The organism is Pseudoalteromonas sp. NCIMB 1079 (assembly GCF_040567695.1).
Taxonomy (GTDB): domain Bacteria; phylum Pseudomonadota; class Gammaproteobacteria; order Enterobacterales; family Alteromonadaceae; genus Pseudoalteromonas; species Pseudoalteromonas distincta.
This window is the reverse complement of sequence record NZ_JBEWZA010000001.1, coordinates 807,402-865,072: the sequence shown is the minus strand read 5'-3', so window position 1 is coordinate 865,072 and position 57,671 is coordinate 807,402. Positions and strand designations below refer to the sequence as shown.

General features: G+C 39.4%; 53 protein-coding genes (2 of these 53 cut by a window edge). 16 read left to right on the top strand and 37 right to left on the bottom strand.

The window, feature by feature from the left end; translation table 11 throughout:
* The 11 genes from ABX891_RS04015 to ABX891_RS03965 all read right to left on the bottom strand — a co-directional run.
* Positions 1-1,944: the 5' portion of an efflux RND transporter permease subunit gene (locus tag ABX891_RS04015; protein WP_004589255.1), read on the bottom strand. The gene continues 1,221 nt to the left of window position 1, outside the view; 1,944 of the gene's 3,165 nt are visible here — the first part of the coding sequence; it begins with the start codon at positions 1,942-1,944; its stop codon lies off the left edge, out of view.
* 14 nt (positions 1,945-1,958) lie between these two features.
* Positions 1,959-3,701, bottom strand: coding sequence for an efflux RND transporter periplasmic adaptor subunit (locus ABX891_RS04010; RefSeq protein WP_004589254.1), 1,743 nt, complete (start codon positions 3,699-3,701; stop codon positions 1,959-1,961).
* Positions 3,701-5,128: a TolC family protein gene (locus ABX891_RS04005; RefSeq protein ID WP_004589253.1), complete on the bottom strand. Its 1,428-nt coding sequence runs from the start codon at positions 5,126-5,128 to the stop codon at positions 3,701-3,703. The genes ABX891_RS04010 and ABX891_RS04005 overlap by 1 nt, the downstream gene beginning before the upstream one ends.
* Positions 5,128-5,625, bottom strand: a complete 498-nt coding sequence (locus ABX891_RS04000) for a DUF411 domain-containing protein (protein ID WP_004589252.1) — start codon at positions 5,623-5,625, stop codon at positions 5,128-5,130. Before ABX891_RS04000 ends, ABX891_RS04005 begins: the two co-directional genes overlap by 1 nt.
* A 107-nt stretch (positions 5,626-5,732) precedes the next feature.
* A complete protein-coding gene (locus ABX891_RS03995) occupies positions 5,733-6,092 on the bottom strand; it encodes a hypothetical protein (protein ID WP_004589251.1) in 360 nt (119 codons plus the stop codon).
* A 157-nt stretch (positions 6,093-6,249) separates the two neighbouring features.
* Complete coding sequence (locus ABX891_RS03990) at positions 6,250-6,597, bottom strand: hypothetical protein (RefSeq protein WP_262976103.1); 348 nt, start codon at positions 6,595-6,597, stop codon at positions 6,250-6,252.
* A gap of 12 nt (positions 6,598-6,609) precedes the next feature.
* Positions 6,610-6,927: a hypothetical protein gene (locus tag ABX891_RS03985; protein WP_008109627.1), complete on the bottom strand. Its 318-nt coding sequence runs from the start codon at positions 6,925-6,927 to the stop codon at positions 6,610-6,612.
* Positions 6,924-7,961, bottom strand: a complete 1,038-nt coding sequence (locus tag ABX891_RS03980; protein WP_013465892.1) for a hypothetical protein — start codon at positions 7,959-7,961, stop codon at positions 6,924-6,926. Before ABX891_RS03980 ends, ABX891_RS03985 begins: the two co-directional genes overlap by 4 nt.
* A 208-nt stretch (positions 7,962-8,169) precedes the next feature.
* Positions 8,170-8,532 (bottom strand): hypothetical protein, encoded by a 363-nt coding sequence (locus ABX891_RS03975; RefSeq protein WP_024595179.1) that lies wholly within the window; start codon positions 8,530-8,532, stop codon positions 8,170-8,172.
* A gap of 192 nt (positions 8,533-8,724) precedes the next feature.
* On the bottom strand, positions 8,725-10,107 hold the full coding sequence (locus ABX891_RS03970) for a PhoH family protein (protein ID WP_008464132.1): 1,383 nt from the start codon (positions 10,105-10,107) through the stop codon (positions 8,725-8,727).
* Positions 10,104-11,471, bottom strand: a complete 1,368-nt coding sequence (locus ABX891_RS03965; RefSeq protein WP_354628959.1) for a PhoH family protein — start codon at positions 11,469-11,471, stop codon at positions 10,104-10,106. Before ABX891_RS03965 ends, ABX891_RS03970 begins: the two co-directional genes overlap by 4 nt.
* Positions 11,472-11,776: 305 nt before the next feature.
* On the opposite strand from ABX891_RS03965, the gene rapA reads away from it, so the two are divergent.
* Both rapA and ABX891_RS03955 read left to right on the top strand, forming a co-directional pair.
* Positions 11,777-14,671, top strand: coding sequence for an RNA polymerase-associated protein RapA (gene rapA / locus ABX891_RS03960; protein WP_354628958.1), 2,895 nt, complete (start codon positions 11,777-11,779; stop codon positions 14,669-14,671).
* A gap of 318 nt (positions 14,672-14,989) precedes the next feature.
* A complete protein-coding gene (locus ABX891_RS03955) occupies positions 14,990-15,763 on the top strand; it encodes a YggN family protein (protein ID WP_024595182.1) in 774 nt (257 codons plus the stop codon).
* Positions 15,764-15,873: 110 nt separating this feature from the next.
* Here the strand turns inward: ABX891_RS03955 and ABX891_RS03950 are convergent, their stop codons facing one another.
* On the bottom strand, positions 15,874-18,303 hold the full coding sequence (locus ABX891_RS03950; RefSeq protein ID WP_354628957.1) for a zinc-dependent metalloprotease: 2,430 nt from the start codon (positions 18,301-18,303) through the stop codon (positions 15,874-15,876).
* 154 nt (positions 18,304-18,457) lie between these two features.
* Between ABX891_RS03950 and ABX891_RS03945 the strand changes: the two genes are divergently transcribed.
* On the top strand, positions 18,458-19,426 hold the full coding sequence (locus ABX891_RS03945) for a class 1 fructose-bisphosphatase (protein ID WP_154903726.1): 969 nt from the start codon (positions 18,458-18,460) through the stop codon (positions 19,424-19,426).
* A gap of 355 nt (positions 19,427-19,781) precedes the next feature.
* On the opposite strand, the gene ABX891_RS03940 is transcribed toward ABX891_RS03945, so the two are convergent.
* Complete coding sequence (locus ABX891_RS03940; RefSeq protein ID WP_004335492.1) at positions 19,782-20,108, bottom strand: hypothetical protein; 327 nt, start codon at positions 20,106-20,108, stop codon at positions 19,782-19,784.
* Between the two features lie 43 nt (positions 20,109-20,151).
* On the opposite strand from ABX891_RS03940, the gene ABX891_RS03935 reads away from it, so the two are divergent.
* Entirely contained in the window at positions 20,152-20,511 is a 360-nt protein-coding gene (locus tag ABX891_RS03935; protein WP_024605083.1) for a DUF5522 domain-containing protein, read from the top strand.
* Positions 20,512-20,780: 269 nt separating this feature from the next.
* Here the strand turns inward: ABX891_RS03935 and ABX891_RS03930 are convergent, their stop codons facing one another.
* From ABX891_RS03930 to ABX891_RS03900, 7 genes are all read right to left on the bottom strand, one after another.
* Positions 20,781-21,647 carry a sulfurtransferase gene (locus tag ABX891_RS03930; RefSeq protein ID WP_024605084.1) on the bottom strand — a complete coding sequence of 289 codons (867 nt, stop codon included), beginning with the start codon at positions 21,645-21,647 and terminating at the stop codon, positions 20,781-20,783.
* Complete coding sequence (locus ABX891_RS03925; protein ID WP_240915897.1) at positions 21,647-22,741, bottom strand: capsular polysaccharide export protein, LipB/KpsS family; 1,095 nt, start codon at positions 22,739-22,741, stop codon at positions 21,647-21,649. The genes ABX891_RS03930 and ABX891_RS03925 overlap by 1 nt, the downstream gene beginning before the upstream one ends.
* A 177-nt stretch (positions 22,742-22,918) precedes the next feature.
* Complete coding sequence (locus ABX891_RS03920; protein ID WP_024605085.1) at positions 22,919-23,338, bottom strand: group I truncated hemoglobin; 420 nt, start codon at positions 23,336-23,338, stop codon at positions 22,919-22,921.
* Positions 23,338-24,171, bottom strand: a complete 834-nt coding sequence (locus ABX891_RS03915) for a DUF3034 family protein (protein ID WP_024605086.1) — start codon at positions 24,169-24,171, stop codon at positions 23,338-23,340. Before ABX891_RS03915 ends, ABX891_RS03920 begins: the two co-directional genes overlap by 1 nt.
* Positions 24,158-26,473, bottom strand: a complete 2,316-nt coding sequence (locus ABX891_RS03910) for a bifunctional diguanylate cyclase/phosphodiesterase (protein WP_354628956.1) — start codon at positions 26,471-26,473, stop codon at positions 24,158-24,160. The genes ABX891_RS03915 and ABX891_RS03910 overlap by 14 nt, the downstream gene beginning before the upstream one ends.
* Entirely contained in the window at positions 26,466-27,128 is a 663-nt protein-coding gene (locus ABX891_RS03905; protein WP_076925058.1) for a methylamine utilization protein, read from the bottom strand. Before ABX891_RS03905 ends, ABX891_RS03910 begins: the two co-directional genes overlap by 8 nt.
* A gap of 122 nt (positions 27,129-27,250) precedes the next feature.
* Positions 27,251-28,354, bottom strand: coding sequence for a phosphoribosylaminoimidazolesuccinocarboxamide synthase (locus tag ABX891_RS03900; protein ID WP_290192233.1), 1,104 nt, complete (start codon positions 28,352-28,354; stop codon positions 27,251-27,253).
* A 178-nt stretch (positions 28,355-28,532) separates the two neighbouring features.
* Between ABX891_RS03900 and ABX891_RS03895 the strand changes: the two genes are divergently transcribed.
* The 4 genes from ABX891_RS03895 to ABX891_RS03880 are packed head-to-tail and all read left to right on the top strand — an operon-like array spanning position 28,533 to position 32,080.
* The gene (locus tag ABX891_RS03895; protein ID WP_354628955.1) at positions 28,533-29,603 is read left to right on the top strand and encodes a CDP-glycerol glycerophosphotransferase family protein; all 1,071 of its coding nucleotides are present in this window, start codon (positions 28,533-28,535) and stop codon (positions 29,601-29,603) included.
* A gap of 7 nt (positions 29,604-29,610) precedes the next feature.
* Positions 29,611-30,309, top strand: coding sequence for an ABC transporter ATP-binding protein (locus tag ABX891_RS03890; protein WP_354628954.1), 699 nt, complete (start codon positions 29,611-29,613; stop codon positions 30,307-30,309).
* Positions 30,306-31,565: an ABC transporter permease gene (locus tag ABX891_RS03885; RefSeq protein ID WP_354628953.1), complete on the top strand. Its 1,260-nt coding sequence runs from the start codon at positions 30,306-30,308 to the stop codon at positions 31,563-31,565. The genes ABX891_RS03890 and ABX891_RS03885 overlap by 4 nt, the downstream gene beginning before the upstream one ends.
* Before the next feature lie 14 nt (positions 31,566-31,579).
* Complete coding sequence (locus tag ABX891_RS03880; RefSeq protein WP_004335523.1) at positions 31,580-32,080, top strand: DUF3299 domain-containing protein; 501 nt, start codon at positions 31,580-31,582, stop codon at positions 32,078-32,080.
* 69 nt (positions 32,081-32,149) lie between these two features.
* Here ABX891_RS03880 and mutM read toward each other — a convergent pair whose 3' ends face one another.
* Both mutM and ABX891_RS03870 read right to left on the bottom strand, forming a co-directional pair.
* Positions 32,150-32,959, bottom strand: a complete 810-nt coding sequence (gene mutM, locus ABX891_RS03875) for a bifunctional DNA-formamidopyrimidine glycosylase/DNA-(apurinic or apyrimidinic site) lyase (protein WP_004335526.1) — start codon at positions 32,957-32,959, stop codon at positions 32,150-32,152.
* Positions 32,959-33,474 (bottom strand): hypothetical protein, encoded by a 516-nt coding sequence (locus ABX891_RS03870; RefSeq protein ID WP_354628952.1) that lies wholly within the window; start codon positions 33,472-33,474, stop codon positions 32,959-32,961. The genes mutM and ABX891_RS03870 overlap by 1 nt, the downstream gene beginning before the upstream one ends.
* A 118-nt stretch (positions 33,475-33,592) precedes the next feature.
* Between ABX891_RS03870 and ABX891_RS03865 the strand changes: the two genes are divergently transcribed.
* Positions 33,593-34,519 (top strand): manganese-dependent inorganic pyrophosphatase, encoded by a 927-nt coding sequence (locus ABX891_RS03865; protein ID WP_354628951.1) that lies wholly within the window; start codon positions 33,593-33,595, stop codon positions 34,517-34,519.
* 200 nt (positions 34,520-34,719) lie between these two features.
* On the opposite strand, the gene rpmG is transcribed toward ABX891_RS03865, so the two are convergent.
* The 3 genes from rpmG to radC all read right to left on the bottom strand — a co-directional run bounded on the left by rpmG (position 34,720) and on the right by radC (position 36,072).
* Positions 34,720-34,875, bottom strand: a complete 156-nt coding sequence (gene rpmG / locus ABX891_RS03860; RefSeq protein WP_004335545.1) for a 50S ribosomal protein L33 — start codon at positions 34,873-34,875, stop codon at positions 34,720-34,722.
* 11 nt (positions 34,876-34,886) lie between these two features.
* Positions 34,887-35,123 (bottom strand): 50S ribosomal protein L28, encoded by a 237-nt coding sequence (rpmB, locus tag ABX891_RS03855; RefSeq protein WP_004335549.1) that lies wholly within the window; start codon positions 35,121-35,123, stop codon positions 34,887-34,889.
* A 274-nt stretch (positions 35,124-35,397) separates the two neighbouring features.
* Positions 35,398-36,072, bottom strand: coding sequence for a RadC family protein (radC, locus tag ABX891_RS03850; protein ID WP_007581936.1), 675 nt, complete (start codon positions 36,070-36,072; stop codon positions 35,398-35,400).
* Positions 36,073-36,216: 144 nt separating this feature from the next.
* Here radC and coaBC point away from each other — a divergent pair, with 144 nt between their 5' ends.
* The 4 genes from coaBC (at position 36,217) to ABX891_RS03830 (ending at position 42,352) form a co-directional block, all read left to right on the top strand.
* Positions 36,217-37,410: a bifunctional phosphopantothenoylcysteine decarboxylase/phosphopantothenate--cysteine ligase CoaBC gene (coaBC, locus tag ABX891_RS03845; protein ID WP_354628950.1), complete on the top strand. Its 1,194-nt coding sequence runs from the start codon at positions 36,217-36,219 to the stop codon at positions 37,408-37,410.
* Between the two features lie 111 nt (positions 37,411-37,521).
* Positions 37,522-38,109 (top strand): nucleoid occlusion factor SlmA, encoded by a 588-nt coding sequence (gene slmA / locus ABX891_RS03840; RefSeq protein WP_004335558.1) that lies wholly within the window; start codon positions 37,522-37,524, stop codon positions 38,107-38,109.
* A gap of 140 nt (positions 38,110-38,249) precedes the next feature.
* Entirely contained in the window at positions 38,250-40,997 is a 2,748-nt protein-coding gene (locus tag ABX891_RS03835) for a S9 family peptidase (RefSeq protein ID WP_354628949.1), read from the top strand.
* A gap of 251 nt (positions 40,998-41,248) precedes the next feature.
* Entirely contained in the window at positions 41,249-42,352 is a 1,104-nt protein-coding gene (locus ABX891_RS03830; RefSeq protein ID WP_354628948.1) for a GGDEF domain-containing protein, read from the top strand.
* A 2-nt stretch (positions 42,353-42,354) separates the two neighbouring features.
* On the opposite strand, the gene ABX891_RS03825 is transcribed toward ABX891_RS03830, so the two are convergent.
* A complete protein-coding gene (locus tag ABX891_RS03825; RefSeq protein WP_354628947.1) occupies positions 42,355-43,539 on the bottom strand; it encodes a BaiN/RdsA family NAD(P)/FAD-dependent oxidoreductase in 1,185 nt (394 codons plus the stop codon).
* A 328-nt stretch (positions 43,540-43,867) separates the two neighbouring features.
* Here ABX891_RS03825 and ABX891_RS03820 point away from each other — a divergent pair, with 328 nt between their 5' ends.
* A complete protein-coding gene (locus ABX891_RS03820) occupies positions 43,868-45,994 on the top strand; it encodes a S8 family peptidase (protein ID WP_354628946.1) in 2,127 nt (708 codons plus the stop codon).
* Positions 45,995-46,098: 104 nt separating this feature from the next.
* On the opposite strand, the gene ABX891_RS03815 is transcribed toward ABX891_RS03820, so the two are convergent.
* From ABX891_RS03815 to rplU, 7 genes are all read right to left on the bottom strand, one after another.
* Positions 46,099-46,572 carry a peroxiredoxin gene (locus tag ABX891_RS03815; protein WP_024594812.1) on the bottom strand — a complete coding sequence of 158 codons (474 nt, stop codon included), beginning with the start codon at positions 46,570-46,572 and terminating at the stop codon, positions 46,099-46,101.
* 130 nt (positions 46,573-46,702) lie between these two features.
* Positions 46,703-47,587, bottom strand: a complete 885-nt coding sequence (gene galU / locus ABX891_RS03810; RefSeq protein ID WP_354628945.1) for a UTP--glucose-1-phosphate uridylyltransferase GalU — start codon at positions 47,585-47,587, stop codon at positions 46,703-46,705.
* 447 nt (positions 47,588-48,034) lie between these two features.
* Positions 48,035-48,412: a DUF3718 domain-containing protein gene (locus tag ABX891_RS03805; RefSeq protein ID WP_024594810.1), complete on the bottom strand. Its 378-nt coding sequence runs from the start codon at positions 48,410-48,412 to the stop codon at positions 48,035-48,037.
* Positions 48,413-48,490: 78 nt separating this feature from the next.
* Entirely contained in the window at positions 48,491-48,982 is a 492-nt protein-coding gene (folA, locus tag ABX891_RS03800; RefSeq protein ID WP_138489689.1) for a type 3 dihydrofolate reductase, read from the bottom strand.
* Between the two features lie 73 nt (positions 48,983-49,055).
* On the bottom strand, positions 49,056-50,213 hold the full coding sequence (cgtA, locus tag ABX891_RS03795; RefSeq protein WP_002957746.1) for an Obg family GTPase CgtA: 1,158 nt from the start codon (positions 50,211-50,213) through the stop codon (positions 49,056-49,058).
* A 138-nt stretch (positions 50,214-50,351) separates the two neighbouring features.
* Positions 50,352-50,609 (bottom strand): 50S ribosomal protein L27, encoded by a 258-nt coding sequence (rpmA, locus tag ABX891_RS03790; RefSeq protein ID WP_002957747.1) that lies wholly within the window; start codon positions 50,607-50,609, stop codon positions 50,352-50,354.
* Between the two features lie 16 nt (positions 50,610-50,625).
* Positions 50,626-50,937: a 50S ribosomal protein L21 gene (gene rplU / locus ABX891_RS03785; RefSeq protein WP_002957748.1), complete on the bottom strand. Its 312-nt coding sequence runs from the start codon at positions 50,935-50,937 to the stop codon at positions 50,626-50,628.
* 422 nt (positions 50,938-51,359) lie between these two features.
* On the opposite strand from rplU, the gene ispB reads away from it, so the two are divergent.
* The gene (gene ispB / locus ABX891_RS03780) at positions 51,360-52,331 is read left to right on the top strand and encodes an octaprenyl diphosphate synthase (RefSeq protein WP_024596483.1); all 972 of its coding nucleotides are present in this window, start codon (positions 51,360-51,362) and stop codon (positions 52,329-52,331) included.
* Positions 52,332-52,416: 85 nt separating this feature from the next.
* On the opposite strand, the gene mdh is transcribed toward ispB, so the two are convergent.
* Positions 52,417-53,349: a malate dehydrogenase gene (gene mdh, locus ABX891_RS03775; RefSeq protein WP_354628944.1), complete on the bottom strand. Its 933-nt coding sequence runs from the start codon at positions 53,347-53,349 to the stop codon at positions 52,417-52,419.
* 225 nt (positions 53,350-53,574) lie between these two features.
* Between mdh and argR the strand changes: the two genes are divergently transcribed.
* Entirely contained in the window at positions 53,575-54,042 is a 468-nt protein-coding gene (argR, locus tag ABX891_RS03770) for a transcriptional regulator ArgR (protein WP_002957753.1), read from the top strand.
* Positions 54,043-54,049: 7 nt separating this feature from the next.
* Here the strand turns inward: argR and ABX891_RS03765 are convergent, their stop codons facing one another.
* The 3 genes in view from ABX891_RS03765 to ABX891_RS03755 are tightly spaced (at most 48 nt apart) and all read right to left on the bottom strand, a layout consistent with a single transcriptional unit that may run on beyond the window.
* Positions 54,050-54,949, bottom strand: coding sequence for a Dyp-type peroxidase (locus ABX891_RS03765; protein ID WP_354628943.1), 900 nt, complete (start codon positions 54,947-54,949; stop codon positions 54,050-54,052).
* Positions 54,950-54,997: 48 nt separating this feature from the next.
* Positions 54,998-56,047: an ABC transporter ATP-binding protein gene (locus ABX891_RS03760; RefSeq protein ID WP_354628942.1), complete on the bottom strand. Its 1,050-nt coding sequence runs from the start codon at positions 56,045-56,047 to the stop codon at positions 54,998-55,000.
* A protein-coding gene (locus ABX891_RS03755) for an ABC transporter permease (protein ID WP_354628941.1) crosses the window boundary here: on the bottom strand, positions 56,048-57,671 show its 3' portion. It continues 8 nt past the right edge of the window; only the last 1,624 of its 1,632 coding nucleotides appear in the window; its start codon lies off the right edge, out of view; it ends in the stop codon at positions 56,048-56,050.

Here is a 57,671-nt window from a genome sequence, read left to right as displayed (position 1 = left end):
AAACTTAACCAATTTATCAAACTCAGCTTTTAACGATTCAGTAGTCACACCCTCTCGCCACTGCTCTCGTGGCTTCAATTGAATAAAGGTTTCAATCATGGTTAAAGGTGCAGGATCGGTTGCAGTTTCAGCTCTTCCTACTTTACCAAATACAGTTTCAACTTCTGGCACAGTGCGAATAAGCTTGTCTGTTTGCTGCAATAACTCCCTTGCTTTACCAATTGAAATACCGGGATAGGTAGTAGGCATATACATGAGATCGCCTTCATCCAATGGCGGAATGAATTCACTACCAATTTTATCGACAGGCCAAAAGCCAACGATAGTCACTAATATTGCTGCTACTATTGTCGATTTTGGAAACTTCATGACTTGCTTTAAAACAGGCATGTAGATAGCAATCAATAATCGGTTTAACGGGTTTTTCTTTTCAGAAACAACTTTGCCTCGAATAAAGTAGCCCATCAAAACAGGCACCAATGTGATCGCCAAACCTGCTGATGCCGCCATTGCATAGGTTTTTGTATAGGCGAGCGGAGAGAACATTCTTCCTTCTTGCGCTTCCAAGATAAATACAGGTAAGAATGAGACTGTAATGATCAGTAAGCTAAAAAATAGTGCAGGGCCTACTTCACTCGCAGCCTTAGCAACAATTTGCCAGCGATTTTCATCTGTTAGTGGTGTTTTCTCCATATGCTTGTGCATATTTTCAATCATCACTATTGCACCATCAGTCATCGCACCAATCGCAATAGCGATACCGCCTAAAGACATAATGTTGGCATTGATGCCTTGCATATACATGATAATGAACGACACCAAGATACCTAATGGCAGAGTAACAACTGCCACAATAGATGAGCGAAGATGAAATAGGAAAGCCACACAGACAATAGCAACGACTGCAAGCTCCTCTAGCAACTTGCTCCAAAGATTATCAACAGCACGATCTATTAACTTCGATCTGTCATAAACAGGGACAATCTCCACCCCCTCTGGTAGAGAAGATTTAAGCGATTCAAGTTTTTCTTTTACCCCGTTTATGGTTTGTTGAGCGTTTTCACCAAAGCGCATAACGACAACACCACCAACAACTTCGCCTTCACCATTAAGCTCTGCGATACCACGGCGCATTTGAGGCCCTAAATTAACGGTAGCAACATCACCAATACGCAATGGCGTGCCTTGTTCGTTAATACCAAGTGGGATTTTCTCTATATCACTAACTGATTGAATATACCCCGTTGCGGTAACCATATATTCAGCTTCAGCCATTTCCACAACGGATGCGCCAGTTTCTTTGTTCCCTTTTTGTAAGGCTATTTGTATTAAACTTAGAGGAATATCGTAAGCTCTCAATTTATCAGGATCTACTTGCACTTGATACTGCTTAACCATACCACCAACGGCGGCAACTTCGGACACGCCCGGAACAGTTTGTAGTTCATACTTTAAGAACCAGTCTTGAATGCTTCTTAATTGGCTTAGATCATGGTTTCCAGACTTATCTGTTAAAGCGTAAATGTATACCCAACCCACACCTGTTGCATCAGGTCCTAATTGAGGTTTTGCCGAATCAGGCAGGCTTGATGCTACTTGGCTTAAGTATTCAAGTACTCTGCTTCTAGCCCAATACAAATCAGTATCGTCATCAAAAATAATGTAGACGTAGGAATCACCAAAAAATGAGTAACCACGAACAGTTTGCGCCCCCGGCACTGATAACATCGCTGTAGTAAGAGGAAATGTCACTTGATCCTGCACTACTTGTGGTGCCTGTCCCGGATAGCTCGTCTTAATTATCACCTGCACATCAGAAAGATCGGGGAGTGCATCTACTGGTGTTTTTTGTAATGAATACAAACCACCAAACGCGATAATTAAGGTAATCAACAAAACAAAGAAACGATTGCCGATAGACCATCTAATAATTGATTCAATCATTATTTTTCTCCCACTTAATGATTAGAATGATCAACAGCAGCTTTATTTTCCTTGCCGTGTTGTTCATCTGATTCAAGAGAAATGTCAGTGATAACTAAGTCATCTCTAACCTCAAAAGTGAAAGTGACATTATCACCGACATTGAAATCAACCATTTCTATATTGTCCGCGACGATAAAATCCATCGTCGCAGCAGGTCTATCCCATTTCTCTATTGGGCCTCTGCTAATATTTAGAATCCGTGTATCAATATCAATCGCATTAATCAAACCAGATACTGTTGCTGATGATACTTCAGGCTCACTCATGATATGAATTCCAGTAATTTCATATCCACCGTCTTCGGTTTTGCTCACTTCAAAGTGCAAAGATTGACCTGACTTTAATGAGTCAATATCGACTTTTTCAGCCACAGTAAAATCCATAACCATTTCAGGCCAATCCCAAGCTTCAGCAGGGCCATGTGAAATATTAACCATGCGGTGCCCTGCCATAACACTATTAACATCCCCTTGCATCCAAACAGAGTTAGGCACTTCATCATGAGTCATTCGTTTAAAGTCAGAGCTTTTACTTGATTCAGAATCAATCAAGAATTGGGCAGATGTCACCACAACGTCATCTTCATTTAAGCCGTCTAATATTTCGATGCTGTCGATATCAACCCGGCCAATAGTCACTTCAATAGATTTAAATTGCCCATCACCTAACGCAAGTACTACTCTGTCCTGTTTACCTGTTCTAATAACGGCTTCTTTAGGCACGAGGATGGTGCTATCAGCTTGATTAGCGTGAATAGAGACTTGTGCAAACATATTTGGTTTTAATTGATAGTCTGTGTTATCAAATTTCAATCTCACTCGGAGTGTGCGTGTTTTACTGTTCAATGTTGGATAAACATAATCAACGACACCAGCCCAGTCCTCACCGGGTAAATAATCCAGTGTCATTGATACAGGAAGTCCTTTTTTAATTAAGGCTGCGTCACGTTCAAACACTTCTGCTTCAACCCAAACTTGATCTAGCTGGCCAATGCTTAATAAGGTGTTTCCCGGCTTTACATAAAAACCTTCTCTAACCTTCAAACCATCGACAACACCTGCTTGTGGTGAATAAAAGGTAATTGTTTGCTGAACCTTTCGTGTCTTTTCTAGCTTTTGAACAAAGTCTGCTGAAAGCTGTAACGCTTTTAGGCGATCTTTGGCTGCTGAAATTAAAGAACTATTGTTGCGCTTTAACGCTATTAACAGCTCTTCCTGAGCATTAACTAACTGAGGAGAATATAGTGTATAAAGAGGCTGCCCTTTCTCTACAGGGTTACCTGCTGCTTTGATGTAAAGTTTATCAATCCAGCCATCAACCCGTGGGTGGATATGAATTAGCTTATCTTCATCATATTGAACATAACCTACCGTTGAGATTTCAGTATGCATATTTTTCAGTTCAACAGGTGCAGTGCGAACCCCAAGGTTATTCACTACATGAGGCGCAATTTTTACTGCTCCGGGGCCAAAGTCATCACCAGATGATCCTTCCTCATACACTGGAATTAGATCCATCCCCATAGGCGACTTACCGGGCTTGTCCCGGCGGTAATTAGAATCCATCGGTGCAACCCAATACAGAGGCTTTTTTTCTCCTGATGTTGCTTCATTACTATTACTGTTTGAGCCAGTACCTTGATATAAACTCAGTGCTCCAGCACCAAGTGCTGCCCCAATGATGATGGCAATAATTGTTTTTGTATTCGTTGACATTATTTTTCTCCAAATTGCTGACTGGATAAGTGCTGATTAGTTTTGTGTGAAGTTTGCATCGACTTATGTTCAGCATTTGAGTTAGATTGAGAATGCGCAAAGAAATAGTTGATACGAGCAACTGTTTTAAGTGCGTCAACATCAATTCTTAAAGCTGATATTCTGGTATTTAATTCGGCAATTCTTGCTCGAACAACTTCGGCAAAATCGCCATCATCATTTGTGTAGGCTGTCAATGACGCTTCTGCTTGGTCATGAGTTTGTTTAAGGAGTTGTTCTTGATAGATAGATTGTCTATCTGATAAGCGTTTAAGCTGTCTTAGTTCTTTTTCTAAAACACTGATCATTTGCTTTGTCAGTAATAGTTTCTCGGTTTTAATAGTCTCTGAATCTGCAATAGAAGCTGCAACTTGCTTATCTTGTCTGTTCTCGGTAAACAAGGGTAAATCAAACGTTACCCCAACAGAAAATAAATCAGCTCGGCTATCACCAGAGGGCATATTGTCGCGATAGGCATAACTAGCATTAACACCCCATTGCGGCTCATATTGCTGTTTGGCTAACTCAATTCCTTTTTCTGAAGCTTTGCGTTTTATATCAATCGCAAGTATGGCTGGGTGATTCGAAAGCTCCTGAGCCAATAGATTTCTTGAGTAATTAGATGCTTTTAGGACTGTTGGATTATTCAATTGAATCGAAGGCAATTCTTTTGAGACGCTAAACTCTAATGGTTGCGCGTCAAAGTTGAATGATTCATTCAAACGATCCGCATCGTAAATATGAAGCCACTCATTGAGACGAGCGATTGTCGTTTCTAGTTTCTGCTTTTGCGAAGTTAATCTGTCATCTAACTGCACGATTTCCAACTGAGCACGAATAACATCTTGCTGTCTAGTTTTACCAACAACGTTTGAATAGCTAGCTTTAGCCACTTCCGCCATCTGCTCAAAGAGAGACCAATCATCTTCAATCAATTTAATAGTTTGTTGGGCTAAGTAAGCATCTAACCAAAGTTGTGACACTTGGCTTTTCAACTTAGCTTTACGATCCTCTCGTAACAGTGGAAATTTCGTGGACTCAATTTGTAACTGGTCTTTCTTGATCTCTAGACTGTCGCCTCTCGGAAACATTTGAGAGACGCCAACCTTTAGCTGAGTCATTCCTTCCTGATCTAAATCCCAAGTATCTGTTGGTAAATTCATTATCCCTAGCGATACTTTCGGATCAGGCAAAGTACCTGAAGCAATACTTCTATTTTCAACTGCACTTTGTTTCAATCGGCTACCATGAAGCCAAGGATCATTTTGCTGAGCTAAGGTGATAGCTTGTTCAAGCGACACTACTTTCTCAGCTTGAGCTGAGAATACAGATAAGCCGAGTATTAATGCAGTTGAAAGTGAAGTAAGGTTTGAAGAGTTCAATTTCATTAGAATTGCTCCTCGTATGTCTTAACTTTTGCATAGACTTTGCTCGTTCCATCTTTAAATAGAATTAACACGTTGTATGGCATAAAGCGGTCATCGACTTCCATACCGGGAGAGCCAACTGGCATTGCTGGAACTGAAAGCCCAATCGCATTGGGATGTTCTTCTGATAAGAACTGCTGAATAAATTTAGCAGGTATATGACCTTCAAAGGCAAATCCATTTCTACTCACTGCCGTGTGGCATGAACGGTAATTAGGTTTGATACCATACTTAGTTTTGATGTTGCCGATGTTTCGGAAATCTTTGGAATGCGCAACGATCCCTTTGTCTTCAATATGAGTTATCCATTTTTTACAACACCCACAAGTAGGGGTTTTATAAACGATTAACTCCAAAGGTGTTACGTCGTTATTGTGTGCATGGTTATGTTCGTTGGCGTTTGCAAACGCAGGTGAAAGCAGCATTACTACTGCTATTTTTAAATACTTATTGATCATTTTTGCCCCCAGACATCGCTGGAAAATATCTATAGCGCTACGACGCTATATTGACTAACAGAAAAATTAATTACATGTGCGAGAAATTTGGACGCACTAATCCTGTATTAGGCAAAAATTGGTGGACGATAAAGGGAAGTGGAAATTGAATGAGGTTGTTTAGATTGCAGAGCAGCTACAGATTCACTGAATATTTGAATATCTGTCGAATCAATACTGGAATTTAGGACTGTCGTAGATGAGCAAGCATTTGCAGGACAAATACATTCAACGTCACAACAATCTTCTGATTGACCATTACTGCTTTTATTCATATCACCATGATCCATGTTCATGTTCATGTTCATGTGTGATTCGTGAGAACCTGATGACATTTCGCAAGGCATAGCAGAATACGCAAATGCTTGCCCTACAAAGGCAACCAGCATAAGCGTCATTACTAAGACTTTTGAAAATGCTTTAGACATAAAATTCTCTTACAAATATACATCTCTAATACTAATGCAAATTTTTGACTAAGTCAATTGATGCTGTATAAACATTTATGAATATTTGATTATCGTCAAATTTTTCAAAGAGGTAAGTGACAAATAATAATCTCATCAGACTTCTTATCTTCGCTATTCAATGGCTTTTATTTTGAGACTTAAGTTGCTCTCTCATTTCTAAAACTCGATCTGCCGAATAAGCTCCTGCTCTCATAACAACCAGTTCAACAAATGAAATATCAATTAACTTATGGTCAGCATCAATCACATAACAACTCCCACTATGTGTGTATATTTCTAACTTATCCTCATCAGCAGATTTGCTAACAATCTTTGAAGTCACGATTTGCTGAAATGGCCGAAACCTGAATGTTTCATCTTCAATACCCCCCCCTGATAAAAACTCGCCAAGAAATATTTTTTCAAATTCTTTATAGTCGTAAACAGATACTATGTAGGCATCCTTTAAATATATTCTATCCAACGTATTCCCTTACTAATAACTAGCCGGGAGCATATCTCGCAGCTCTAATAACTCATTAGGAGAATACATACACTCATGCATTAAATTAAACTCAAATGCATTTACATCAAACTCTTTAGATTCAGCATCTAAGATATAAAAGTCAACACCAAAGCATTTACTTTCTAGACCATTGATTTCCAAAACCTTTATCGTGAATAAAGCATCTCCTTCTTTACCATTTTCATTTTCGTCAGCAAATGTGCCGTAAAGCACCCGTTCAACTTTTTCCTCTGTATCAGATTGAATTGAGATAAGTTTTGCGTTGGTTAGTTTTACTCTAGGTCTCATGCTTGAACTCCTTTCATATCTTCTACAGAAAAAGGACGAAAAAAACTTAGATATTTAACCCCATCAACTTTAAGCAAATTGTTGTCAGCATCAAAATGTGACAGAACACTAGATTGATACAACGAAATGTATTTTTCATAATCGATTGTGTTAAAAAAGTTGGTATCAACGCGCCTCGCATAAAAAACAAGATCTTGCTGTTCGATACGAACAATGAACTTCTGATCGCCATCTAGATTTTTGACTCGTAGACATAAATCAGGTTTGTGCCAATCAGATACAAAGGAAGGAATCAATGGGAAGCCATATACCAAATAGCGCATACCTTCGATTTTGAAGGTTGTTGGATTGAACTGAGCCTTATTTACTTTGCCGCTACTGAATAATTCAAGTGTCAACACCAGCCAGTGCACATGCTTAGAAAATGTATTTCCTTCAGAAATACAGCCTTCAAACTCACCATTATGGTTTACATGATTGATGTACATGTATTTTCTAATGTCATCCAAGGAAAGCTTTTCAAACGGAAACTTGCAAGCGATTAGCCTGAAATAACAACCATGAACTTTTAAATCTGCATATTGAACTATCAACGGATCATCAAAGGCATCAAAGTATGGTCGCCACTCTAAGCGGAAGTCTGCACCTGTATTTACAATAAACTTGGCATTTTCAGGCAACCCTAAAACTTGGTATATCACTGAAACTAACTCTAATGTTTCGATATCTACCAGCATCAGGCTTTCAATACGGTTTGCCATTGACTCAATTTCTTTATGAAGCGATTCAATAATTTCTTGATCATCGTATTCGTTGATCATTAAATATTTCAGGGAATCGTGCTTTAGAATTGAGTCCAGCTTTTTCTTTTCAAATACTTCAGAGAGATATTTATGGGTATCAGAAAAATGAGGGCAGTTATAAACACCTCTAGCCCACAGGCCTTGGGCGTAAAGATCAGGAAACTCTAATAACTCAGCAAACTCTTTTGCTTGTTTATTGAGCTTATTCTTTAATTGATAAAGTGAGATCACTTAGTTCTCCAAACAACTTTCCAATAAACAATGGCCTACCAACACATTGCTTTATTTATTGTTCAAATAACCAAATTTTTACGGATGCTCCGCTTCACTGTTCACGTTTTTCAAGGCGAAAAACATGTGTAGGCGTAGGCTGTCCGCACAACCTTTCACTCATAATATCGCTAAATTTTTAAATGGCAACTTACGGATTTGTACAAAATCAGTCAGAAATTTTGGCTTTGAACTCATCAAAGCTAAGTCCGAAAAGGGATATGACTAATTCTTCATTTATATTGGAACCGGGAAATTTTTTTTCAAAATTTCCAATGATGCTATCTAGGTGGCTAGCTAATATTTTTACTAAAAATATTTCCGAGTTTGGTGAGAGAGCAGACAGTGCTATCAATGGGTTGTCAAAGGATTCAGCTTTTATTTTTACTAGTAAATCGCTGTAACTGTTACAGTCATACAGACAAATAGCTAGGGCTTCTTGGGCTTGTCCAAGGGGAATAGTTAATAATTTAGATAATCGTTTTGCCTGCCTTTTTATATTTACTAGCAGGTCTTCTTTATTAAAAGACATCAATACACCAAAAAACGGCAACGCTAGGCCACGCACCTATGTCACTCAGTTTTTGTGAATATTTAATCTTTTAGTTCAGAGTAAATCCATTTCGTCCTGTTTTCGTGGGAACGGGCTTCTCTGAAAAGCCACTGCAAAAAGCAGTGGCTATTGTCGCAATATTATAAGGAAATGTGAATTGTAGTTTGATGCCTACATGTTCTTTTCAGTGAATTCAGCCAAGCTACTACGCTCTACTTCATCAAATATCAATACTGAGCCTTTTTCATAGTTTCTATACACGTTAACAGCCGCGCTAGCACCTGAAGATGCGGGTGTGACAAACTTATCATCAATCTGGGCTAAGTTGCCCAACACGATTGTGCGACAATTTTTGCCACCACGGCTTAACATGCCCTTAATTTGCGCTCTAGTCATGTTTTGAGCTTCATCAATGATTAAAACAGCATCGTCTATTGAACGACCTCGGAAGTAAGCCATACTAGTAAATTCTATATTGGCTTTTTCGATCACATGCTCAACAGTTGCACTAATATTACCTTCATTGTTATCACCTGAATGCATTGATATAAGCGCATCTGTTATACCTGCTAATAACGGCATTGATTTCTCTGTCAGGTCACCGGGTAAAAACCCCGGATCATCGTCCATAAAGTCTCTGGAGCGCACCACAACGATTTTTTTGTACTTTTTTAACTCCAATACTTGATGCAGCGCCGAAGCAACTGCTAAAAAAGTTTTTCCGGAGCCAGCAGGGCCAAGGATGATATTTAAGTCATAATATGGATCTGTTAATTGGCTTAAAGCTACTGCCTGACGCTGATTTTTAGGCAAAATGCCCCATACTTTTTCTTGTTTACGAGGCAATAACTTTGTGAATACCTCAGTATCTGTTACTTCTGAAATTCGCCCAATGTGTCCAGCTTCATCGTACCAATACATGTTTGGCTGAACTTCATCATTAAATAGACTTATTGGGAAAGTATAAACTTCTCCTGAAACCTTGAAGTCTTTGTCTGATTTAATTCGATCAAAAAGATCTCCTTTAAAGGCTTGTACCCCTGTGTATAAAAGATCAATATCTGATATTTGATTATCTACGGCAACGTCTTCTGCCATGACCCCTACGGTTCGAGCTTTCAAGCGCATATTAATGTCACGGCTAACAATTACTACGTCTTTATCTAAGTCCTTCTGAAGATACAGTGCATAGTTAATTATTCTATTGTCAGCGTCACTTCCAATACCGTGCTTTAACTCTTTAGCCATATCGAGCTGGGTATCAATTCCAATAAACAGTTTTCCTCGTTTAGCTGTTTCAGTAGAAGGCAGTGGAATACCAGCTTCCATCTCTTCTGCACTGTGCCCATTTATTATATCTTCAAGCATACGAATACATACACGAGCATCAGCACTAACCGATTTGTTAGTTCTTTCTTTTAAGTTATCTAATTCTTCTAGAACTGTTAGACAGATGTAAATATCATCTTGATATGACAGGATACTTTTTGGATCATGAACCAACGCAGACGTGTCAAGAACACGAGGGTTTCGGTTTTCAACAGAGCTTTTCATGACGCAGCCCTCCAAAAGTTTGCATCGTTGCTAGAATGCGTGTTGTACTTACATCCCAAATAACAAATACTCTGTAAAGATTGGCTATTGTGGGAATGCTTAAAGTCGTTACAAAAATCCATGTTTAGAGAAATTCTTTTTACTTTTTCTACAGGCCAATAAAAACAAGGGGGTAAAAACTTTAAAATCTTTCCAATTCGGGGTTGTAAAATTACCACCGCATTTTGAATGCTACGCCCACGCATAAAGTTGACCGATTTAAACTGTACATTAGCCTTCTCCATTATGTAATTTCGACTCGATATTGGATTTTCGTCGCCTTTGTGCAATACCTCCAGCGTATCAGTGATAGCTGCAAGCCATGGCGCCATTTTTTCCTCCTCCGTGCCTGGTAAAAAGCCGATGGACTCTGCTATTTCTGGCGTATTACGGGTAACTATTACTTTATCGTAAATGCCTTTTTCGATGACCATTTCAAGGGCGCTGGCAAGTGCTAACAAGGTTTTACCACACCCTGCAGGTCCTGTTAAAATAACAAGTTCAATACTTGTATCGAGTAGTGCATCTAATGCCATCCCTTGATAAATATTTTTGGGCTTAACGCCCCATGCTTGTTGATGCATTAAACGCTCAACACCAATATCTTTGAGCGTTATGTGCTCGTCATCGTAGCATTTAACGCGCGCCGCAAACTGCTCCCCTCCATCAAGTAAATATTCATTACAAAATACATCAGGTACTAAGTTTTTAGGCACATGATGAAACGTATCACGTCCGTGCTGCTGCGTATTACACTCCCCTACATGATCCCAAAAATCACCTTCAATTTTTTTATAACCACTAGTGAGTAAGCTTATATCGTCAATAAGTTGGTCGGTGCGGTAATCCTCAACATATTTAAGCCCTGCGCCTTTGGCTTTTAAACGCATGTTTATGTCTTTTGTAACCAATATAACCTTTGAATCACTGTGCTGCTTTTGTAAGTACACGGCGCAATTAATAATACGATGGTCGTTTTCGTTACCCGGCAGACCAGAAATAGAGTCGGCAAATAAATGGTCATTTACAATAATGAGAGTACCTGCAGAGCTCGCTTTTGCCTTTTTGTTACTCGGCAGCGCCACGCCTTGTAGCATTTGTTCAGGCGTGGCATTTTTAAGTACTTCATCTAATCCACGAATAGCGACGCGCGCATCACGACTTACATCGTGTTTTCTGTCTTTTATGTGGTCAAGCTCTTCAAGCACCGTCATTGGGATAACAACGTCATGTTCTTGAAAAGACAAATAAGCGAGTGGTTCGTGAAGTAGTACGTTGGTATCTAGCACATACATTTTACTTTCAAGGTTCGAAGCTTTTTCCATAGCACTTTCCTTACGTTTTATGATTTTTATGCTATACCAAAATAACTAAGTAAAACGGGCAAAACTTAAACCTGCAATACCTAATTGCTAAGGCATAATGTAAGTTTAGTCTATTTGTCATAAAAGTCCGTTTTATTACAAACTGTAATTAGTTTTGATTTACCTAAAAAAGAGTCATAAACAAGCTGTTTTAATAGTAATAATTAACACTTACAAAATTAATTAAAAGTGAGCCAAATAGCGCCTTGCAGTGGTGTTAGCTTACAGGTAACATAGCCGCCTTTTTCATCATAGACGAGACATACATGAATTTTTCCTTAGGTCAGCGTTGGATCAGTGATACAGAGTCAGATTTAGGATTAGGCACCGTTGTTGCCATTGAAGGCCGTCAGGTCAGCATATTATTTCCTGCCAGTGGTGAAAACCGTGTTTATTCTAGTGCAGAAGCACCTGTTACCCGTGTGGCATTTAATCCTGGTGATGTGATCAAAAGCGTTGAAGAATGGGAATTAGAAGTAGAGTCTATTGAAGTACAAGGCGAGTTACTTTGTTATCACGGCACCCGTGTTGATAATGGCGAAACAGCCAAGTTAAAAGAGACCTTTTTAGATCATTTTATTAAGTTTAATAAACCACAAGATCGTTTATTTGCAGGCCAAGTCGATCGTTTTGATCGCTACACACTTCGCTACCAAACGTGGTTACATAAATTTGAACGTGAACAATCGCCTATTAAAGGCTTAATTGGTCAGCGTGCTAATCTTATTCCGCACCAGCTTTATATTGCCCAAGAAGTGGGTAAACGTTTTGCCCCACGCGTACTTTTATCAGATGAAGTAGGCCTTGGTAAAACAATTGAAGCGGGCATGATACTACATCAACAAATTATTAGTGGCCGTGCAAGCCGCGTACTTATTGTGGTGCCTGAAAACTTACAGCACCAATGGTTAGTAGAAATGCTACGCCGCTTTAACTTACGTTTTTCTATTTTTGATGAAGAGCGCTGCGACGAAGCGTTTGCAGATTCTCCAAACGTATTTGATACAGAGCAACTAGTACTTACCAGCCTTGAGTTTTTAACCAAGAAAAAACGTTGGTTTGAACAAGCAACGCTTGCTGATTGGGACCTTTTAGTAATAGATGAAGCCCACCACCTAAGTATAAATAACGGCAAGCCAAGCTCTGAGTACCAACGTATGGCAGAGCTTAGCCAAGATATTCCGGGCCTTATTTTGCTTACAGCAACGCCTGATCAACTTGGTCACAGCAGTCACTTTGCGCGTTTACAATTACTCGATCCGGATCGTTTTTACGACTACGACGTGTTTAAAGAAGAAGAAGCAAATTATAAAGACGTAGCGCAAGCGGCAAATCAATTACTGCAAGAGCAAGCTCTGGACGACGCAGCCAAAGCCACACTAATTGAGCTATTAAAAGAAACTGATATTACTGATATTCTTGAAAAAGCACAGCAAGGTGATTTACCAGCGCGTAAAGAAATACTTAACATGCTACTCGATCGCCACGGCACAGGTCGTATATTATTCAGAAATAGCCGCAGCGGCATTGATGGCTACCCAAGCCGTAAATTACACGCCTACCCAATGGCATTGCCAAAGCAGTATAAAACGGCTATGTCGGTTCTTGGTAACATGGGCGGCATTCAAAACCCTGAGCTAAGTGCACACCGTGCTCTGTTTCCTGAAAAAATATTTCAAGAATTTGAAGGCGAAAGCGCAAGCTGGGGTTTATTCGATCCACGTGTAGATTGGTTAATCGACACCCTTAAAACACTTAAGCGCGAAAAAGTACTGCTTATATGTGCTAAAGCTGAAACAGCTATCAGCCTTGAGCAAATACTGCGTGAACGTGAAGCAATTAAAGCGTCAGTATTTCACGAAGGCATGTCTATTATTGAGCGTGACCGCGCTGCTGCATTTTTTGCAGACGAGTACGATAATGCACAAATATTACTGTGTTCAGAAATTGGCTCAGAAGGTCGTAACTTCCAGTTTTCGCATCACTTAGTGTTGTTTGATTTACCACTGAACCCAGATTTACTCGAGCAACGTATTGGTCGATTAGACCGTATAGGCCAAACACAAGATGTGAACATTCATGTGCCATATTTTGAAAACACCGCTCAAGAAGTACTGCTACGTTGGTATAACGAAGGTCTAGATGCATTCGAATCTACATCAACAACGGGGCAAATGCTTTATAAAGAGTTCCGTGACGACCTACTTGAATATATTTCTGCGCATAACTGCGATGAAGACGAGCTCGATCCATTACTTGAGCAAGTAGCACAACAAAATGCAGTACTGCGTAAAAAAATGGAAAGCGGACGAGATCGTTTACTAGAACTACATTCATCGGGTCAAGGTGCTGCCGACTCGCTTGTAACTGATATCGAAAAGCTCGATAACCAGTTTGAATTGCCAAGCTACATGATCAACGTGTTTGACACATTTGGCGTAAGCCAAGAAGATAAAGGCGAAAACACCATTATCTTAAAGCCAACGGAACATATGTTAAATGCATCTTTCCCATCGCTTAAAGAAGATGGTATGACGGTTACCTTTGATCGCGACACTGCACTTTCGCAAGAAGATGTACACTTTATCAGCTGGGATCACCCTATGGTGCAAGGCACCATGGATATGATTTGTGACGACGACTTTGGTAGCGCATCGGTGGCTTTACTTAAAAACAAAAAGTTACCGCCTGGCACCTTTTTTGTTGAGCTTATTTTTGTTGCAGAAGCAATGGCACCAAAGGTATTACAAGTTGGTCGCTTTTTACCGCCTACACCAATTCGTATATTGCTCGATAAAGCAGGTAATAACCTAGGTGAAAACGTGGCATTTGAAGGCTTTAATCAGCAGTTATCAGCCGTTGGCCGCCAAACAGCAAGTAAACTTGCAGGTGCACTGCAAAGCGCTGTTCACCCGATGATCACTACCGCTAAAAATATGGCACAAGAAAAACTTGAAGTTATTCGCGCAGCGTCACTTGCTAAAATGCAAACGTCACTCAGTGAAGAGCAAGAGCGACTTGTTGCCCTTAAGCAAATTAACCCGAATATTCGCCAAGAAGAAATTACCTTCTACGATAAGCAACGTAACGACCTAACTACGTATATTGAAAAAACACAGTTACAACTTGATGCAATTCGCTTAATAGTGGTTTCACACTAAATATTTAGTTTTTAAGCCGACTCCAGAGTAAATTTAGAGTCGGCTATTAAGCTTAATTGATATAAATAGCTGTATCTTTTTAAACTTCATTTAAAAACCACGTGTTCTTATTTTATTATGAGCCAATTCTACCCTCTCTAGCTATATATTAAGCCCTTTGTTGGACTGTTGATTTTGCCCAACATAACCGTATCTAAAAACTCAAGCTGCACTCTATACAACTATTCTGTGAGATAGTTGATAGGTTTATTTTCCCTTGCATAAAGTTGTTTTTTTGTTAACCTACTCGCCTTCCATTTTAGTCTTTTTGAGGTGTTTATGGCGTTTCTATCTCGTTCGATATTGGCGTTATCCATGGCGCTCTCAAGCACTAGTGTCTTTGCTCAAGCCCAATGCGATGTTGAATTACGTCATGGTTTAATTATTACTGACGATGCAATTCGCATATTAGATAAAGGCCAAACTCGTGTCCAAATTAATAACAATAACCAACTGTTTATTCGCGGTTATTGGGTTGATTTAAGCGATGACGAAAGCAAAGTACTCGAACAGTTTAGTAATGGTATTCGCCACACAGTCCCCGAATTAGTAAACCTTGCTACCGATGGTGTTAACTTAGGTTTAAGCGCTATTGAACACGTAGTTGAAGGTATGTCTGACAAAGAACCTGAAGTACTTAAAACACAATTGCAGTATGTAGAGCGCGCGCTAATGGATAAGTTTAAGCGCGGAGATGACTTCTTTTTTATAGCCCCTCAATCACTTTCGCAAATAGATGATTTTTTTACTAAAGAGATCAGCCAGCAAATTCACTCTGCTGTTCATGGATCGTTAGGTGCTATTTTGGTATCACTTGGCGATGCGTTTAAATCGCGTGAAGGTAATATAGAAGATCGCATTAACGACATGGGGCAACGCATGGATATTATCTCAAGAGAAATTGATAAATCGCTACAAAAAAAGGCACATCAATTAGAGCTTAAGGCTTCTGAGTATTGCGAATGTTTAAATGCACTCGATGTAACCGAATCTCGCTTACAGGCAATAGTACCTGGTATGGCCGATTACGATTTAGTGCAAATAAAGTCTTAGAGTACGTATTCGTTTTTAGAATAAAATAACACCGAGTATAAATATACTCGGTGTTTTGCTTTGTAATTGATTAAATGATTGATTTAAAATAAGCGCTTCTACTTTTTATTCTAAATTGGTGAGCCTGGTGGGATTGGCAGCACTTTAAAGTTGTTTGGCCATTGCCCTTTAATTAAAAACTGATTTACTTGCTCTGCTAAATATTGCTTAAATGCACTCTCGCCAGTACTTGTATGGCTCAGCATTGAGTTTTGGTTAAAGTCTTCACTTAACTTAACTAAGTAGTAACGTAACTGCGCCTGCACTTCAGGGCTTGCACTATCGCTTGCTACTAAATCAGCCATGGCTTTTGCAGTTAAAAATTGCACGCGCTGAGTTATTTTACCTGTCATTGTATTAGGTGATGACGCGTTAAACACTTGGCCATATAGCTCCTCAAGTAACTCATCTAAACTATAAAAATCATTACTACGTGCTTGCTGCTGCGCTAGGCGATTTAAACGTTGTGCATTTAATAAAAGCGATAAACTATGCTGCACTGCAACTTCGGGTAATGCCATTGCATCGAGCGTTAACCCTGTGCGCCCAACTATGCTCTCGCGCGATTTAGACTCGCCATAGGCTTTTGGCGGAATTAGCGATAATACAGATTCAGGAAGTAATAAGTTATTTGGCTTAAGCGTTGCAAAAATAGCACTTACCGCTTCTTGCTGCATTTTTTTATTAACGACTTGTGCGCCTTTTACGGGTGAGTCACCACGTGTTTCGTATTCGTAATCAACACCGGCTATAAGCTTAACTGCCGCCTCAACCTGAAAACGGTGGAACAGATAAAGTGGAACTAGTTTTTCCTCTAATTGCGATAGTGAATCGCCCGTTTTAATATTATTAATACCAAACTGCGAAAGCGCTTTTTTACGTACGTCGAGTACGCGTAAAAGCTCCTGAGAGGGATTAGTGCCGTTATCCCATAAATGAGCTGTTGGATGCGCGCCACCTTTAGCACGAGCGTCACTATCTGATATAAACTCAAGGCCTTTGGCTTTGTTCTCCTTTAAAATAGCGGCGAGTTCTGCGCTTTCATCTTGGTTAGTAAAATCGCTATAGCCATATTTAATTACTTGGGTATCCCACACGCCCATGCCTGTTGCATAGCCGCGCGTTACATCAAGCTTACCTTGTTCATTAAAACTAAGTAGCGGATGTGGGTAATCCATTACTGAGGCTCTATCCCCTACCGATGCAGCAAAGTTATGAGAAATACCTAACGTATGGCCAATTTCATGCGCGCTTAATTGGCGAATACGATCAAGCGCCATTGCTTGCAAGTTTTTAGCAACTTCATTGCCTTTCAAATAAGGCGCAGCAAGTGCTTCGGCTATTAAAATATCTTGGCGAACACGCAATGAGCCAAGTGTTACATGCCCTTTAAGTATTTCACCTGTGCGAGGGTCAATTACAGAGCTTCCGTATGACCAACCACGCGTTGCACGGTGTACCCATTGAATTACGTTGTACCGAATATCCATAGGATCGGCACTACTTGGCAGCACTTTTACTACAAATGCGTTTTTGTACCCTGCAGCAGTAAATGCGTCGTTCCACCACTTCCCACCTTCAAGTAAAGCGCTTTTAACTGGCTCCGGCACGCCGGGATCTAAATAATAAACAATAGGTTCAACTGGCTCACTAATTGGTAAGCTTGAGTCCTTTTTCACTAAACGATGGCGCGGTATATAGCGCACAAACATAGACTCGCCAAGCGGGGCTGCGTAGTCTTTATGCTCAATACTCCAAAAGCCAGATTGCGGGTTAAACTTGCGCGGCGTGTAGTTATCATCTGGTAATTGAATAAGCGAATGATGCATATGCACAGTAAGTGCGTATGGGTCGGCACTTACTTGGCGAACAAACTCACCTGGTTTTGTGCCTTTAAATGTAAGCACGGCTTCAAGCTCGGTGTTTTTTACAAATGCTTTTGAGCGATTCATATAAACGGCGCTACGTGATTCATCAAGGCTAAAGTTGCCTTGCTTACGTGCAGCAAGTGTGCGGCTTACGCCATGTACATCACTTAATAAATAAGGCGTATAATCAATAAGTGCTGTGGCTTTATCTTCTGCAACCACTTTAAAACCAGCAAGTATACTTGATGCAAACGCTTCTTTAATACTTTGCTGTTCAGCCTTGTTACTTGTATTAGCACGATAGTAAGTATTTACAGCCCGCAGCATTACTTTGTCGCCAAAACGCTCAAACTGCACAAGGTGAGTATTACCAAGCTGACCTCTATCAAGGCCTATATCGTTAGAGCCAATACCGTAAGGCAAGCTTTGTTGCAGTAAAAATTGTTGTTCAAACTTATCAACTTTTAAATATACTTTTCCCTTTTGGGTATCGTAAAAAAACGAATAATAGCCCGGAAAATGATTCATTTGCGTAGTAAATTCATCAATTGACTTAATTGCTGCGTGCGCTTGAGTTATGATAGAGCACAGCACAGTAAAGAATATGTAACTTAGTAGTGGTATTTTTTTCATAATCTTATCTTTGTTATTTGTGTTTTAAGTACGATTAGGTGGTCCCATTATAGGGTGCTATTTAAACAATACAGTTATTTAAGACGAATTTCAGCGCTCTAAGCTAATCTCTCTCACATTATGATTGGTTTTAACACGTTATCAGGAAAATAGAATGCGTAGACTCCCTCCAGTATTACTTGAAGATGGTTGTTCAAGAGAACTTTTATCATTAATTCGAACAGTTTTAGCGGCATGTAAAGAAATTTCGTTTCGCGTTGGTCAAGGCGCGCTTTCTGGCGTATTAGGCTCAACCCTTGATGAAAACATTCAAGGTGAAACTCAAAAAAAGCTCGATGTATTATCTAATCAGCTGTTAAAAGATATTTTACTGGAATCAGGTACGGTTAAAGCAATCGCCTCTGAAGAAGAAGACTACACAGTAGCAGGTAACCCAGACGCTAAATTTATAGTGGCATTTGATCCATTAGATGGCTCGTCAAATACGGATATTAACTCACTTGTGGGTACTATATTTTCTATTATGGAAGCGCCTGAAGGCTCTGACGCTGCTGATCAAAGCATATTTATGCAGCCCGGCCATAAGCAAGTTGCTGCAGGTTACGTACTTTACGGGCCATCAACAATGCTTGCGCTGACTACAGGTAAAGGCACGCGCATGTTTACTCTTGATAAAACACAAGGCAGCTTTTTACTTACACAAGATTTTGCCGAAATCCCTGCTGATACAAACGAATTTGCCATTAATACGTCTAACCAACGCCATTGGCAGCCAGCTATGCAAAACTATATCAATGATTTGCTAGCAGGCGATACAGGCCCGCGCGCTAAAAACTTTAATATGCGCTGGATTGCAGCAATGGTGGGCGATGTACATCGCGTGCTTAGCCGTGGCGGTTTATTTACTTACCCTACCGACACCAAAGATCCTAAAAAGCCAAATAAATTACGCCTACTTTATGAAGCAAACCCAATGGCTATGTTAGTAGAGCAAGCTGGCGGTATCGCATCAACCGGTACCGAGCGTATTATGGATATTCAGCCTGATGCAATCCACCAGCGAGTAGCCGTTATTTTAGGTTCTAAAAACGAAGTAGAAACGTGCTTGGGATATCATAAATAATCGCTTAAAACGGTTGTCCTCAATTTAAAAAACCGCATTCAATTGAAGTGCGGTTTTTTATAGGTGAGGTTTTATACCTCACTTTTTAACCACCAAAGCCACATTGCATGAGTGCAAAGTAAATTCGCACCTACAGGGTTACATATATTGTAGGTGAGGTTTTATACCTCGCTTTTTAAACACCAAAGCCACGTTACATGAGCGCGAAATAAATTCGCACCTACAGGGTTGCATATATTGTAGGTGAGGTTTTACACCTCACTTTTTAAACACCAAAGCCACGTTACATGAGCGCGAAGTAAATTCGCACCTACAAGGTTGCACATATTGTAGGTGAGGTTTTACACCTCGCTTTTTAAACTTTTACTAACGCAACTATTTGAGCAAGCTTTTGATGATTAAGCTCTCCCATTTGCTCACTATTACTGAGTGCATAAATAAAACCTTCATGCTCAGTACAATCAATATCATCTCGCGATTCAATTACGTTTGCCCAAAGCTCTAAATCATCTAAGTCTATTTCGTTACTTAAACAGCGTTTAAGCACATCAATTAAAACCTCGGTTGAGAGAGTATAATGAGTTTTATTGCTATCAGCAGGGCTTGAAACGATAACCGATATAGCTTCGTCCCTTTGCTCACCAAATGTAATAAATTCAGCTAATGCTTTTTGTGTATTCATAATATTTGTTATTCTTGGCTCACTGTTACTAAAAAGAATTATAATGACTCAACTTAACTGTACTCAATGCCACAGTACTCTAACGTGTAATGTAGACGATATATCAGCGTGTTGGTGCAATGAGCTGCCGGCTATTTTACCGCTTGATATCACAGCAACAAGTTGTTTATGCCGCAAGTGCACGCTTAATAAAATAAATACTTTTTTAGAGGGTGTTTATGCACAACCTATTAAAACCCAAATAGACTTTGCAAAGCAATTTAGAGGTAACGACAATTTAATTGAAGGGCTCGACTACACCATGCAAAGTGGTTACATGGTATTTAGTAAGTGGTTTTTTTTAAAGCGTGGTTCGTGCTGCAAAAATGGTTGTAAAAATTGCCCTTATGGTTTTAGAAAGTAAAAACTATTTAATACAAATACGAGCAAACATATTTTTACCTTCTCATTTTCTTCTCTTTCACTTCTCCTTGTGAGTAATACTTTAAATGCTGTTATTCACAAAAAGGTTTAAAGGCGCTGCGCTTTTAGAGTAAGCGATTGTATAAAAATAGTATTCAAATACGAGTAAGCACTGGTTTTTACCTTCTCATTTTCTTCTCTTTCACTTCTCCTTGTGAGTAATATTTTTAAATGCAATTATTCACAAAGAGGTTTAGAGGCGCTGCGGCTTTAACGTGAGCAAGCTCTAAACCCACAACACATCTGCTTTTCTCCCGTGGCGATGGGCAATGAATCACTTGCGCCCCACTCACTCCACGAGCCATCATAAACACTTAAATTACTGTAACCACATTCGGTAGCAAATAACGCTAAAACACACGCTGTAATACCTGAGCCACAGCTAAATTGTAGCTGCTGCACATCACCGATTACGTCATTAAATATCGCTTTAATTTCGGCAAGTGGTTTGGCTTCACCTTTATTAAGTAAATCCATAAAAGGTAACGGGCGACTATTTGGGATATGCCCGCTACGCATGCCTTTTCGGGGTTCACTTTCTTCGCCTGTAAAACGTTTATAAGCACGTGCATCTAACAATACAGTGCTGGGCTCATCAATTGCATCAACCACTTGTTGGCTATTGATAAAATACTCAGAATTATAGCTTGCCGTAAAATCACCTTTACCTAACGATTTGCTATAACCTTGCTGTGTGGCGTAACCGCTCTCTAACCACTTTTTAAGGCCACCACTGAGTACTTTTACGTTGTGGTGCCCCATAGCTTTAAACATCCACCACGCCCTTGCCGCGCTAAATAAACCGCCATCTTCGTATACAACTATAAACGAGTCGTTATTTACACCTGCATTTTGCATCACGTGGGTAAACTGCTGCTCGCTGCATACCGTACTTGGTAAGGGATTTGATCTATCGGCTAATTCGTTTTTTATGTCAAAACGTTTAGCGTTAGGCAGCATTGCTTGCGGCGAATAAGTACCCAAAACACCTGGGCGCAGCATACCTGCATCAAATATCACTAATGCAGGATTATTAAGTTGATCGTGTAATTGCTGACAGCTAATTAGGTTTTTCACTACGATTCCTTATCACCATGATATTTAGCAAACTCATCATTACCCGTAAAACGCGCTTCAATCGCTTTAATGTGTTTATCTTCAGTGTGTTTCCAAACGCCAGGAATACAATATACATGTTCAATAAAGCTAAAAAACTTATCCTTTAATAATGTATTTGGTTGCCAGCCCTGCATTACTTCGTTCAGATTTGCTGCAAGCTGCTCTGCAGTGCTCGCATGCTTTACCAAACCCTCAATGTTGTAACAGGCTTGTCCAAGAGTTAAAACTCGTTTATTTAGCAGTAATGCTTCTAAGCCGACCGTTGAATTAATCGTTAATACGGCTTCTGCGCACTTAATCAAATCACTCGTTTGATTTCCATTAGCAAAAATTGCAATCGGATCTTTTTCATAAAGATGAGCGTAATGTTTATGCCACGACGGATGCTCTTTAAAAACCACTTTTAAACTTGGATCATTTAAGCTTTTGACGGCTTTAATCACCTCGTCGTAAAACATGTCCATAGAGTTTATCCACGGAGAAAAGCTAGCTAATTGAGTATCGTGAGGTACTTGAAAAGGCGCAAATATATAGCGTTCTGGCACATCGGCGCACTCAAATTCACAGCGCTTTTTATGATCAGCTCTTGGAATTAAATCCGGCGCAGAAAAGTTTAACTTATTTTGTGGGTCAAAATTTAGGTAAAAAGAAGGGTCACGGCTTAACGACGCATTATAGTTAATACCATTAGGGTCTAAACTGCTTGTACCGGGTAGTAAACCATTTTCATAATAAAACTGCTTTACACCTAATGCTTTTGCAGCCATAGCAACGGTTGTATTTGGAAGTTTATTGCCGTTCCAAATGACAATGTATTCAGGATTAGTCTCGGTTAATAAGGCTAAATACTTGGCGTATCGTAATCGTTCAAATAAAACTAAACCAGCACTATAAACCGCAGTAACGATAGAATTATTCCAAGTTGTATTACGTGCTCTTTTACGTTTTAGTTGAGAGTTGACTACACCAGTAAAATTAACTTGGAACGCATCTATTAAATATTTCACAGCAGAAAGCTTAGGCGCTCCCATGATGTGTAATTGGCAATTCATCGACAATCTTTTGATTATTTTTTTATAGTATTTTGCGTGTACATTTTTGCGAGAAATAAATAGATAAGCCATACAAGCTATATTTGCCAATTGTTGTTTTTATGAAATAATTCTATGTGGACAATGCAATCAAAGCAAGGTTCCCTTTACTTAATAATTACTTTGAAAGCTTTATAGTTACATTTTTATAATTTCATCACGAAGTGGCGCCATTCTAGAAAGAATATCGTTTTGTAAGCTATGGCTAACATCTTGCTCATTCATTGCATTTATAAGCAAATCAACAACATGATTAAAATCTTTCTCTGTAATATGCATACCAGTATGAATTGCCACCATAGAGTCACCATCGTATGTACACGGGCCCTCTACTAACATGCACATATGATTAATAAATCCTTGGCGGAAATGCGCTATATTACTGTGTTCAAAGTAATGAATTATCTGCTCGTCATTGCCTATTTGATAGATAAAGCTATCAACAATTCTGCCTATCCCCGCTTTACCATCCAGCTTTTGATAAAGTGAGAGCTTAGTAGAATTTGCACACCCACTAAGCAACCCTAAAAAAATCAAAAAAATACCAACGCTTTTCATTACCAATACCCTGTTACCGATAAATACCAACCTGTTTGATCGTCAGCCCCTGCAATGCTTCCTAAATCAAGGTAAGCCGCAGTCACACTCACATGCTTGTTAGGCATCCACGCTACAAATAAGTCTTTCCAATCTTGTTCGCCTAAGTTTAAGTTATTTGATTTTTGACGATACTCAACACCTACGGCTATTTCGCGACTAAAAAATATAGCTGTGCTGCCTTCAAATAATACTTTTCCGCTAGTATTTTCTCCACCGTAACCAAGTAGACCAAGTTGATTAGCTTCACTGTATCGTGTAGTTACGTTCCAAAACCAGTTATAGCCAGCAATAGCCCCTAAATGTAATTTACTAGCAGCGAGGTAGTAGTCAGTACCGCTAGTCTCTTCTGCGCCTACAAGTGTTGCTATACTGCCATCATCTAGTGATTTATGCTGAATCCCTAAGCTAAGCTGTGGCCAATCACTGTAAACAATATCGCCGTACAAACGTATTTTAGCACCTGTAATTGATTGCTCTATTTCAGCATCAAGTGCTGGTACATCAAAGCGCTGTTGGGCATAACTAAGCTCAACACGATTAAATAAATTAAGTTGTGCACCACATACGTCAAGTGTGTAGTCGGTTACATCTGCGCGACTACAAAAGCCATTTACCGAAAATTCATCATCACTTGCGTACCCAGCAAGTTGTGCCCACGGTACAATCCCCCCGCCGCCACTGCCTTCAATTTGAGAAACTCCCGGCGTAGCTAGCAGCTTTCCATTGCTTGCAATGCTCGGCACACTAACTATTAAAAACAAACTTGCTAATAAGTATTTAATTTTTTGCATAGTATTCCTCCAGCCATTCTTCTAATAGTTCTGCTTTTAAAGGCCTACTTAAGTAATAGCCTTGTGCATGGTCGCACTGCATGCCTCTAAGTAAATTTAATGAGCCAAGCGTTTCAACCCCTTCAGCTACAACCGAGAAACCTAGCTGATGCCCCAACGTAATTGATGATTGCACTATAAATTGATCTTTTTGCGATTCATCAAGTTTTAGGATAAAGCACTTATCTAGCTTAAGCTCATCAATAGGCAGCATTTTTAATCTACCAAGTGATGTTTGCCCTACACCATAATCATCTAATGATATTTTAACGCCAATTGCCTTTAGGTTTTCGAGCGCTTTAATACCTTTTTCTTCGTTTTCGATCATATCGCGCTCAGTAAGCTCAATAGTGATCAGCTTAGAATCTAATTTGTACTTTTTAAGCGTGCGAACTAATGCAGCGTGAAAGCCCGGAAATGCTATATCTTGCGCAGATACATTTATTGCAGCCTGTAAGTTTATATTTTTAGACTGCCAATCAGCTACTTGTGCTACAACCGTATTAACAACCCACCCAGTAAGCTCAACAATAAGCCCCGACTGCTCGGCTAAGTCAATAAACAGTTCAGGATTAACCCAGCTACCATCTTTTCGCTGCCAGCGAATAAGCGACTCAACTTTATCTATTTTTTGCGATTTCAAATGTAATTTTGGCTGATAAGTCATAAACAATTGACCATCGTCATCACTAATAGCCTGCTTTAGTTCATCAAGCATTATTAAGCGCTCTAAGTGCGCTTCGTCTTCGCCATTTTGATAGTAATGTATGCTCTCTTGTGTGTTTGCAGCACTTTCAACTGCAATTAGCACACGGCGCATTAAGTCATCACTTGCAATACCTTGTGTAGGATACTGCACAATGCCTGCACTAAAGCGTAAGTTAATTTTTAGTTTTTGAATGGTGTAGCACGCTTGTAATTGTGCCATTAAGCCAACAATACCGCTTTTGTGTTCACGCGCTGCCGCAGTCGGAAACACAGTTAAAAACTCATCGCCGCCAATACGGGCATGAAAGCCCCCTAACTCATCCGAAAACTCACTTATTCTGCAAGCAACGGCCTTTAGGCAGTCATCACCAATGCGCGGACCGAGCTTATCGTTTATATGGCGAAGACCTTTTATGTCTATTGCAACGAGCGTGTACTCGGCTGATGAATCTAACTCATCATCAAGCACCTCAAGCATTGCCGAGCGATTATAAAAGCCTGTTAGGGAATCGTGTCTGGCTTGAAAACTAATTTGCTGTTCACGCTGATTTATATCGTTACCCATGCTATCGAAAGCGGCAACTAAGGTGGCTATTTCTGTACTTTGCTTTTGCCCTTTAAATTCAAAAGTATAATTACCTTGGGCAAATTGCTTTGCAATAACAGCGAGCTGGGTTAGCGGTGTCGTTAAGTTATTAGCAAATAAACTGCTAGTAATAACACCTACAAACATAGTTAAAATAGCTAAAATAATAAGTGTAAAAAGCAGTTTTTCGAAATCACTATAACTTTGTGTTAAATCGGCACTCAGCAAAATAATTATGGGATGGGTCAACAACGATGGTAAATCTATTTCTCGGTTACGAAACACTAAATACTCACCAAAAAACCGCGATATGGTTACGGTACTAAAATAGCTAACAGGTTCAAATTGCTCAGGACGATTAGCTAATGAGCTAATAACAATATCGTCAGCACTGCCTATAAAACTTACATCCATGCCTGTTAAGCTTTTTAGTTCATGGGCTACATTGTCGTCAATTTTAAAGCCCACCAAACTATAGGCTACTGTACGTGGCGCTTTTACAGGTAATAAAATAATTTGATACAGCTCGTTATTAAGCACCACAAAACTAGACTCTTCTGGCGCACTTAAAAGCTCTTCCATCAAGGGCTTTAAGTTGTGTGCAAAAACGTCTTCGTCAGTATTGGCGGAAATTAGCCTACCCGATAAATCAAGTAACAACATTAATTCGGCATCAATACGCTGACTGTGATTAAACAACACGCTGCTGATTGTACCTGCATCTCGCGTTGCTACAGCTTGCTTAAAACCAAAATCGGAGGTGAGTACTTTTGCAGCGGTTAACAGTAGGCTTTCTTTTGACTTTAAATATTGCTTATAAACATTTTGCGCTACGGTAATATCTTGATTTACTTTTTCTTCTTGAAACTTACTCGTAGACCACCAAAAACTAAACAAGCTGACCATAGTGGTTAATAACACTAAGCCAACACATAAAATGGTTATGCGATTTCGTAAACTATTAGTCATTACCAGCCTTAAACTTACTACCAAAGGTATTTCTAGGTGCTGGGGTCGATGTGTTTACTGTTATCTGTAACTTTTTTTGAGAATTGATTGTTATAATTTTTTTATTCTCCAATGGCGCTGTTTGTAAAGGGTGCCACACACTCACTTGTGCAGGCAGTATATTAATAGGCAAACTAACATAGCCTTTTTTATCTGTTTTATAGACGGATTCACTACTCGCTACATAGATATAGCCAACCATAGAGTCATGAATATTACACCCTAAAACAACAACCCCTTGTTGCTCAAACGTAATGGGCTCTTTTGGTTGCCCTGAATATAATCTTAGTTGAAAAGGCTTAGCTTGTGAAAAAGAATAAACATGATGGCGAATATTGTCGCTGTTAGGAAAGTTAACTTTTTGACCCTGTTGTACAACTAATAATTCGGGTAAAAACTGCTTATGGACTTGATCCATTATGGCAGTGGGCAAATTTGAAGGTGTGGCTTGCTTATCAGCAACATTAAGCTCAACCACTGCACCTGATAACTTTTGGCCGTGTTGATCCTCTATTACTAATTCAATATTTGCACTTAAAGCAAACTGACTAAAAAACAAACCTATAGCTAAAAAACAATGTCTTTTAGCAAACTTTTGCAATGCCCGCTCAAACATAACAACACCTAAATATTAATGTTAGGTTAAGTTAATTAGAGACGAGCACTAATTGCAAGAATTATAGCCCAGTAACTAAAAATAAAGACTTAGTTACTGGCTTTGTTAGCACTTAAGTGCTGCTATTTAACAATTAATTCGTAATCGTTATCTAAAATAGTAATTACTTCTTGGCGAGGATCTTTAGGGATCACAATATCTCTGCCTACAATTTTGCTCGCTATACCAACATAGGTGTTTGACACTTCAAGCATTACTGATTCTGGTAAAATATAATCTTTAGCTAATTGCTCACGCTCACTCATGCGATCTTTATTTAATAATACGTCACTCTCTGGCACATTATTAATCAGTAATTGACGAAAGCCTTCTTTAGAATTTTCAACAATTTTACCGTTTTTGTATGCAGCTTCATCCCAAATACGTGACGAATCAGGCGTGCCTACTTCATCAATATATATAAGTTGTTGCGCGCCATTTAAATCCTCTACATAACCAAACTCAAATTTAGTATCTACAAAAATTTGGCCAAGCTTCGCTAGTTCATCACTAATTAATTTAAAACCTTCAACTAACAGCTTTTCGTATTTGGTTACGTCATCTACCGATTTAAAGTTAAATACGTCTAAGTTATTAGTAATGTTAGCGCGAGTAATATTTACATCATCAACTGGCGGAATATCAGCAACGCCTTTAATAATACCTTTTGTTGATGGCGTAATTAAAACGTTATCAAGCTTTTGGTTCGCTTTTAAGCCTTCAGGCAAGTCAATACCACAAAAGTTACGTATGCCTTTAGCGTAGTCACGCCACATGCTACCCGTAATATATTGGCGAGCAATTGCCTCTACTTTTACTGTACTGGCTTTGCGTACAATCCACACATACGGATGTGGAATATCAACAATATGATTACCCGCAAGGCCTGCTTTATCAAATAACTTAAACCAATGGGCTGCCACTGAGTTTAACGCCATACCTTTACCTGGTACGCCATTTAAACCATTTTCGCCTTGCCAAATGCAATCGAATGCAGAAATTCGGTCTGAAATAACCATAATAGCAAGCTCAGTACCTGTCGGTACTTGGTAGCCTTTGTCTTTAATTAATCGTGCGCTGTCTTCATCAGTTAACCAATAAACTGAACGAACTTTACCGCTGTGTACTTCACCTTTGGTACGAATGGGTAAATCATCGTTTACGTCTAAAACTTTATAGCTAGTCATGCTATCTCCGGGGTTAGGGATGCTCTTTGAGCAAAGTATGGTATGGGGTTATATGGGCTGTATAATAATCTAGCCAACCTCAAAGCTCAATCGGATGCTTAAAACAAATAAAGGCATATATTTATAAGCGAGTCGCAATGGGGTAAACTTAATGTGCTAACCAGCCTGAGGAGATAGCTTGAACTACTTAACTGCCACTAAAAATAAAAAATACTTAATGTATATTTCTCAGAATTATTCATACGCTATCTTGAGACCTTTGCAGGCGCAAATATTGGCACATGGTGGTGAAGTACGCTGGTTTTTAGCGGGTAGCGAAGTAAACCCTGATTTTTTAACCACAGACGAGCCACGTTTACATACCATAAAAGATGTAAAAAGCTGGGCTCCAAACATTACATTTATACCGGGTAATATAGTACCTAGCTTTATTCCAGGTAAAAAAGTAGCTGTATTTCATGGTTTTAATTCTGAAAAGCGCAGCTCTGAAGGTAATCGTGGTCATTTTACTATTCGTGGTTGTTACGATTTATATTGCACGCAAGGGCCAAATACAACAACCCGATTTAAAGAGCTGGCTAAGCAGCATGGTTTCTTTAAAGTAGTTGAAACCGGCTGGCCAACACTCGATCCACTTTTTAGTAATACTTCAAATAATCCTTATGTAAGCGACGACCCTCGCCCTACTTTACTTATATGCTCTACTTTTTCACGAAAGCTGTCACTTGCTCCTAAACTATATGAGCAAATAAAATATTTTAGTGAACAAGGTAAATGGCGTATCTTGATGCAATTTCACCCTAAAATGCCTACCGAATGGGTTAATAAATACAAAGCGCTGAGTAACGAAAATCTAACATTTATTGAAACCGATAACGTTTTGCCGTTACTGAAAGCTGCTGATGTTATGCTGTGCGATACATCGTCAGTTCTTTTAATGTTTTTACTACTACGTAAACCGGTAGTCACGTTTTGTAATCAAAAACCACTTCCTCATTTACTTGATATTACCGACGCAGATGAAGTAGAAGCAGCTATTGAACACGCGCTTACTAAACCTAGTGATTTAATGCAAAATATTGAAAGCTATTGCCAGGAACTTCATCCGTATACCGATGGCCAATCTAGCCAACGCGTATTAAATGCAGCTAATGAATTTTTACAAAGTAACGAAAAACTAAAACCCAAGCCATTAAATATAATAAGACAGCTAAAAATGCGTAAAGATCTAAACTACTGGGGTTGGTAATCGGATAATGATAAACCTGAAAAACGTAACTTTTAAGTGGCATAAAAGCGATAGCTCACCCACGCTCAACATAAAAGAGTTAGTTATAGAAAAAGGTGAGCATATTTTTTTACACGGTCCTAGTGGCTCAGGTAAATCGACCTTATTAGCGATTCTTGCTGGCATTAATACAGCCACTAGCGGTGAGGTATCAATTTTAAACCAAAACCTAACTACATTAAGTAATACCACCCGTGATGTTTTTAGAGCGGATCACATTGGCTACATTTTTCAAAACTTTAACCTGCTTCCTTATTTAACTCCTATTGAAAATATAACGCTTGGGTGTGAGTTTTCAAAAAGCCGAAAACAAAAAATATTAAAGAAATCATCAAATAAAAACTCTGCCTTACAAAAAGAAGCGATACGGTTATTAAATGCTTTAGGCCTTACTGCCCAGTATCACCATAAAGATGTAGCGACACTGAGTATTGGACAGCAACAGCGCGTTGCTGCCGCTCGCGCATTTATAGGCAGCCCTGAACTAATAATTGCCGATGAGCCCACATCTGCACTCGATACAAATAACCGTGAGAGCTTTATAAAGCTACTGTTTGAACAAGCAAAGTTATCTAATAGTACGTTGGTATTTGTGAGCCACGATGAAACACTAAAGCCTTTATTTAACCGCTCCATTGACCTTATAAATTTGCAGGAGCAGGTATGATCATCGCTAAACTTGCTTACAAAAGCTTATTAAATCGCCGCGCAAGTGTACTGCTTACATTATTTACTATCGCAATTAGTGTAATGCTACTTTTGAGTATTGAACGTGTACGAATTGATGCTAAAAGTAGTTTTAGTAATACTATTTCGGGCACTGATTTAATTGTTGGTGCGCGTACCGGCGATATACAGTTGCTGCTTTCGTCAGTATTTAGAATTGGCCATACTAATAACGGCGTAAGTTGGAAAAGTTATCAATACATAACAAGTCAGCGAGGCGTAAAATGGAGCATACCTATAAGCCTAGGCGACAGCCATAAAGGCCAAGCGGTACTAGGCACAACACTTGATTACTTTAGCCATTATCGCTTTGCAAAAAAACAAAACCTAACCTTTAACAAAGGCCACCCTTTTACCGCGATTAACGAAGTAGTGCTAGGTAGTGAAGTCGCTAATAAATTAGGTTATAAACTTAACGACTCTATTGTTATATCGCACGGCATGGGGAACACGAGTTTTCATCATCATGACGATAACCCATTTAAAATCGTCGGCATTTTAAACCCAACAGGCACGCCAGTTGATAAAACGCTGCATATTCCTTTGGCTGCAATCGATTTAATTCACGGCGGTAAAGCGAGCCTTGAGCATGAGCATGAGCATGAGCATGAGCATGACGAACATAACAACCTAGTCGGTCACCCAAAGCAAATTACAGCATTTTTAATGGGATTTAATTCGCCTTTGTACACATTACAAATTAGGCGCAATATAAATCAATATAAGCCAGAAGCCCTGCTTGGCATTATGCCAACCGTAACACTTAAAGAGTTATGGGAAATGCTCGCCATAGTAGAAAAAATACTATTACTATTCTCAGCTGTTGTCGTGTTAGTTAGCTTACTTGGTATGTTAACGACATTGCTTGCAAACCTGAGCCAGCGACGTCGCGAACTTGCTATATTGCGCTCAGTAGGCGCTCGCCCTTGGCATTTATTTACACTTATAAGTATTGAATCATTACTGACAACTTTACTTGGTTGCCTAGTGGGTAGTGCGCTTTATTACTTAGTTATTTTTTCAGCCAGCGGTTACTTACAAAGCCATGCCGGTATAAGCGTAAATATCACAATGCTCTCTTACTATGAACTGGGCTTAATCGGGGTTATTATGGCCGCAGGTTTTATTATTGGCTTAATACCCGCTACTCGCGCTTATTTTTATTCACTCAGCGATGGCATGAGTATAAAAGCATAATTTTTAGGTATTTTATGACATTTTTTAAAACAGCTTTTCAATACATTGCTGCTATTAGCTTATTATTTATAAGCGTAGCGAGCTATGCCAATCCACCAAAAGAAATTTTTTGGGAAGACTTAATTCCCAAAGGTCATATGCAAATAGACACTCAAGCGCAAGCTAATCACGAAGGCAGCGATCAAAACTGGGTGCAACCCGATTTAGATGCTCCAGTGGTAAAAGCGCTTGATGGTCAATCGGTAAGTTTGCCTGGTTTTGTTGTGCCACTTGAGGGCGATAGCGAAGTCATTACTGAGTTTTTACTCGTGCCTTATTTTGGCGCCTGTATACACGTACCACCACCACCGCCAAATCAAATAGTCCATGTAACGATTAAAGGTGGTGTGCCTATAGATAGTCTGTACGACGCAATCGTTGTAACCGGAATAATAAGCACAGAAACATGGTCGGGCGAAATCGCGCAGGTAGGATATAAAATGAAGGCAGTCGGTGTAGCACCGTTTGAGCTTTAAAATGAAGGGCCCGCTTTTAAATCTGGCCCTTAAATCTCATTAAATTTAGAGTCGGTAAAATTCAAATAACTACTTTTGGCAATTTGAGCAAAAAATAGTACTGCGTTGCCCTAATCTAATTTCTTCTAATTCGTTTTCGCACGTCATACATGGCTTGCCTTTGCGCCCATATACTAATAACTCTTGAGCAAAATACCCAGGCTTACCATCACTTTGTGCAAAGTCTTTAAGCGTTGTACCACCTTGTGTAATAGCCGCTGCAAGTGTGTCTTTTATAATAGGGATAAGTGCTTGATAACGTTTGAGCGATACTTTTCCGGCTTCTCGCTTTGGATGTATACCCGCTTTAAATAATGATTCATTCGCGTAAATATTACCAACACCAACAACCACTGCGTTATCCATAATAAACTGCTTTACCGGTACTTTTTTATTGCGCGATTGTTCGTACACGCGTTTAGCAAAAAAATCATCGGTAAGCGGCTCAGGACCAAGCTTAGAGAGTAGCTTATGCACTTCACCGGGCTCTTGCCATAAGCAACAACCAAAACGACGAGGATCGTTTAAGCGCAGCGCTTTACCGTTGCCAAAAATAAACTCTACATGGTCATGCTTTTTAAGCGGCTCACTTTTATCTACTACACGCAAATTACCTGACATACCCAAATGTAAAATAGTGCTCCCAAGCTCACAATGTAAAAGTAAATATTTAGCTCGTCGTTCAATACTTGTAACAATTAGCCCTTCAAGTTGATACACGTCATCTGGCACTGGCCAGCGCATACTGGCATTGTAAATATTTACCTTTGTAACAACTTGGTTTTGTACGTGGGGAGTGATACCCATTCGGCTCACTTCTACCTCTGGTAATTCAGGCATTAATTAGACTCACTTTGTGAAAAATCAAAACTAGGGAATAACTGCTGAGCAGTTTTTAAATCGAGTGCGAGTATTCGTTGGCTACTCTTTTCGAGTAAGTAATATTGCCCATCGCCTTTATAAAGCAAATAAACCCAAGGTAAACTCTCGCCAGCTAACTCAAATGTAGCAACGTATAAAGGCGCATTAGGATTAAAAACAACAGACTCATTAACCCCCATTAACGCCGCGCTTTGCCATTGGTTAACTAAATCACTAAGCTGCTGCTCAGACGCTTTCCACACGAGCGATATATCTTTTTGTAGTGGTGTTGTACGCCAACTTGTTCCTATGCGCTCAATTTTTTGATCAACAAATTGCAGTGTCAGTACAAAACTTTGCTGGGGGAGTACAGCTTGTAACGCTGGTTTATCCTCACCTCCTAAAAATTGCTTATGCCAGCCATTTAAAAAGAAGATCATAATCAACATCGAAAATATTATAACGTTGTTCCAACCTTTACGGCCCAGTCGCATATAAATACACCTAGTAAATTCAAGATTTTAAAGTGTAACTAAAACTTAATTGCGCTGTCTATATGTTAAAGGCCGCAGACTTTGTTAGAATATCGACAAATTTAAAGGAGTTCCGTCAATGTCTATGTATGTAGTGGGCCATAAAATCCCAGATTCAGATTCTATTTGTGGTGCAATTGCACTGGCTTATTTAAAAAACCAAATTGATGAGCCAGCAATTCCAACTCGTCTTGGTGAAGTTTCACCTGAAACTCAATTTATTCTTGATAGATTTGGTTTTGAAGCACCAGAGCTTAAGTTAAGCTACGCTGGTGAAGATGTGTATATTGTAGATCACACAGAAAAAACACAAGCACCTGATGATATCGACCAAGCTCGCGTTGTTGGCGTGGTAGATCACCACAAATTAGGTGACTTAACATCATCTACTCCGCTTGAATGTTGGATTCGTCCTGTTGGTTGTTCAAACACCATTATTAAAATGATGTACGACTTCTACAGCGTAGAAATCCCTAAAGACATCGCGGGCATTATGATGTGTGCAATTTTAAGCGACACAGTCATATTTAAATCACCAACATGTACCACTGCCGATATTAAATGTGTTGAAGCGCTAGCTGAAATTGCAGGCGTAGAAGACTTTAAAGAATTGGGTATGGATATGTTCCGCGTTAAATCTGCGGTAGAAGACACACCAGCACGCGATTTAGTAATGCGTGACTTTAAAGATTTCAACATGAACGGTAACCTAGTAGGCATTGGCCAACTAGAAGTAATCGACCTTGCTGTTTTTGACGATATTAAAGCAGACCTTGCAGCCGATATTGCTAAGCTAAAAGTTGAGGGTAATCGCCACTCTGTATTTTTACTGCTTACCGATATAATGAAAGAAGGCTCAGAAATGCTAATTGTATCTGACGATGCAAACTTAGTTGAGCAGGCTTACGGTGTAAAACCAGAGAATGATAAAGTATGGTTAGATGGTGTACTAAGCCGTAAAAAGCAAGTTGTACCACCACTACAAGATGCATTCACAAAAATATAATGATACCAATTTTATTAAAAACATGATTATTTTATCGCATTAAATAGCTCACTAATTTAATGCTATTGGTATAACGTTTTTTGATTTAAAAGCCTTGTTGGTTATGCCAACGAGGTTTTTTTATATCAATTCACTAATCATATTTTTAAAAACAAAAAACCCAGCCTAAGCTGGGTTTTTAAATTCTAAAAGAACTAAAATTACTTAATTTTAGCTTCTTTAAAAAGAACATGTTTACGAATCTTTGGATCAAACTTTTTGATTTCCATCTTCTCAGGCATGTTACGTTTGTTTTTGTCAGTAGTGTAGAAAAAACCAGTACCGGCAGTTGAAACTAAACGGATTTTATCGCGCATGATTCAGATCCTTAAACTTTAACGCCGCGAGCACGGATTTCTGTAAGAACCGTGTCGATGCCTTTTTTATCGATAATACGCATACCTTTAGTAGTAGTGCGTAATGTTACAAAACGTTTTTCACTTTCAACCCAAAAACGGTGTGTTTGTAGGTTAGGTAGGAAACGACGTCTAGTCGCGTTTCTCGCGTGTGAACGGTGATTACCAACCGCAGGACGCTTACCTGTAACTTGACATACTTTAGACATGTCTATATATCTCCAATAACTTCGCTCGAGCTTAATTTAATCTAAGGCCGTGTATTTCCGCCCTAGAGATAAATCGAAGGGCGCTCTTTATACAGCTTTTACAGGCAAAGATCAAACACTGATCTATCCAATCAGCTCATATATGTAAATTTGATAGCGGCTAATTATAAAGATCGAATGCCCTTAGGGAAAGTAAAAACTGCATTTAAATTAAACTAATTTGCCAAAACACGTTAAACAGCTCATTTTTAACACACTTCTGTATCTAACAAAGCTAAATCAGGCCTCGCTCGGCAAACGAAACACACGTTTCTCCACCAACAATGATGTGATCAAGCACACTTATGTCGACCAATTGCAGTGCTTGCTGCAATTTATTAGTAATAAGTTTGTCTGCTTGGCTCGGTTCTGCAATACCACTTGGGTGATTATGCGCAAAAATAACAGCGGCTGCATTATTTTTAAGGGCAGCCTTTACCACTTCACGCGGATAAACACTGGCAGAATTAATTGTGCCATAAAAAAGTATTTCATCTTTTACTAATCTATTTTGGCTATCTAGGTATAACACCATAAATACTTCTTGTTGCAAGCCTCGCATTTGAATTGTTAGGTAATCGTAAACTGAGTTTGGCGAATTAAACACGGCGTCTCGTTGGCAACGCTCCTGCATATAACGTTGGCTTAGCTCTAACACAGCTTGTAGCTGAACATACTTAGCGGTCCCTAACCCCTTTTGAGAGCAAAACTCCTCAATGCTGGCATTAAACAAATTATGAAGTGTTTTATTCTCGTTTAATAAATGCTGAGCCAACTCAATTACATTCATTCCAGGTAACCCTGTTCGTAAAAATATGGCAAGAAGCTCTGCGTCAGTCAGCGCCTTAGCCCCCTTTGCTATGAGCTTTTCACGAGGTCGAAGTGAGTTTGGTAGTGAAGTAAGTTGCATTATTCATCCTTGAGAGGCGAAAGTGTCTTATAAATGTAATGCAAATTTGAAATTTAGCCTGTTATTTCGAATTAAAAAACTTCGCTGTATGGGTAAAGATTTGTTATTTTAAGCCCAATATTTAATAAAAACTGATGAACATCCATGACTAACTTAACAAACAAAAAAATTGTACTAGGTATTACCGGCGGTATTGCAGCTTATAAATGTGCAGAACTCGTTAGGCGATTAAAAGACTCTGGTTGTGAAGTAAAAGTAGTTATGACTGAATCAGCTAAACACTTTATTACACCACTGACCATGCAAGCCGTTAGTGGAGAAACAGTCTCTGACTCATTACTAGACCCTTCTGCTGAAGCTTCAATGGGGCATATTGAATTTGCAAAATGGGCTGACTTAATTTTAGTTGCTCCAGCGACGTGTAATATTATTGCTAAAATGGCAGCCGGCATTGCTGACGACCTACTAACGACGTTACTGCTAGCAACGCCTGCAAAAGTCGCAGTTGCACCAGCCATGAACCAGCAAATGTATGCACACGCAGCAACACAAGCTAATTTAGCCACATTAAAAGCACGTAACGTACTTATTTGGGGCCCGGGTAAAGGTGAGCAAGCGTGTGGTGATATAGGCGCTGGACGCATGTTAGAGCCTCATGAGCTAGTTGCGCTATGTATAGCAGAAGAGCAACCGCAATTACTTGCAGGAAAAACAATTACAATAACAGCAGGCCCAACGCGTGAGCCTCTCGATCCGGTACGTTTTATATCAAATCACAGCTCTGGAAAAATGGGTTATGCACTGGCAGAAGCCGCTTTGCAACTCAGTGCTAAGGTTAATTTAATTTCGGGTCCGGTCACTATAAAAGCCCCTACTGGCGTAAACCTTATCAATATAGAAAGCGCTGAGGAGCTATTAACTGAGTCACTTACCTATGCACCACAATCAGATGCATTTATTGGCTGCGCTGCTGTAGCAGATTATCGAGCTGCAAACATTGCGACTCAAAAAATGAAAAAGCAAGGCGACGAACTCACTCTTACTTTAACTAAAAACCCTGACGTAATTGCAGCTATTGCCAACCTTAAACAAAACCGTCCTTATACTGTGGGGTTTGCCGCCGAAACTCAAAATGTAGAAAGCTATGCTAAAAGTAAACTAAAGAATAAAAATCTAGATATGATTTGCGCTAATGACGTATCAAAAAGTGGCTTAGGGTTTAATTCCGATCATAATGCTTTAACACTGTACTGGCATAACGAACAACTAGAATTACCAACTACAAGTAAAATAGAAATAGCTCGCAAGGTGATCGAACAGCTGGCTAAACATCTATAAAAAGGCTGGAAACAAACTGAATAAAACATTAACATACGCCATTCATTTGAACAAAAAATGACTAGGGTTCTTAACTGCGCCACTAAGAATAACTAATAAAAAGGAATGTTCATGCCTGCGACAAAAAGAAGTAATCGCAAAGAGCAAATACTGCAAGCACTCGCACAAATGTTAGAAACTAATTTAGGCCAACGCATCACCACAGCAAAACTAGCTGCTGAGGTGGGTGTGTCTGAAGCCGCGCTATACCGTCATTTTCCGAGCAAAGCGCGTATGTTTGAGGGCTTAATTGAGTTTATTGAAGATACCCTTTTATCTCGTATAAATATTATTATTGAAAACGAAAAAGAAAGCCAAACGCGCATTTATAACATTCTATTATTACTTCTAACCTTTGCTGAAAAAAACCCAGGTATTACTCGCATTTTAACGGGCGATGCTCTGCAAGGTGAGCAGGAACGTTTACGTGAGCGTGTACAAACCTTGTTTGAAAAACTAGAAACTCAGTTTAAACAAGTGCTTCGTGAGCGCAAATTACGTGAGGGTAAAAACTTTCAAAGTGATGAGCTTACACTTGCAAACTTTTTGCTTGCCTACGTTGAAGGCAAAATGAATCAGTTTGTACGTAGTGATTTTAAAGCTAAACCAAGTGTTCAATTTGAAAAGCAATGGCTTGAGCTACAAAAAATTTGGCTGTAATGTTTGCTAAATTAATAAATTGAATACTAAAAAACGACCTGCGGGTCGTTTTGTCGTATGTAGCTGCCATTTATCTGATCCGCTCGAATTATGAACCAAACTCGTTACAATGAAACAATGTCATAATACGAGAATCAATAATGAAAACAAAACTCACCTTATTAAGCACGGCACTCGTTGCCAGCTTAACTAGCACCTGCATACACGCCAAAGAATCGCTGCAATTTAAAGACGTATTTAGTTTTAAATCAGCTAAAAGCACACAACTATCTGACAATGGCCAAGTACTCACTTTTAGTGCAACGCCGTATCGTGGAAATGCAACTGGCCAAGTTTACTCACTACAAAGTAATACGCTCATCGCAGAAGTAGAACGCGGCACTAAGCCTCATATTAATAAAGCCGCTAACTGGGTCGCTTTTACACAAGTACCTACCTTACTTGAAAAAGAAACAACCAAAAAAAAAGACACACTTAAAAACAATCTGGTACTCGTAAACACACAATCAGGTGCCCAACAAAGCTTTGCTGATGTAAAAGATTACACGCTATCTGATGACGGTATGTGGCTTGCTTATCGTTTAAATAAAAAAGACGATGACGCAAAAGTAGAAGATAAAACCGATAGCGCTATCACGCCCGATAAAAAAGATAAGAGCTATGCGCTTGTTATCGTCAATTTATCTGATAAACGCAGCCATACGATAGAAAATGTATTTAGCTACGCTATTAACTCTGCTAACAGCCAATTATTAGTGAGCCAAAGTTACAGCGATGGTAATAACAACCAAATAGCGCTGATTGAGCTAAGTAACTTTAATAGCAGCGTATTAATTGATGAACCGGGCGTAATCTCAAATAAAATAGCGTGGCACCCCACTGACAATATTGCAGTGTTTACATTAGGTAACTATGTAAATGATGACACGCGCCGTCGAAGCTACACTTTACAGCTATATAAAAACAATAAACTTTCAACAATAGCCTCACCTGATAAAACATGGACCCTAGGTAAAACAGCATCCCTTGAATGGTCAGAAAATGGCGAGCGCTTATATTTTGAAAACCATCCAAAATTAGCAGCTAAAGTAAAAGCCAAAGAATATACCGACGAAGCCTCACTATACGATTTTGACACCATTCGTGAACACAAAGGTCTTAATGTATGGCACAACAACGATGCGCAAATAAAACCACGTGAAGAGCAACAATGGAACGAGGTTAATAAAAATCGCCATTACAGTGCGGTGTATCACTTTAACTCGCAAAAAGTTGCGCAACTTAGTACACCAAACATGCCTGAGGTTGCACTAAACCCTCAGCGAGATGTGTCTTTACTTGGCTCATCTAACATCCCCTACCTAGAAAAAATAATGTACGGCGGTTTTTTTGCTGATTACTTTGCAGTAAATATAAACACCGGTACACAAACTCCAATTATTAGTAACTACCCGTTTAAACCGAGCCTTGCACCTAATGGTGAGTTTGCAGCTTATTTTAGCGATAGCCAAATACAGTTAAAAGATTTAAAAAATAATAAAGTAACACCGCTTACAAAAGTGATTCAGGCAACCTTTGCTGATGATAAACACGACTACCCATCTGCTCAACCTGGTTATGGTTTTGCTGGTTGGATGACCGATAGCAGCCAAGTACTTGCTTATAGTAAATACGATATTTGGGCGTTTGATGTAAAAACTAAGCAAGCTAAACGCCTAACTAATGGTAAGCAAAGCAATACGCAGTACCGTGTTATTAAGCTTGATAAAACCAGAGTGGGCTTTAAAAAAGGCGATACATTACTTGTCTCTGCTATTAACTTACAAACTAAACAAAGCGAAGTTGCAAAGCTCGACTTAACCACTAACACACTAACTAAGGTGCTTAGCGATGATAAACGCTTTGATATGGTTAAAAAAGCCAAAAAGGCTGACAAGTACTTATTTACCTCGCAAACTTATAGCCAATTTCCTGATTACTACCAAACAGATTTTAGCTTTAGTTCACCAAAACAAGTGACCACGCTAAACCCACAAATTAGTAATTTTGCCTGGGGCGAAAAGCCAGAGCTGATAAGCTATAAAGGTTTTGATGGCGAAGACTTACAAGGCGTACTAATAAAACCTGCGGGATATAAAAAAGGCGATAAAGTGCCTGTGGTTGTGTATTTTTACCGTTACATGAGCCAGCGTATGTTTGATTTTCCAAAAATGGAATTAAACCATCGCCCTAATTTCCCTATGTTTACCTCAAACGGTTATGCGGTATTTTTACCTGATATTCGTTTTGAAATAGGTCACCCGGGTAAATCGTCAACGCAAACCATGATAAACGCCACCCAAAAATTAATAGATTTAGGCATAGCCGACCCTGATAAAATAGGTTTACAAGGTCACTCTTGGGCGGGCTATCAAAGTGCGTTTATGATAACCCAAACAGATATGTTTAAAGCGGTTGTATCTGGCGCGCCAGTATCAAACATGACCAGTGCTTATAGTGGCATACGTTTAAAATCAGGTCTTGCTCGTCAGTTTCAATACGAAACAGGGCAAAGCCGTATAGGTAAAAACTTATTTGAAGCACCAGAACTGTACATAGAAAACTCACCGGTGTTTTTTGCAGATAAAGTAAATACCCCTATTTTAATTATGTTTGGCGATAAAGACGATGCAGTGCCTTGGCACGAAGGCGTGCAGTACTACTTAGCACTTCGCCGCGCTGGTAAAGATGCAACCTTTTTACAATACGAAGGTGAACCACACCACTTGAAAAAGTTTCCTAATCAGGTCGATTTTTCAGTACGTATGATGCAGTACTTTGATCATTACTTAAAAGGCAAACCAGCTGCAAAGTGGATGACACAAGGCGAAGCATTTATAGAGGAATAGATATAGCATTTATTCAGAGCTCTACGTAAGCGATAACGGCGAGCTCTGCGTCAATTAAATCAAGGCGAGGCATATTACATTTAAGTAATCAGTCACTACCTAGTCCTTCATACCTTTGAAAAATGCTGTAATGATCTTTAAACTTTTATAAACACCACCGTATATAAGCGTTTTAATCAAAGTAAAAAACTATAATAAAAGCCTAATATAAGTAATAATCACTAAATTCAGAGGTTAAAGAGTCGTTCATTATGCTAGGTTTTTGGTACAAAGAGTTTCCACAATACCCAAAAGACCATAAGGATTTTTGGCGTACTCGCTTAATAGCCCACTCTTTACTAATAACTACATGTTACTTTTTAGTTTTAACACTCCTCAATCTTTTTTATTTTAAAAGCTATGACATTGCTTTAATTGATGCCTTAGGACTTACGATATCGTTAGGTATTTATACTTGGTTTAATAAAACAGCCAACGTAAATGCAGCAGCGTGGGCTGTTACCCTTATGGTCGTTAGCTTAATAATGATGTTTGTGGTTTCTGTAGGTGGGCATGCGCATTCTTTATTTTGGGCGACGTTAATCCCGCCTTTTAGCTTTTTTTTAGTTGGAAGAAACTGGGGAAGCCTATTTAGTGCAGTCGCTTTTGCTATTTGTGCGTATCTTGTGTATTTACAACAACAGCAAACTGTAACAATTGGCTTAGGCTCTTTATTTAATCTTATAGAAGTAAGCCTTGCTCATATTTTAATTTTTAGGTTTTACGAAAAAACACGGTTTTCGGCATACACTCGATTATCTATCCGTAACTTAGAAATTCAACACTTAGCAGAAACCGATAAGTTAACGGGGCTTTATAACAGGCAAAAATTTGATTTTGAATTATCACAGTTAATTGCTAAAAATGACGTTTTTAAAACCCCACATTGCTTACTTATTTGCGATATAGACCACTTCAAAAATATAAACGATACCTACGGGCATTTGGTTGGTGATAACGTGCTAACTGAATTTGCAAAAATATTAAAAAGCCGTATGGGAAATGACGCACTTATTGCGCGATGGGGTGGAGAAGAATTCACTATTATTTTATCCAACACCTCTTTAAATGATAGCGTTAAAAAAGCCGATGACCTAAGAAAGTATATTGCCGAAAACACAGTTACAAATGTAGCATTTACTATAAGTATTGGATTAGCAACGATACAAAAAGACGATACAGTGCTAAAACTACTGGAGCGGGCTGATACAGCGCTATATAAGGCTAAAAATAATGGACGCAATAAAGTATGTGTTAGCGATAACGATTCAACCGTTATCGCTCAATCAACTTACTTAAATGGGTTTATAGCCTAAACTTAAGCGTGCTGCCCACAAGCAAATCCACAGCTCCACGCATATTGGAAGTTGTAGCCTCCAAGCCACCCTGTTACGTCAGTTACTTCGCCTATAAAGTATAGGCCTTTAGCTTTTTTAGCTTCAAAGGTTTTTGAGCTCAACTCGTCAGTATCTACACCGCCCAATGTTACTTCTGCTGTTCTATAACCTTCTGTGCCATTGGGTTTAATTTGCCACGCATGAATATAATTTACTAACTCATTTATTTGAGCATGGGTAAGCTGATTAATATTACAATCTGGTATCGCTTTGCTTTCGTGCAGTATTTCTATAAAGCGTTTAGGTAAAATAGTCGCAAGACTATTTTTTAACGACTTTTGTGCTTGCGTTTCTCGCCAATCAGCAAGTTGCTGCCTTAAATCAATTTCAGGTAATAGGTTTATAGTTACAGCCTGCCCTGCTCGCCAAAATGAGCTTATTTGCAATATTGCTGGGCCCGATAACCCTCGGTGAGTAAAGAGGATGTTTTCTTTAAATACGGTGCCGTCTTCGCTTGAAACTTCACAAAGAATGCTAATTCCCGAGAGCCCTTCAAAACGCTCTTTATCATGCTGATGCAAAGTAAACGGCACAAGTGCAGCCATAGTTGGTAACACGCTTAAGCCAAACTGCTCTGCAATTTTATAACCTATTGGTGTAGCCCCTAGTTTTGGCATAGTTAAGCCACCTGATGCTATAACTAACGACTCACAGCTTAAGGTTTCTTGCTCTGTGGTAACGCTATAGCCGGTTTCGGTTTTTGATACGCTAATCACTTCACTGCGTAGTTTTATATTTACCCCGGCCCACTCACATTCGGTCAGTAAAATATCAACAATGTCTTGTGCATTGTTATCGCAAAAAAGCTGACCTAGTGTTTTATGGTGATACGCCAAGCCATGTCTGTCTACCAGCTCAATAAAGTCATGCTGTGTATAGCGACTTAAACATGATTTAACAAAATGAGCATTTGCGCATAAGTAGTTATCAGGGGTTGCGTTTTCATTTGTAAAATTACAACGCCCACCACCACTTATTAAAATTTTACGACCTGGTTTTTTGCCCATATCAAGTACTGTAACGCTTCGGCCACGGTATCCAGCTTGCGCTGCACACATTAATCCTGCTGCTCCCGCACCTATTACAATTACATCTACTTGACTCATTATTTTACCCTACTAAGAAATTTTTCCGATTATAGCAAAGTTTGATAGCTAACAACGTAGCATTTAAATTATTAGCAATAACACAACAAAAACGCATCAGTAATAAGTCGGGAATAATTACCCGCACAACAAACCAACCCTTTATACTTATTTTTAATTTATATGACAAATACTAAACAACGAGTAAACCGCTAAAAACCTGAGTTATAACTAAATGAAAGAGGTACATAATAAATTGATATTTTAACCTAGTTAACAGATCGTTTACTTTTGTTCCCGCATCGTGATCCTACATCACGAAATAATAAATAAAAATCTAGGGATAATTATGACAACAAGTAAAACTTTTAAAAGATGCGCAATTGCAATTACAGTTAGTACGCTTTTTGCTGCAACATCTGGCATGGCTCAATCAGTTTCAAGTTCAATGGCTGAAACATCGGCTAAACTACAAAGCCAAGGCGGTTTCGAAACTCAGTTCATTATTAAATATAAAAATAATAACGAAATGGCGAGCCTCTCAACTGCAGACGCAAGCCCAGCTAGCATGAAAAAGCGCGCACAAAGCTTTGTTAAAAACTTCGCTTCTAAAAAAGGCAAAGTAAAAGCAAAATACGTTCGTGCAATGGCACTTAATAATCATCACGTAATGCGTGCTGATAAAAAATTAAGTGCGGCTGAGGCCCAAGAGTTTATGCAAGAAATGGTTGATTCTGGCAATGTGGAATACATTGAAGTGGATCAAATGTTAAAGCCGTTTTCAACTCCTAACGATCCACGTTTTGATGACCAATGGCACTACTACGAGCAAGCCGGTGGTTTAAACTTACCGACCGCATGGGATACCGCAACGGGTAGCGGTGTAGTTGTAGCTGTACTAGATACGGGCTACCGCCCTCATGCTGATTTAAACGCTAATATTTTACCGGGTTACGATATGATCTCTAACCTTTCGGTAGCTAATGACGGTGGCGGTCGCGATAGCGATGCACGTGATCCTGGTGATGCAGTTGCTGCGAATGAATGTGGTACTAACGGTGCACAAAACTCTAGTTGGCATGGCACGCACGTAGCCGGCACAGTTGCTGCGGTAACCAATAACGGTGAAGGTGTTGCAGGCGTAGCTTATAACGCAAAAGTAGTGCCTGTTCGTGTACTAGGTAAGTGTGGTGGTTTAACCTCTGATATTGCAGACGGTATTATTTGGGCATCTGGTGGAAGTGTTTCAGGTATTCCTGCTAACTCAAACCCTGCTGATGTAATTAATATGAGTTTAGGTGGCAGCGGTTCATGTAGCTCTACAACTCAAAATGCAATTAACACAGCACGTAGTAACGGCACTGTGGTAGTTATTGCTGCAGGTAACGATAACGATAACTCAGCAAACTACAACCCAGGTAACTGTAACGGTGTAGTAAACGTAGCCTCAGTGGGCCGTAATGGCGGCAGAGCTTATTACTCAAACTACGGTAGCAATATTGATGTTGCAGCACCAGGCGGCTCACAAAGCTTTGCAAACGACTCTGAAGGCGTTCTATCAACATACAATTCAGGTTCGTCTACACCTTCAAGCGACAGCTATAGCTTTTCACAAGGTACATCAATGGCTGCGCCTCACGTAGCAGGTGTTGCGGCACTTATTAAGCAAGCAAAACCAAATGCAACGCCTGACGAAATAGAAAGTATTTTAAAATCAACTACCCGCTCGTTCCCTGCAACATGTACTAGCTGTGGTACGGGTATTGTTGATGCTGCCGCAGCTGTTGCAGCAGCAAGTGGCGGCACTACTCCACCTACAGGTGGCGATAGCGAGCTTATTAATGGTGAAGCTAAAACAGGTTTAAGTGGGGCTGCAAATGCACAAGCATTTTACACGATGACAGTACCAAGCGGTGCAACTAACGTAACATTCACTATGAGTGGTGGTACTGGCGATGCTGATTTATACGTACGTGCAGGCAGTAAACCTACAACTACTACCTATGATTGTCGTCCATATAAAGGCGGTAATAGCGAAGAGTGTTCTATTGATAACCCTACTGCGGGAACTTACCACGTAATGCTTAACGGCTACTCTGCGTATTCAGCTGTTAGCTTGGTAGGTAATATTACTGGTGGTTCATCATCGGGTGGCGGTTCAGGTACTCCACAAGCAGGCGGCGGCACTATAAGCGATGTGTCAGCCAATACTGGGCAGTGGAAACATTACACGTTAGATGTACCAGCTGGAATGAGTACGTTTATAGTAACAACATCGGGTGGCAGTGGCGATGCTGATTTATTTGTAAAATACGGTAGCCAACCAACAGCAAGCTCATACGATTGCCGCCCTTATAAAAATGGCAATGCAGAAACATGTACATTTACTAATCCACAAGCAGGTACTTGGCACTTAAGCGTTAACGCTTATAGCACTTTCTCTGGTTTAACGCTTAGCGGGCAATACCAACCGTAATTTAAAGTTTGAGCCTTAAATAAAAAACCGATGTTGTTTCCAACATCGGTTTTTCAATAATAACTAGCTGATTAATTAAAGCTAAAATCTACACTTTATTACTGTTACAGCTTTTCTAGTACTGATTCTGCGCGGCTTACAACAAACTCTTTGTCTTGTTCTACAAATAAACCTGTTACTAGCGCATTTTCAATAATCATAGCGTAACGCGTTGAACGTATACCACCAAAACTAGCAGTATCTTTATCAAGCCCTAACGATTTAGTGAAACTTCCATCGCCATCCCCAAGCATTGTAATTTCTTGCGCGTTTTGTGAGTCACCCCATGCTTTCATAACAAATGCATCATTAACAGATACACAGTAAATAGCATCAACACCTTTTGCTTTAATTTTATCAGCAAGGGTAATAAACTCAGGTAAATGGGCATTTGAACACGTTGGAGTAAACGCACCAGGTACTGCAAATAACACGACTTTTTTACCTTCAAACAATTCTTTATTTGTAAGAGATTGCATACCGTCGTCAGTTAATTGCGTTAACGTCACTGCTGGTAATTCTTGGCCTTGCTCAATCATGGTAGTTCCTTGAAAAGATTAATACAGAATAAGTAACAATCGTACTACGTAGCCTACTACTAGGTATAAAAAGTACGGCTAACTTAGTAGCTCAAAATAGCCTACCATAGAACGAAGAATACGCGCTGTATTAAGGTAAATTCAAATCATTTATAAAACTTGAAAAATCATTACCTAGCTTTTCATCTCGCAGACTGTACTCAACAATTGCTTTTAAGTAGCCTAACTTATCTCCACAATCGTGAGAGCGACCACTCATATGAAATGCTTCAACGGTTTCTTGTGCCATTAATGCGTCAATAGAATCTGTAAGTTGTATTTCACCGCCAGCACCTACAGACGTTTTTGCAAGTAGAGGCCAAATATTCTTACTCAGTACATATCGCCCTACAACAGCTAGATTAGAAGGCGCTAAATCTGCATCAGGTTTTTCAACCATTGCTTTAATTGCAGCACTTTTACCTGGCATTAACTCAACACCGCTTATATCAGCAATACCATATTTACTAACGTCTTCTTTAGCTACCGGCTCAAGCATTATTTGGCTTGCTTGAGTTTCTTTAAAGCGTTTAATCATGGCCGCTAAGTTTTCAGTCTCTTGATCCGCAGTATAGGCATCAAGTATCACATCTGGCAGGAGCACAACAAAGTTGTTATCACCAACTATTGGTTTAGCGCATAAAATAGCATGTCCAAGCCCTTTAGCTTCACCTTGGCGTACACTCATAATAGTTACATCATTTGGACAAATAGAGCGAATTTCATCTAATAAAGCTCGTTTAACACGCTTCTCAAGAGTCGCTTCTAGTTCATAACTTGTATCAAAGTGGTTTTCGATTGCATTTTTAGAGCTATGCGTAACTAACACAATATCTTTAATACCAGCGGACACACATTCGCTGACAATATATTGAATTAGAGGCTTATCGACTATTGGGAGCATTTCTTTTGGGATAGCTTTTGTCATAGGGAGCATTCTCGTCCCTAAGCCAGCTACTGGAATTACAGCTTTCATATCTGTCCTTAGTGATTAAGTTTGTAAATAATATCAATTCGCTTAATTAAGTGATCTATTTTGAGGATGGAAAACGTGTTGATAGCTAGGCAAAAAATTCGCTACTTAGTTGTTCTAAATGAGAATTTTTTAACACAGGTAGCGACACGTTTAGCCCCGCAAAATAATTAAGTATTATTGCGTATTGGTACAAACTAGCAGATACAAAATAGATACCAGCTGAATAAAGTTACCTCTTTTGAAGAAGTAAATTTGAAGCTGTTTATTAAACAGAGACTCTACATTTTTGGTTATTTAAAATGAGCAGGTAAGTTATAAAGTTTATTAATGATTTTGTTGTGAGGTAAGATTACATTAGCTAAACGAAAAAACCTGGGGTTGCTATAAATAACAAACCCAGACCAATAAATTTCTAACTAAAGGTCGCGTTACAAAACCTTTTTATAATTAAAGACCTGCACGCTCTTTAATTACTGCAATAAGCGGTGAGCTGGCAAAATTCCCTTCAGCCCAAGCAATATCAGCACCATCTGTTAACGCACTTTTTGATAAGTTTTTAACTATATACTCACCAGTATCTACTGCATTACTAGCAACAGCATGACGTAATAAGTTATTACCATTACATTGTACTGCATCATAAATATTACGAATTTTTACACGAGAGCTTTTAAGCTTGCTGCGTAATCGGTTTTTATCGTCTGCCGCAATATATTCACAAATAGATACTGCTAATTGATCTTCAGCATTTACAGGTGCTGTATACGAAAACGAACTAACAGCTACAACGGCAGTAAGTGCAACTAGCTTTGGTAATTTAAACATGACAAACCCTTTATAATACTTTGTTCTTATATAGACTATCGAATATTATATCAATCTATCAAAATTTACGCAATAATGTTAACGTTCTTTATATAAAGTTACGAATTTATAACTAGATAAATTCTTGTCATCCGGATGGTTTTCTTGCTCTTCTTTCACGTACCAATTAGCAACTTTATTGTAATCAGGAAACTGTGTATCGCCTTTAACATCTAAATCAATAAAAGTTAGATATAGGCGCTCTGCTTTTGGTAAAAATTGCTCATAGATATTACCACCACCAATAATCATTACTTCTTCAGCAGTAGCAACGAGTTCTAATGCGGCATCTGGCGTAGTTACTACTTCAATACCCTGTGCAGTATATTCGCTGTTTCGAGTAATAATAATATTACGGCGCCCAGGTAATGGACGGCCTATAGACTCAAAAGTTTTACGACCCATGATCACAGGCTTACCCGTAGTGACCTTTTTAAAATGCTGAAGATCTGCAGGTAAATGCCATGGCATTTTATTATCTAGACCAATTACACGGTTATTTGCCATTGCTGCAATCATTGAAATTATCATAATATACACCTAGTACTTTATTCTTAAACAAAGAAAAAGGAGCATAAGCTCCTTTTTAGTAAATTCTATTTAATTAACGCTCGTAGACAACTTCTACGTCGTAATCATCTTCATCCCAGTCATCCCAATCATCATCATTGCCCTTACCTTTAGTGGCTTTTTCATGATAGGTATCCCACTTAAATTCAACTTCTTCATCTTCCACTTGTACAAACTTCTCTTTAGGCATGCTATCAAGTAGTGTCATTATGTTGTGGATTAATGGTTGAGTGTTAAGTTTATTAATTGCTGAAATGTGATAGATATTTTCAGTTTCGCCCAGCTCTTCTGCAATCGATTCGCATAACGCTTTTGCTTCATCCTCTGGTAATAAATCTATTTTATTAAATACTAACCAGCGTGGCTTCTCAGCTAATTTAGGGCTGTATTGGTGCAGTTCGTTAATAATCGAAAACGCATTATCAACAGGGTTTGAACCATCTACCGGCATTACATCAATAATGTGTAACAACACACGACAACGCTCTAAATGTTTCAAAAAGCGAATACCTAGGCCTGCGCCATCAGATGCACCTTCAATTAGACCCGGAATATCGGCTATAACAAATGATTTATTTGCTTCAGGACGTACTACACCTAAATTAGGAATAAGCGTCGTGAATGGGTAATCAGCTACTTTTGGTCTTGCTGCAGATACACTGCGGATAAACGTAGATTTACCGGCATTTGGTAATCCAAGTAAGCCAACATCAGCTAATAATAGTAACTCTAATTTTAAGTTACGTACTTCACCTGGTGTGCCTAATGTTTTTTGACGAGGTGCTCGGTTAGTACTTGATTTAAAACGCGCATTCCCCAAGCCGTGGAAACCACCTTTTGCAACCAAAATTCGTTGACCATGTTGCGTTAAATCGCCAAGTCCCTCTTGGGTATCAACATCCATGATGCGCGTGCCTACAGGCACCATAACAAATAAGTCATCAGCTTTTCGGCCTGTACAGTTACGGCTACGACCGTTAGTACCACGTTCAGCTCTATGGAAGCGCTCAAACTGATAATCAATTAAGGTATTTAAGTTTTCATCAGCTTGTAGATAAACACTACCACCGTCTCCACCGTCACCGCCGTCTGGTCCACCATCTGGAACATATTTTTCACGACGGAAAGACACGATGCCGCTGCCACCGTCTCCAGCTTCTGCGCGAATTTCTACTTCATCTACAAACTTCATGATTACTCACTTTAGGGATTGGCTTGTTTAATAACTCTATTATATACCCAAGCCAGCACAAATGCAGGCTTGGGTATATATTAGCTGACTACAAAACAAAAAACCCCGCAAAGGCGGGGTTTTTAACTACCTTACTGATTACTCAGTTACGATAGTTACGTATTTACGGTTTAAAGGACCTTTTTGTTCAAACTGAACTTTACCATCTGCTTTTGCGAAGATAGTGTGGTCTTTACCGATACCTACGTTAGTACCAGGGTGGAAACGAGTTCCACGCTGACGAACAATGATGCTACCCGCTAGAACTGATTCGCCACCAAAACGCTTAACACCTAGGCGTTTGCTTTCTGAATCGCGACCGTTACGAGTACTACCAGCTGCTTTTTTATGTGCCATTTCTAAGTACCTCTAATTAAGCGCTAATGCTAGTGATTTTAACTTCAGTGAACCATTGACGATGGCCCATTTGCTTACGAGAATGCTTACGGCGTCTAAATTTAACAACCTTAATCTTCTCACCGCGACCATGTGAAACAACCTCAGCTGTTATCTTGCCACCGTTTACGAACGGTACACCGATCTCGATTTTCTCACCATCAGCAACTAAAAGTACTGAATCAAATTCTACTGCCGCACCAGTTTCAACGTCTAATTTTTCAAGACGAATCGTTTGACCTTCAGTCACACGATGCTGTTTACCACCACTTTGGAAAACCGCGTACATAATTAACTCCGTCTGTGCACCCTCAAATCGGCGCAACTAAAATATTCTTCGATAGGGCGCGAAGTTTACGCTAACGCGAAATAACTAGCAAGCCTATTTTGTAATTAAAATGAATAAAAAGTAGCTGCTTTGAGAGCAATTCAATATTTACCCCATTTTATATTAATTGGCCCTTTTGCCAAGCGCTTTTTAACTCTTAGCCGAAATAAATTAATGTACTCAAATATGACCCTCACAGCTCAATATCTAAGCACACCATAAACTGTATATTGATTATCAATTAATCAGTTATCTTGGCTAATTCAGTCTAAATTAAGTACTTTAATAGTGTTTTTTCAATCAATCGTCACAAAATATCGAGCTAGTGCATTTTTTGTTGTACAATCTGCGCCGTTCACACATAAAAATTGGCTCGGAGATCAATGGATATAAAAGCTATCCAGGCGTTAATCGAAAGCGATATGAATGACGTCAATCAACTTATACATGCGCAAATGCGCTCAGATGTGGCGTTAGTTAATCAGCTTGGTTTATATATAGTTAGCAGTGGCGGCAAACGCGTTCGTCCAATGCTGGCTATTTTAGCAGCCAAAGCGCTCGGTTATCAGGGTAAAGATCACATAACACTTGCAACAATTGTTGAGTTTATCCATACAGCAACGCTATTGCATGATGATGTTGTAGATGAATCAAACTTACGACGTGGCACGCCTACAGCAAATGCTGAATTTGGTAATGCTGCTAGCGTATTGGTTGGTGACTTTATTTACACTCGCTCATTTCAGCTTATGGTTGGCCTTGGAAAAATGCAGATTATGCAAGTACTTGCCGATGCAACAAACATTATTGCTGAAGGTGAAGTATTGCAGCTGATGAACTGCAATGACCCAGATACGACTGAAGCCAGCTATATGCAGGTTATTTACTCTAAAACGGCTAAATTATTTGAAGCAGCTACAGGCCTTGCTGCCATTATCACAGAGCAAGACCAAGCGACACTTGATGCACTAAACCTATACGGTATGCATTTAGGTACTGCGTTTCAACTAGTAGATGACGTACTCGATTACAATGCAGATGCTGAGCAGCTAGGTAAAAACATTGGCGATGATTTAGCTGAAGGCAAACCAACCCTTCCGCTTATTTATGCTATGCAACATGGTAGCGAGCAGCAAACACAGCTCATTCGTGATGCAATAGAGCACAGTAATGGTATGGAGCATTTAGAAGAAATTTTAACTGCACTAAAACAAACTAATGCGCTTGAGTTTACAATGCAAAAAGCAGAGCTTGAGGCCGAAAAAGCCATTGCCTGTTTAGACTTTTTAGCTGAGTCTGACTATAAGCAAGCACTTATAAGCCTTGCCCGTATTGCGGTTGACCGCGACCACTAGTTTTAACTAGTTACACAGTGTGACATTAATTCTGAGCAATAAAAAAGCCTGCAAATGCAGGCTTTTTTGTTGCTTAAAGCGGCTATTACGCCATGAAATCAACACCTTCTTTGATGTCTTTTTTCAGAGTTTCAAGCATGTCATTTTTTGCTTTTGTTTCAAATGCGCTTAGTTCGCCGTAAGAAAGAATTTTTTCTACGCCGTTTTTACCTAAACGTACTGGATGTGCAAAGTACTCTGCATCGCCATTTTCAACAGCAACGTAAGCGTAATCTACAACTTCTTCACCTTGTAGGCCTTTAACTAAAGACATACAAAAACGAGCTGCAGCAGCACCCATAGATAGCGTAGCTGAACCACCGCCGGCTTTAGCATTTACAACTTCAGTACCCGCATTTTGGATACGTGGAGTAAGTGCAGCAACTTCTTCATCAGTGAAAGAAACACCTTCAACTTGAGAAAGTAGAGGCAGAATAGTTGTGCCTGAGTGACCACCAATTACTGGTACTTTTACAGTTGCTACGTCTACGCCTTTAAGTTCAGCAACAAATGCTTCTGAACGAATAACGTCAAGCGTAGTAATACCGAATACGCGTTTAGCGTCGTAAGTACCTGCTTTTTTGAATACTTCAGCAACAATTGGAACTGTGCCGTTTACTGGGTTAGTAATAATACCTACTAACGCTTTAGGACAGCTGGCAACAATGCCTTCTGCTAAAGTTTTGATGATGCCAGCATTTACATTGAATAAATCAGCACGATCCATACCTGGTTTACGTGGCATACCCGCTGGGATAAGAACGATGTCAGAACCTTCAAGCGCTTTATTTAAATCGTCTGCGCCAAAGCCTGCAACTTTAACATCTGTTGGGATGTGAGAAAGGTCAACCGCAACACCTGGTACTACTGGTGCAACATCATAAAGTGATAATTCAGAGCCAGCTGGTAAGCCTGTTTTTAATAATAAAGACAACGCTTGGCCGATACCGCCTGCAGCACCTAATACAGCAACTTTCATTGGAATTCTCCGTAATTTGAGGTAGGAAACATTTGTGGCTCTTAAGATAATGAAATTAGCGACTAAAAACAAATTTATCCTGTCTATTTCAAGTATATTTTCGACCATAGTCGTAAACTTATGTGATTTAACGCATCAAACTGGCAAGTTAACTAAACAACTGCTGCATAATTATTCATTTTTGTGTAGAATTTGCGGCATAAATAACAAAAACGAATAAAGACTATGCAACCACAAGATAAACAAGAAGCACTGGTAAAAGCATTTAAATCACTATTAAAAGAAGAAAATTTTGGCTCTCAAGGCGAAATAGTTGATGCGTTAAAAGATCAAGGTTTTGACAATATAAGCCAAAGTAAAGTATCACGCATGTTAAGTAAATTTGGCGCTGTACGCACACGCAATGCCAAACAAGAAATGGTTTACTGCTTACCTGCTGAAATGGGTGTACCTACGGCTAAAAGCCCATTACGCCAATTAGTAATCGACATTATGCACAACGAAATGATGATCATCATTCGTACCAGCCCAGGTGCTGCTCAGCTTATTGCACGTTTATTAGATTCATTAGGTAAAGCAGATGGCGTACTAGGAACTATTGCCGGCGATGACACTATTTTTATCGCTCCTGCTAAAATATCTGAAATAGATGTAACTCTTGAACGCGTTCGCATTTTATTTGATACGGTTTAATAGCAAATTAAATTTGTTTTAAAAACCCTATTGAAGGTGCAAAGAAAGCAGAGCCCATATCGGCTTGAGTAAAATCAAGCCAGTGGTCGTAGCAATCCCCTTCCCCTAAACGACTATTAAGTACTTTTTCAAACGCGGTGCCCGTACAAGCGCATGTAATTGATAACATTCCCTGCTCATACACGTCGCCATAAGGCATGCTTTGATTTAATAGTAGCGGTTGTCCGTCTCCGTCTTTTAGCTCACTTCGCGAAGCATGGCTGGTTTCGATCGCTGGGGTAATTAGCGTGTTATCAAGACGCGTACGTCCCATTATTTGCTCTTGCTCACTCAATGATAAATGCTGCCACATAGTTAAATCATGTTTATAACGCTGAACATGAATATAACTCCCCTGATCTTCAAAGCTACCAGGGTTGCTGATTAAAGCCGTAGCGCGCTTTTTTCTTCCATGTGCGGTGTCGCCACCATAAATAAAACCGTTAAAATCACGACCATCTAAAAAGCGAAAATTCCGAATTTGCTCCACCAGCTCTACATCGGGGGCAAATAATTTTAAAATTTGCAGCGCAAATAAATGGTTAACGTCTTCACGGTCAGAGCGAATTTGCACAAATAAATCACACGGTTGTACACTCATTTGGTGATCGCTATGGGTTATATTGGGAAAGCTCTGTAATTCGCTTGGAATGTATTCAGGGAGGATATGCGGCCAGTATTGCGCACCAATAGCAACCATACAAGAGAGCATTGATTCTGAAAATTGATCGCTAAATTCTTCTTCTATAGCGCTTGCTTGTTTTAACTTTGCGCGAAGTGATTCGTCTTGACCATCAAACACATTAAAAAATAAGTGCAAACCGTGTAAGTTTGCTTCAGCACAAATCCCTGATTGCGCTTGCGCCATTGTTATTCCTTAGTTTTACAGATAAAAACACAGCGAATAACAAATTAATTACGATTCGAAAAAATTCACCGTGTGAGGTTTTATTTTTATTATAACCTGATCATTATTTTCAAATGACTGGCCATATTGTGCAGCAACTTCAATTTCTTGTTCATCAATAACAAGCGAATAAACATACGCCGAACCAATAAAGCGACGACTTATAATTGTAGCTCGCTTGCTGAATTTGTCACTTTGGTTATCTGCCACTAATTCTATTTGATGAGGGCGCACATATATAAGCCCTGCACTTACATTATACTTACTCTCAACATAAGATTCGACTAAACCAAATGGTGTTTTATATTCAGTTGCGGTTAACACTTCTGCGCTTAAGTATATGCCCTGACCCAGAAACTCTGCAACCTCCTTTGAACATGGAGCTGCAAAAAGCTGCTCAGGCGTGCCTTGTTGCTCAATTTTACCGCGATGCATAATGGCAAGTGTATCTGAAAACGCAAATGCCTCTTCTTTTGAGTGTGTAACAAACACAGCAGATACTTGAGTTGCTTTAATAATTCGACGTATATCGGCAATTAATTCAAAGCGTACTTGTGTGTCGATGTTTGAAAAGGGCTCATCAAGGAGTAATAAACTAGGTTTATAAGCTAATGCACGAGCGATAGCGACGCGTTGCTGTTGGCCACCCGATAACTGATGTGGAAACCTGTCAGCACAGCCAATTAAATGCACAAGCTTAAGCATTTCATCAACGCGTTGCTGCTTTTGAGCTTTGCTCATATTACCAAGCCCGAATGCAATATTATTTGCCACCGTTAAATGCGGAAACAACGCATAGTCTTGAAACATCATGCCGATGTTACGATGCTCAGGTGAGACAAACGATTGCTCATCACTCACTAATTTACCGTCTATAAAAATAGACCCTTGCTTGGCTTCAATTAAACCTGCAATCGCTTTTAATGTGGTTGTTTTGCCGCATCCACTCGCCCCGAGTAGGCAAACAATTTCATCTTTACCCACTGTTAAATCTAAATCGTGAATAACCTTTGTGCCGTTATAGTGATAGCTCACGCCTTGTAAAATTAAACTACTCATTTAACTACGCTGCTCCATAGAACGATTAATAAAGTACAAAGGAATAAACCCAACAATAACAATAAATAATGCAGATATTGAAGCAAGCTCTAATTGCTCATCACTCACATACTGAAATACATGAGTAGCTAAGCTTTCAAAATTAAACGGTCTGAGCAATAGCGCAGCTGGCAACTCTTTCATACATTCAATAAATACCAATAAGGCAGCAGTGAGTAACCCTCTTCGCAGTAAAGGTAGATGCACTAAACGCAGCGTTTGCCCTTGGCTTTTACCCATTGATTGGCTTGCCATATCAAGTGATGGACTAATACGTAAAAAACTCGACTCAATTGCTCCGTGTGCAATGGCGTAAAACCTAACAATATAAGCAATAATAATAGTAAGAATGCTACCTGTAAGCAGTAAGCCAATGTCTAAGTTATACGGCTCGAGTGCTGTGTTAATAGTGTTCTCTAATAATGTAAGAGGTAATAAAACCGCAATAGCGAGTACAGTTCCTGGCAACGCATAACCTGTGCTTGCTAAACGCCCAGGAATAAGCGGATACGCTTGCTTTGCCACACGCTGATAAAAAACCACAAAAACACTCAATGTAATGGTTATAACACTTACAACTCCCGCCACCTTTAAACTTTGCCAAGCGTAACTAAAAAACTCTACATCCCATGCTTTATCAAAGTAGGTAATGGCATAATTTATAAGTACTGCAATAGGGATTAAAAAGGCGATAAGTAAAATAAAGCTACAAAATGCCGTTGCGAGCCAAGCAGACTTTCCTTTTAATACATAGAGAGATTCGCTATTTACACTTGATTGGCGCTCAAATACCGCTTGGTTTCGGCGACTAAAACGCTCTGCCATTAATGCTAAAAATAACAGCAGTAACATCACACCCGATATTTTAGCGGCCGCTGTAAGTGAGTAATAACCAAACCACGTATCGTATACGGCAGTTGTTAATGTACTTACGGCAAAATAACTCACTGTTGCGAAGTCGGCCATGGTTTCCATACTAATAAGTGCAAGAGCCGCCACAATTGCCCCACGAGAGAGCACTAAGCTGACTTTAAAAAAGCTTTGCCAAGGAGATAACCCCATTAACTGACTAGCTTGTACTAATTTGAATGACTGCTCGCGAAGGGCTGTTTTAAAAATTAAAAATAAATACGGGTAAAGTACCAAGGCAATCATAACTATGGCGCCGGGTAATGTTCGTATATCAAAAAACCAATAGTCGTTAGGTGATTGCCAGCCAAACCATTCTCTCAGTGCTATTTGCACCGGGCCCGCATAATCTAATAAATCAGTGTATACATAGGCAATAATATAGGTAGGCATAGCAAGGGGCAGCATAAGTGCCCATTCAAACTGTTTTTTACCCGGGAAACTACAGTAAGCCGTTAGCCACCCAAGCGGCAAAGCTATGGCGCAGCTCAGGACGCAAACACCTAAAACTAACAATACGGTATTGGTTATGTAATCCCAAAGTACGGTATCCCACAGGTGAGAAAACACCTCAGAGCTACCTTGTAGAGATTCAAAAATAAGAAAAAACAACGGGGCCGATAGTATTAAGCCAGTCGACCACGCAAAGAGCTGCCATTTAGACAGCTTAAATTTA

Bases quoted from the DNA above. Each gene is read 5' to 3' on its own strand.
- argR (WP_002957753.1), top strand. From the start codon at position 53,575: ATGCAACCACAAGATAAACAAGAAGCACTGGTAAAAGCATTTAAATCA.
- ABX891_RS03945 (WP_154903726.1), top strand. From the start codon at position 18,458: ATGCGTAGACTCCCTCCAGTATTACTTGAAGATGGTTGTTCAAGAGAA.
- ABX891_RS04010 (WP_004589254.1), bottom strand. From the start codon at position 3,701: ATGTCAACGAATACAAAAACAATTATTGCCATCATCATTGGGGCAGCA.
- ABX891_RS03905 (WP_076925058.1), bottom strand. From the start codon at position 27,128: ATGTTTGAGCGGGCATTGCAAAAGTTTGCTAAAAGACATTGTTTTTTA.
- ABX891_RS03865 (WP_354628951.1), top strand. From the start codon at position 33,593: ATGTCTATGTATGTAGTGGGCCATAAAATCCCAGATTCAGATTCTATT.
- ABX891_RS03955 (WP_024595182.1), top strand. From the start codon at position 14,990: ATGGCGTTTCTATCTCGTTCGATATTGGCGTTATCCATGGCGCTCTCA.
- ABX891_RS03830 (WP_354628948.1), top strand. From the start codon at position 41,249: ATGCTAGGTTTTTGGTACAAAGAGTTTCCACAATACCCAAAAGACCAT.
- ABX891_RS03985 (WP_008109627.1), bottom strand. From the start codon at position 6,927: ATGAGACCTAGAGTAAAACTAACCAACGCAAAACTTATCTCAATTCAA.
- ABX891_RS03820 (WP_354628946.1), top strand. From the start codon at position 43,868: ATGACAACAAGTAAAACTTTTAAAAGATGCGCAATTGCAATTACAGTT.
- ABX891_RS03825 (WP_354628947.1), bottom strand. From the start codon at position 43,539: ATGAGTCAAGTAGATGTAATTGTAATAGGTGCGGGAGCAGCAGGATTA.
- ABX891_RS04000 (WP_004589252.1), bottom strand. From the start codon at position 5,625: ATGATCAATAAGTATTTAAAAATAGCAGTAGTAATGCTGCTTTCACCT.
- ABX891_RS03885 (WP_354628953.1), top strand. From the start codon at position 30,306: ATGATCATCGCTAAACTTGCTTACAAAAGCTTATTAAATCGCCGCGCA.
- rapA (WP_354628958.1), top strand. From the start codon at position 11,777: ATGAATTTTTCCTTAGGTCAGCGTTGGATCAGTGATACAGAGTCAGAT.
- ABX891_RS03760 (WP_354628942.1), bottom strand. From the start codon at position 56,047: ATGAGTAGTTTAATTTTACAAGGCGTGAGCTATCACTATAACGGCACA.
- ABX891_RS03940 (WP_004335492.1), bottom strand. From the start codon at position 20,108: ATGAATACACAAAAAGCATTAGCTGAATTTATTACATTTGGTGAGCAA.
- ABX891_RS03880 (WP_004335523.1), top strand. From the start codon at position 31,580: ATGACATTTTTTAAAACAGCTTTTCAATACATTGCTGCTATTAGCTTA.
- ABX891_RS03935 (WP_024605083.1), top strand. From the start codon at position 20,152: ATGACTCAACTTAACTGTACTCAATGCCACAGTACTCTAACGTGTAAT.
- ispB (WP_024596483.1), top strand. From the start codon at position 51,360: ATGGATATAAAAGCTATCCAGGCGTTAATCGAAAGCGATATGAATGAC.
- folA (WP_138489689.1), bottom strand. From the start codon at position 48,982: ATGATAATTTCAATGATTGCAGCAATGGCAAATAACCGTGTAATTGGT.
- ABX891_RS03920 (WP_024605085.1), bottom strand. From the start codon at position 23,338: ATGAAAAGCGTTGGTATTTTTTTGATTTTTTTAGGGTTGCTTAGTGGG.
- ABX891_RS03925 (WP_240915897.1), bottom strand. From the start codon at position 22,741: ATGAATTGCCAATTACACATCATGGGAGCGCCTAAGCTTTCTGCTGTG.
- ABX891_RS03805 (WP_024594810.1), bottom strand. From the start codon at position 48,412: ATGTTTAAATTACCAAAGCTAGTTGCACTTACTGCCGTTGTAGCTGTT.
- ABX891_RS03950 (WP_354628957.1), bottom strand. From the start codon at position 18,303: ATGAAAAAAATACCACTACTAAGTTACATATTCTTTACTGTGCTGTGC.
- ABX891_RS03890 (WP_354628954.1), top strand. From the start codon at position 29,611: ATGATAAACCTGAAAAACGTAACTTTTAAGTGGCATAAAAGCGATAGC.
- rplU (WP_002957748.1), bottom strand. From the start codon at position 50,937: ATGTACGCGGTTTTCCAAAGTGGTGGTAAACAGCATCGTGTGACTGAA.
- rpmG (WP_004335545.1), bottom strand. From the start codon at position 34,875: ATGCGCGATAAAATCCGTTTAGTTTCAACTGCCGGTACTGGTTTTTTC.
- ABX891_RS03970 (WP_008464132.1), bottom strand. From the start codon at position 10,107: ATGAAAAGCTCTGTTGAAAACCGAAACCCTCGTGTTCTTGACACGTCT.
- ABX891_RS03815 (WP_024594812.1), bottom strand. From the start codon at position 46,572: ATGATTGAGCAAGGCCAAGAATTACCAGCAGTGACGTTAACGCAATTA.
- ABX891_RS03965 (WP_354628959.1), bottom strand. From the start codon at position 11,471: ATGGAAAAAGCTTCGAACCTTGAAAGTAAAATGTATGTGCTAGATACC.
- ABX891_RS03900 (WP_290192233.1), bottom strand. From the start codon at position 28,354: ATGACTAGCTATAAAGTTTTAGACGTAAACGATGATTTACCCATTCGT.
- mdh (WP_354628944.1), bottom strand. From the start codon at position 53,349: ATGAAAGTTGCTGTATTAGGTGCTGCAGGCGGTATCGGCCAAGCGTTG.
- ABX891_RS03915 (WP_024605086.1), bottom strand. From the start codon at position 24,171: ATGCAAAAAATTAAATACTTATTAGCAAGTTTGTTTTTAATAGTTAGT.
- radC (WP_007581936.1), bottom strand. From the start codon at position 36,072: ATGCAACTTACTTCACTACCAAACTCACTTCGACCTCGTGAAAAGCTC.
- rpmA (WP_002957747.1), bottom strand. From the start codon at position 50,609: ATGGCACATAAAAAAGCAGCTGGTAGTACTCGTAACGGTCGCGATTCA.
- rpmB (WP_004335549.1), bottom strand. From the start codon at position 35,123: ATGTCTAAAGTATGTCAAGTTACAGGTAAGCGTCCTGCGGTTGGTAAT.
- ABX891_RS03870 (WP_354628952.1), bottom strand. From the start codon at position 33,474: ATGCGACTGGGCCGTAAAGGTTGGAACAACGTTATAATATTTTCGATG.
- ABX891_RS03835 (WP_354628949.1), top strand. From the start codon at position 38,250: ATGAAAACAAAACTCACCTTATTAAGCACGGCACTCGTTGCCAGCTTA.
- ABX891_RS03995 (WP_004589251.1), bottom strand. From the start codon at position 6,092: ATGTCTAAAGCATTTTCAAAAGTCTTAGTAATGACGCTTATGCTGGTT.
- cgtA (WP_002957746.1), bottom strand. From the start codon at position 50,213: ATGAAGTTTGTAGATGAAGTAGAAATTCGCGCAGAAGCTGGAGACGGT.
- ABX891_RS04005 (WP_004589253.1), bottom strand. From the start codon at position 5,128: ATGAAATTGAACTCTTCAAACCTTACTTCACTTTCAACTGCATTAATA.
- ABX891_RS03975 (WP_024595179.1), bottom strand. From the start codon at position 8,532: ATGTCTTTTAATAAAGAAGACCTGCTAGTAAATATAAAAAGGCAGGCA.
- galU (WP_354628945.1), bottom strand. From the start codon at position 47,587: ATGAAAGCTGTAATTCCAGTAGCTGGCTTAGGGACGAGAATGCTCCCT.
- coaBC (WP_354628950.1), top strand. From the start codon at position 36,217: ATGACTAACTTAACAAACAAAAAAATTGTACTAGGTATTACCGGCGGT.
- ABX891_RS03910 (WP_354628956.1), bottom strand. From the start codon at position 26,473: ATGACTAATAGTTTACGAAATCGCATAACCATTTTATGTGTTGGCTTA.
- slmA (WP_004335558.1), top strand. From the start codon at position 37,522: ATGCCTGCGACAAAAAGAAGTAATCGCAAAGAGCAAATACTGCAAGCA.
- ABX891_RS03765 (WP_354628943.1), bottom strand. From the start codon at position 54,949: ATGGCGCAAGCGCAATCAGGGATTTGTGCTGAAGCAAACTTACACGGT.
- mutM (WP_004335526.1), bottom strand. From the start codon at position 32,959: ATGCCTGAATTACCAGAGGTAGAAGTGAGCCGAATGGGTATCACTCCC.